Source organism: Acetobacter estunensis (genome assembly GCF_011516945.1).
Taxonomy (GTDB): Bacteria; Pseudomonadota; Alphaproteobacteria; order Acetobacterales; family Acetobacteraceae; genus Acetobacter; species Acetobacter estunensis.
This window is the reverse complement of sequence record NZ_WOTH01000009.1, coordinates 1-57671: the sequence shown is the minus strand read 5'-3', so window position 1 is coordinate 57671 and position 57671 is coordinate 1. Positions and strand designations below refer to the sequence as shown.

General features: G+C 59.9%; 51 protein-coding genes and 1 tRNA gene (1 of these 52 running past the window's edge). 26 read left to right on the top strand and 26 right to left on the bottom strand.

Annotated features, from left to right (window positions below; genetic code table 11):
• From GOB87_RS06365 to GOB87_RS06345, 5 genes are all read right to left on the bottom strand, one after another.
• Positions 1–2505 carry the 5' portion of a mechanosensitive ion channel family protein gene (locus GOB87_RS06365; protein ID WP_166313939.1) on the bottom strand. It extends 90 nt beyond the left edge of the window, so 2505 of the gene's 2595 nt are visible here — the first part of the coding sequence; the start codon lies at positions 2503–2505; its stop codon lies off the left edge, out of view.
• Between the two features lie 142 nt (positions 2506–2647).
• Positions 2648–3241, bottom strand: a complete 594-nt coding sequence (locus tag GOB87_RS06360; RefSeq protein ID WP_166313937.1) for an RDD family protein — start codon at positions 3239–3241, stop codon at positions 2648–2650.
• An 8-nt stretch (positions 3242–3249) separates the two neighbouring features.
• On the bottom strand, positions 3250–4485 hold the full coding sequence (gene argJ, locus GOB87_RS06355) for a bifunctional glutamate N-acetyltransferase/amino-acid acetyltransferase ArgJ (protein WP_166313935.1): 1236 nt from the start codon (positions 4483–4485) through the stop codon (positions 3250–3252).
• A gap of 115 nt (positions 4486–4600) precedes the next feature.
• Positions 4601–5566: a peptidylprolyl isomerase gene (locus GOB87_RS06350; protein WP_166314022.1), complete on the bottom strand. Its 966-nt coding sequence runs from the start codon at positions 5564–5566 to the stop codon at positions 4601–4603.
• Between the two features lie 118 nt (positions 5567–5684).
• A complete protein-coding gene (locus GOB87_RS06345; protein ID WP_166313933.1) occupies positions 5685–5831 on the bottom strand; it encodes a hypothetical protein in 147 nt (48 codons plus the stop codon).
• On the opposite strand from GOB87_RS06345, the gene secA reads away from it, so the two are divergent.
• From secA to GOB87_RS06325, 4 genes are all read left to right on the top strand, one after another.
• Positions 5830–8550 carry a preprotein translocase subunit SecA gene (gene secA, locus GOB87_RS06340; RefSeq protein WP_166313931.1) on the top strand — a complete coding sequence of 907 codons (2721 nt, stop codon included), beginning with the start codon at positions 5830–5832 and terminating at the stop codon, positions 8548–8550. The two genes, GOB87_RS06345 and secA, sit on opposite strands and share 2 nt — an antisense overlap.
• A 174-nt stretch (positions 8551–8724) precedes the next feature.
• On the top strand, positions 8725–9474 hold the full coding sequence (locus GOB87_RS06335) for a YebC/PmpR family DNA-binding transcriptional regulator (protein ID WP_166313929.1): 750 nt from the start codon (positions 8725–8727) through the stop codon (positions 9472–9474).
• A 129-nt stretch (positions 9475–9603) separates the two neighbouring features.
• A complete protein-coding gene (locus tag GOB87_RS06330; protein ID WP_166313927.1) occupies positions 9604–10866 on the top strand; it encodes a cation:proton antiporter in 1263 nt (420 codons plus the stop codon).
• Positions 10866–11549: a YoaK family protein gene (locus GOB87_RS06325; protein WP_166313925.1), complete on the top strand. Its 684-nt coding sequence runs from the start codon at positions 10866–10868 to the stop codon at positions 11547–11549. Before GOB87_RS06330 ends, GOB87_RS06325 begins: the two co-directional genes overlap by 1 nt.
• 153 nt (positions 11550–11702) lie before the next feature.
• Here GOB87_RS06325 and ggt read toward each other — a convergent pair whose 3' ends face one another.
• From ggt to GOB87_RS06295, 6 genes are all read right to left on the bottom strand, one after another.
• The gene (gene ggt / locus GOB87_RS06320; RefSeq protein ID WP_373320652.1) at positions 11703–13553 is read right to left on the bottom strand and encodes a gamma-glutamyltransferase; all 1851 of its coding nucleotides are present in this window, start codon (positions 13551–13553) and stop codon (positions 11703–11705) included.
• Positions 13554–13563: 10 nt separating this feature from the next.
• Positions 13564–14367, bottom strand: a complete 804-nt coding sequence (gene map, locus GOB87_RS06315) for a type I methionyl aminopeptidase (RefSeq protein WP_166313921.1) — start codon at positions 14365–14367, stop codon at positions 13564–13566.
• 79 nt (positions 14368–14446) lie between these two features.
• On the bottom strand, positions 14447–16207 hold the full coding sequence (locus GOB87_RS16750; protein ID WP_242006204.1) for an ABC transporter permease subunit: 1761 nt from the start codon (positions 16205–16207) through the stop codon (positions 14447–14449).
• 61 nt (positions 16208–16268) lie between these two features.
• The gene (gene dut / locus GOB87_RS06305) at positions 16269–16733 is read right to left on the bottom strand and encodes a dUTP diphosphatase (RefSeq protein ID WP_166313919.1); all 465 of its coding nucleotides are present in this window, start codon (positions 16731–16733) and stop codon (positions 16269–16271) included.
• A 43-nt stretch (positions 16734–16776) separates the two neighbouring features.
• Positions 16777–18183 carry a bifunctional phosphopantothenoylcysteine decarboxylase/phosphopantothenate synthase gene (locus tag GOB87_RS06300; RefSeq protein ID WP_166313917.1) on the bottom strand — a complete coding sequence of 469 codons (1407 nt, stop codon included), beginning with the start codon at positions 18181–18183 and terminating at the stop codon, positions 16777–16779.
• Positions 18184–18186: 3 nt separating this feature from the next.
• Positions 18187–18981, bottom strand: coding sequence for a class I SAM-dependent methyltransferase (locus GOB87_RS06295; RefSeq protein ID WP_166313915.1), 795 nt, complete (start codon positions 18979–18981; stop codon positions 18187–18189).
• Between the two features lie 28 nt (positions 18982–19009).
• On the opposite strand from GOB87_RS06295, the gene mutM reads away from it, so the two are divergent.
• The 7 genes from mutM to GOB87_RS06260 all read left to right on the top strand — a co-directional run bounded on the left by mutM (position 19010) and on the right by GOB87_RS06260 (position 27606).
• On the top strand, positions 19010–19933 hold the full coding sequence (gene mutM, locus GOB87_RS06290) for a bifunctional DNA-formamidopyrimidine glycosylase/DNA-(apurinic or apyrimidinic site) lyase (protein ID WP_166314021.1): 924 nt from the start codon (positions 19010–19012) through the stop codon (positions 19931–19933).
• A 100-nt stretch (positions 19934–20033) separates the two neighbouring features.
• Entirely contained in the window at positions 20034–20303 is a 270-nt protein-coding gene (gene rpsT / locus GOB87_RS06285) for a 30S ribosomal protein S20 (RefSeq protein ID WP_166313913.1), read from the top strand.
• Between the two features lie 397 nt (positions 20304–20700).
• A complete protein-coding gene (gene dnaA / locus GOB87_RS06280; protein ID WP_373320651.1) occupies positions 20701–22158 on the top strand; it encodes a chromosomal replication initiator protein DnaA in 1458 nt (485 codons plus the stop codon).
• A gap of 133 nt (positions 22159–22291) precedes the next feature.
• Positions 22292–23416: a DNA polymerase III subunit beta gene (dnaN, locus tag GOB87_RS06275; RefSeq protein ID WP_166313911.1), complete on the top strand. Its 1125-nt coding sequence runs from the start codon at positions 22292–22294 to the stop codon at positions 23414–23416.
• Positions 23417–23453: 37 nt separating this feature from the next.
• On the top strand, positions 23454–24587 hold the full coding sequence (gene recF, locus GOB87_RS06270; protein ID WP_166313909.1) for a DNA replication/repair protein RecF: 1134 nt from the start codon (positions 23454–23456) through the stop codon (positions 24585–24587).
• 133 nt (positions 24588–24720) lie between these two features.
• Positions 24721–27162: a DNA topoisomerase (ATP-hydrolyzing) subunit B gene (gyrB, locus tag GOB87_RS06265; protein ID WP_166313907.1), complete on the top strand. Its 2442-nt coding sequence runs from the start codon at positions 24721–24723 to the stop codon at positions 27160–27162.
• A gap of 102 nt (positions 27163–27264) precedes the next feature.
• Positions 27265–27606 (top strand): hypothetical protein, encoded by a 342-nt coding sequence (locus GOB87_RS06260; RefSeq protein WP_166314017.1) that lies wholly within the window; start codon positions 27265–27267, stop codon positions 27604–27606.
• Between the two features lie 182 nt (positions 27607–27788).
• Here GOB87_RS06260 and GOB87_RS06255 read toward each other — a convergent pair whose 3' ends face one another.
• The 8 genes from GOB87_RS06255 to hisG form a co-directional block, all read right to left on the bottom strand.
• Entirely contained in the window at positions 27789–28511 is a 723-nt protein-coding gene (locus GOB87_RS06255; RefSeq protein ID WP_166313905.1) for a hypothetical protein, read from the bottom strand.
• Positions 28512–28789: 278 nt separating this feature from the next.
• Positions 28790–28865 (bottom strand) — tRNA-Phe (locus tag GOB87_RS06250).
• 66 nt (positions 28866–28931) lie between these two features.
• Positions 28932–29117, bottom strand: a complete 186-nt coding sequence (locus tag GOB87_RS06245) for a DNA gyrase inhibitor YacG (RefSeq protein ID WP_166313903.1) — start codon at positions 29115–29117, stop codon at positions 28932–28934.
• On the bottom strand, positions 29110–30234 hold the full coding sequence (locus tag GOB87_RS06240) for a ribonuclease E/G (protein ID WP_166313901.1): 1125 nt from the start codon (positions 30232–30234) through the stop codon (positions 29110–29112). The genes GOB87_RS06245 and GOB87_RS06240 overlap by 8 nt, the downstream gene beginning before the upstream one ends.
• Positions 30222–30860, bottom strand: a complete 639-nt coding sequence (locus tag GOB87_RS06235) for a Maf family protein (protein WP_166313899.1) — start codon at positions 30858–30860, stop codon at positions 30222–30224. Before GOB87_RS06235 ends, GOB87_RS06240 begins: the two co-directional genes overlap by 13 nt.
• Positions 30861–30866: 6 nt before the next feature.
• Positions 30867–31085 (bottom strand): translation initiation factor IF-1, encoded by a 219-nt coding sequence (infA, locus tag GOB87_RS06230; protein ID WP_146889024.1) that lies wholly within the window; start codon positions 31083–31085, stop codon positions 30867–30869.
• 108 nt (positions 31086–31193) lie between these two features.
• Positions 31194–32486: a histidinol dehydrogenase gene (hisD, locus tag GOB87_RS06225; RefSeq protein ID WP_166313897.1), complete on the bottom strand. Its 1293-nt coding sequence runs from the start codon at positions 32484–32486 to the stop codon at positions 31194–31196.
• A 57-nt stretch (positions 32487–32543) separates the two neighbouring features.
• Entirely contained in the window at positions 32544–33281 is a 738-nt protein-coding gene (gene hisG, locus GOB87_RS06220; RefSeq protein ID WP_166313895.1) for an ATP phosphoribosyltransferase, read from the bottom strand.
• Between the two features lie 173 nt (positions 33282–33454).
• Here hisG and GOB87_RS06215 point away from each other — a divergent pair, with 173 nt between their 5' ends.
• The 5 genes from GOB87_RS06215 (at position 33455) to GOB87_RS06195 (ending at position 39265) form a co-directional block, all read left to right on the top strand.
• The gene (locus tag GOB87_RS06215) at positions 33455–34456 is read left to right on the top strand and encodes a glycosyltransferase family 2 protein (protein ID WP_166313893.1); all 1002 of its coding nucleotides are present in this window, start codon (positions 33455–33457) and stop codon (positions 34454–34456) included.
• Between the two features lie 112 nt (positions 34457–34568).
• On the top strand, positions 34569–35270 hold the full coding sequence (locus GOB87_RS06210; RefSeq protein ID WP_166313891.1) for a YggS family pyridoxal phosphate-dependent enzyme: 702 nt from the start codon (positions 34569–34571) through the stop codon (positions 35268–35270).
• A 90-nt stretch (positions 35271–35360) separates the two neighbouring features.
• Positions 35361–37349 (top strand): potassium transporter Kup, encoded by a 1989-nt coding sequence (locus tag GOB87_RS06205; RefSeq protein ID WP_166313889.1) that lies wholly within the window; start codon positions 35361–35363, stop codon positions 37347–37349.
• Positions 37350–37353: 4 nt separating this feature from the next.
• On the top strand, positions 37354–38556 hold the full coding sequence (hemW, locus tag GOB87_RS06200; protein WP_166313887.1) for a radical SAM family heme chaperone HemW: 1203 nt from the start codon (positions 37354–37356) through the stop codon (positions 38554–38556).
• Positions 38557–38734: 178 nt separating this feature from the next.
• A complete protein-coding gene (locus GOB87_RS06195) occupies positions 38735–39265 on the top strand; it encodes a hypothetical protein (protein WP_166313885.1) in 531 nt (176 codons plus the stop codon).
• Between the two features lie 43 nt (positions 39266–39308).
• Here GOB87_RS06195 and GOB87_RS06190 read toward each other — a convergent pair whose 3' ends face one another.
• Both GOB87_RS06190 and GOB87_RS06185 read right to left on the bottom strand, forming a co-directional pair.
• On the bottom strand, positions 39309–39851 hold the full coding sequence (locus tag GOB87_RS06190; RefSeq protein ID WP_166313883.1) for a peroxiredoxin: 543 nt from the start codon (positions 39849–39851) through the stop codon (positions 39309–39311).
• 2 nt (positions 39852–39853) lie between these two features.
• Positions 39854–41257, bottom strand: a complete 1404-nt coding sequence (locus GOB87_RS06185; protein WP_166313881.1) for a lytic transglycosylase domain-containing protein — start codon at positions 41255–41257, stop codon at positions 39854–39856.
• Positions 41258–41483: 226 nt separating this feature from the next.
• Between GOB87_RS06185 and GOB87_RS06180 the strand changes: the two genes are divergently transcribed.
• From GOB87_RS06180 to GOB87_RS06165, 4 genes are read left to right on the top strand one after another with little or no spacing between them, the layout of a single operon-like run.
• Positions 41484–42407 carry an ABC transporter permease gene (locus GOB87_RS06180; RefSeq protein ID WP_242006202.1) on the top strand — a complete coding sequence of 308 codons (924 nt, stop codon included), beginning with the start codon at positions 41484–41486 and terminating at the stop codon, positions 42405–42407.
• Between the two features lie 15 nt (positions 42408–42422).
• The gene (locus tag GOB87_RS06175; protein ID WP_166313877.1) at positions 42423–43250 is read left to right on the top strand and encodes an ABC transporter ATP-binding protein; all 828 of its coding nucleotides are present in this window, start codon (positions 42423–42425) and stop codon (positions 43248–43250) included.
• Positions 43250–44167: an oxygen-dependent tRNA uridine(34) hydroxylase TrhO gene (gene trhO / locus GOB87_RS06170; protein WP_166313875.1), complete on the top strand. Its 918-nt coding sequence runs from the start codon at positions 43250–43252 to the stop codon at positions 44165–44167. Before GOB87_RS06175 ends, trhO begins: the two co-directional genes overlap by 1 nt.
• 18 nt (positions 44168–44185) lie before the next feature.
• The gene (locus GOB87_RS06165; RefSeq protein WP_166313873.1) at positions 44186–45631 is read left to right on the top strand and encodes a hypothetical protein; all 1446 of its coding nucleotides are present in this window, start codon (positions 44186–44188) and stop codon (positions 45629–45631) included.
• Here GOB87_RS06165 and GOB87_RS06160 read toward each other — a convergent pair.
• The 5 genes from GOB87_RS06160 to GOB87_RS06140 form a co-directional block, all read right to left on the bottom strand.
• Entirely contained in the window at positions 45621–46784 is a 1164-nt protein-coding gene (locus GOB87_RS06160; RefSeq protein WP_373320644.1) for an L-dopachrome tautomerase-related protein, read from the bottom strand. The two genes, GOB87_RS06165 and GOB87_RS06160, sit on opposite strands and share 11 nt — an antisense overlap.
• Positions 46785–46970: 186 nt before the next feature.
• Complete coding sequence (locus GOB87_RS06155) at positions 46971–49136, bottom strand: TonB-dependent siderophore receptor (RefSeq protein WP_242006201.1); 2166 nt, start codon at positions 49134–49136, stop codon at positions 46971–46973.
• 46 nt (positions 49137–49182) lie between these two features.
• Positions 49183–50310 carry an LLM class flavin-dependent oxidoreductase gene (locus GOB87_RS06150; RefSeq protein ID WP_166313871.1) on the bottom strand — a complete coding sequence of 376 codons (1128 nt, stop codon included), beginning with the start codon at positions 50308–50310 and terminating at the stop codon, positions 49183–49185.
• Positions 50311–50505: 195 nt separating this feature from the next.
• Complete coding sequence (locus tag GOB87_RS06145; protein WP_166313869.1) at positions 50506–51240, bottom strand: ABC transporter ATP-binding protein; 735 nt, start codon at positions 51238–51240, stop codon at positions 50506–50508.
• A complete protein-coding gene (locus GOB87_RS06140; RefSeq protein ID WP_194303242.1) occupies positions 51240–51971 on the bottom strand; it encodes an ABC transporter permease in 732 nt (243 codons plus the stop codon). Before GOB87_RS06140 ends, GOB87_RS06145 begins: the two co-directional genes overlap by 1 nt.
• Before the next feature lie 287 nt (positions 51972–52258).
• Here GOB87_RS06140 and GOB87_RS06135 point away from each other — a divergent pair, with 287 nt between their 5' ends.
• The 6 genes from GOB87_RS06135 (at position 52259) to GOB87_RS06110 (ending at position 57310) form a co-directional block, all read left to right on the top strand.
• Complete coding sequence (locus GOB87_RS06135; RefSeq protein WP_242006200.1) at positions 52259–53233, top strand: ABC transporter substrate-binding protein; 975 nt, start codon at positions 52259–52261, stop codon at positions 53231–53233.
• A 20-nt stretch (positions 53234–53253) separates the two neighbouring features.
• Entirely contained in the window at positions 53254–54414 is a 1161-nt protein-coding gene (locus GOB87_RS06130; RefSeq protein ID WP_166313867.1) for an acyl-CoA dehydrogenase family protein, read from the top strand.
• Positions 54415–54689: 275 nt separating this feature from the next.
• Positions 54690–55358 (top strand): energy transducer TonB, encoded by a 669-nt coding sequence (locus GOB87_RS06125; protein ID WP_166313865.1) that lies wholly within the window; start codon positions 54690–54692, stop codon positions 55356–55358.
• A gap of 60 nt (positions 55359–55418) precedes the next feature.
• Complete coding sequence (locus tag GOB87_RS06120; protein ID WP_166313863.1) at positions 55419–56420, top strand: MotA/TolQ/ExbB proton channel family protein; 1002 nt, start codon at positions 55419–55421, stop codon at positions 56418–56420.
• Positions 56421–56422: 2 nt separating this feature from the next.
• The gene (locus tag GOB87_RS06115; RefSeq protein ID WP_166313861.1) at positions 56423–56848 is read left to right on the top strand and encodes an ExbD/TolR family protein; all 426 of its coding nucleotides are present in this window, start codon (positions 56423–56425) and stop codon (positions 56846–56848) included.
• Between the two features lie 36 nt (positions 56849–56884).
• Complete coding sequence (locus GOB87_RS06110) at positions 56885–57310, top strand: ExbD/TolR family protein (protein WP_166313859.1); 426 nt, start codon at positions 56885–56887, stop codon at positions 57308–57310.
• The last annotated feature ends 361 nt before the right edge of the window (positions 57311–57671 follow it).

The window sequence follows — 57671 nt, the reverse complement described above, 5'->3', positions numbered from 1 at the left end:
TTGGCCCGCTGTTGCCGGCACCTTCAGTCCACCGGAAATGGCAAGGGACGTGCCCGGCGCGGATGCGGTGTAAGAGGTGGGCGTGTAGAACATGATGCCCGCCTTCGCGAAACGGTTGGCGATGCGCCGGTAGAATTCGCGCTGCACCTTCCACTTCATCATCGCCGCCGTGCGGATCGAGCCGACCATGACCGCGCCGTTCGAATCGCTCTTGTCCACACCGAGATCATTGTAGCCCGAGTAGATGATGGTCTTGAATTCGTCTTCCTTGCGCATCTCATCGACCGCATCGGCCATGATCTTCGCCACCCGCGACGTGTCTTCGGACAGATCCACCACCTGATTGACGATGATCTGGTTGAAGTCACGGCCGGTGTTGGCAATGGACGTCACGGACGAGAAGGGAATGATGTGCAGGTCGCCGTTGATTGCGCGCACCCGCACGGTGCGGATCGAAAGATGTTCGACCGTGCCTGATACGCCTCCCGTCGTTACCCAGTCTCCGACCTGAATCGCATCTTCAACGAGCATGAAGAAGCCCGTGATGAAGTCCTTCACGAGGCTCTGCGAACCGAAGGCGATGGCCGCACCCATGATGCCCGCACCTGTGAGCAGCGGCGCCACGTTGATGCCGATCTGCGACAGCGACGTCACCAGCACGATGATGATGATCACGGTGAGCAGCACTGTGCGAATGATGGGCAGAACTGTCTTCAGGCGCGTGGCGCGCGCGGATTGGCCGGAAGCAGAGAAATGCGAGAGCTGATTGTTCAGTTGCGCGTTGATCACTTCCCACAGGATCGCCGCCACCGAGACTGCCACGACCATGGTGATGGCGGCCGTCAGCAGGCGGGTGCCGAGCTGACTTGCGAAGAAGAAATGAACTGTGTGGATGCCCCATGATTCCGTCAGCGCGATGAAACTCGCAAACGCGATGATGGCGGTCAGCAGGCCGCGTACGAACGGGTAGTAGCGATCCGCGCGCTGCTGCATGTCGGGATGCTTCTTCACCAGCGTGGGATCGAGACGGAACAGCTTGTCCTGCCATCCATAGGCCAGAACGGCCAGAAGGCGGGCAGCCGTTACGATGACGACTGTGAGAACCGTTGTCCGAAGAATCCAGTCATAGCCGCCACGCAGATGCGCCGCCCAGACGAGCCACAGTGCAGCGTCGAGGAACAGTGCCGGGATCCACCAGATCTGGGCGATCATCAGCACGAAGGACCAGAAGCTGCTCTGGACCTCCTGTCGCTTGGGGTCCAGCGTGCGTTTCACGATCGGGCGCAGACGCCAGATGAAAACCGCTATCATGATGTGCTCGACCAGCACGACGGCGCGGATCATGGCCTGAGTGCCGCGGTCCGACAGATCGAACTCACCGCCCAGAACGGACAGACACACCACGAGAGACGGCGCGGCCACAAGAACGTTCCACCAGCGGATAAGCATCCGCGCGGTAGAGTCGCTCACCGGCACCAGACGGATCATCGGCGAACGCGGAGCAAGCGCGGACTCGACGAGAACGAACAGGAAGCGCGCGGCGGCATAGGCTGCGGCCAGAGTTTCCGTGACGGTTTCGGCCTGTGTGGTGTCGGTCGCGATGGCTGAACCACCGAAGGCCACACCAAGGAACACGCCAATAGGCAGGAGTTTGAGGCCCAGATGCATGAGGGCATAGGGCACGCGGGCAAGGAAACGCAGCGTCTCGGTCTGACGCCGTTGATCGCCAGCCCGGGTCTGGAGAGCCTCGATCTCGTCCTTGGCGGCCCCTTCGGCCTTGGCGTCCGCGACGGCTTTCGCGTCAGCCTGCTGATTGTTCTCGTCTGTTGCGAGAGCCTTTTCATCCGCCGAAGGGGGGGCGGATGTCGCCATGTTCTCCTGTGCGCGTTCCCGGCTCTCGGCCTTGGCCTTCACATTGGTCAGAGGCTTGCGCATGGCCAGAGTCGTGGCCCACTCCACGACAAGGGCCACGAGAATGACCAGTCCGGCCCGCCAGAATGTTCCGACAAGCAGCGCGCGTGTCGCAGGGGTTGAGACTTCGGAGCGGAACCAGGTGCCTACTGTCCGCAGATCCGTGAAGAGACCGAGGAAATTGTCCACATAACCGCGTAGGTTGCCCTTCACGGAGGACAACTCGGACGTCAGATCGCTGTGAAGCGCCACGGCGTTGGGAGATACAACCGCAGGCTGACCGGCGGCGGTTTTGGAAGCAGGAGCCGCTGTCTGCTGGACGCCTTTCGCCATGAGGGAAAGGGTCTGGGTGAACTGCTGACGTTTGGCCGGGTCGTTCAGAACGCCAAGAAGTTGCTGCGCTTCCTGAGGGGTGAGCGTGCTTGCGGACGAGGCGGCAGCCTTCGTGTCAGCGGCGTGTGCGGTGCTTGCAAATGGCCACGCGCCGATCGCTGCAAGCAGCCATGCCAGAATGAGAAAGACCGATGCGGACCACCGTGGGCGTCGTCCCGTTTCCTGCGATGGTGACAGGTATTCCCCGTTGCTCCACAGCATACCGCTTTTCACCTCCAGCAAATAAATCAGTCTCAGTCGCGTAAGAGTGTTTCCCCGCCGGGATCAAGCTCACCCGGCGTAAGGCTGCACATTCGCACCCGGACGCACAGGACACGTCTGGGTTGCATGAGAAGGACGCGAGTCAGCCCTGTCCGTCAAGTCGGGCAACACGTTCGCTACGCAGGACAAGGGTGCCCGCCACGATGTCGTGCAGGCCCTGTTTGCGGGGCGTGAAAGCCACCATCAGCACGCCGATCATCAGCATGGGAAAGGAGATGAAGGTCTTGACCAGCGTACGGATGAGCGAGCGCAGCAGGGAAATGCGCTGCCCTTCCATATCGCTCGCCCGCAACCCCAGAACCCGCTTGCCCAGTGTGCCGCGCAGGGGGGAGGCTTCCAGCACAATGAAATAGAGTAGTTGGAACAGCAGGAGATACTGCCCGTAATCGTGCACTTCGAACTGCGGCATGGGCCAGGAAAAGCCCTGTCCGATAAAGTCCGTGCTGCGATAGGCCACTTGATAGGAGGGCGTGTCGCCCTGCCAGTGTTCGATGTGAACGGTGGGCAGCGTGAAAATGCCTGAGAGCAGGCTGGTGACGCTCAGAATGAACGAATCAAGCAGGGCGGCAGCCGTGCGGATCCAGAAGCCTCCATAGGCCAGTACGCGACTGTCGCCTGAAGGTGGGACAAAGGCGTTGCTGTCATTGCCCCACCCGGGAGGAATCCTGTCCGACATAGTGCGCCTCAGCTCCGGTAGGATCCGTTGATGTCAATATAGCCGTGGGTCAGGTCACAACTCCACATCGTCGCGTGACCTTCGCCAAGACCCAGATCCACATCGATCTCAATTTCACGGCCCTTCATGTGGGCCACGACTGGCGTTTCGTCATAGCCTTCCACCACCGTTCCCTCGCGGGCGATGGTGACGCCGCCGATGGCCACGGTCAGAAGGTCACGATCGGCCGGTTCCCCGCATTTCCCGACCGCCATGACCACGCGGCCCCAGTTTGCGTCTTCTCCGGCCACCGCTGTCTTTACCAGCGGGGAGTCCGCGATGGCGCGGGCCACCGTACGGGCAGAGGTATCGGACACCGCGCCGGTCACGTTGATGCGGATCTGTTTGCTGGCGCCTTCGCCGTCACGCACCACCATCAGGGCAAGTTCAAGCAGAAGACTGTCGAGGGCCGCGCGGAAAGCGGAAAGGGCGGTGTCATCGGCACTGGCAACAGCGGGATTGTCCGCCCGCCCCGTGGCGAAGAGCAGCACCATGTCGGAGGTGGAGGTATCGGAATCCACGGTGATGGCGTTGAAGCTGGTGACGACGCCTTTCGACAGCAGGCTTTGAAGCACGGCGGACGGCAGCTTTGCATCCGTGGCGACAAAAGAGAGCATCGTCGCCATATCGGGCGCGATCATGCCGCTGCCTTTGGCAATGCCCTGAATGGTGACGGGCACTCCGCCGATTTCGGTCTTGCGCACGGCGGCCTTGGGGAAGGTGTCCGTCGTCATGATGCCACGTGCGGCGGCTTCCCAGCCGTCTTCCGTCAGCGCGGCATGCAGGGCGGGAAGGGCTGCGGTGATGCGTTCGGCGGGAAGCACTTCTCCGATCACACCGGTGGAGGCAAGAAACACCTCAGAAGGCACGCACCCAGCAAGATGCGCTTCGACTTCGGCTGTTTTTTCGCACGTCGCAATCCCCGCGCGTCCGGTGAAAACATTTGCGTTGCCCGCATTGACCACCAGGGCGCGCGCGACACCGCCCTTGAGAGCGGCGCGGCACCAGTCCACCGGGGCGCCGGGGCATTTGGACTGTGTGAAGACGCCTGCAACCGTGGTGCCCGCATCGAACTCGGCCACCACAAGGTCGGTGCGTCCCTTGTAGCGGATACCCGCCGCAACCGCGCCAAGGCGCACGCCGGGCACGGTGCCGAGGTCTGGCAGCGGAGAGGCGAGGGGGGAGACGGGCAGCGGTTGGGCCATGGACGACGCACCTTGGACTGGGCGGAAAACGAAGAAAGGGGACGCCACGAGGCATCCCCTTTCCGATCCTAGCCAAAGACAGGCGGGGAGGCTACAGCCGCCGCCTCTGCTGGCGTCAGTTCTTTTTCGGCGTGCCCGCGATGGCAGGCTGCGCGTTGTCGGGCACCACCTTGCCGTCAGGACCGTAGCGCACGATCTTGACGCCAGATGTGGCTTTCTCCACCGCCGTCCGCACGTCTTCCTGCACGAGCTTCTGGCGGATCTTGTCCTTCACCTCGTCTTCCTTGGGGACCGGCACTGTGCGGTCTTCCAGCACCTGAATGACGTGATAGCCGAACTGGCTCTTCACGGGTGTCTGGCTGTAGGTGCCCGGCTTCATGGCGAACGCGGCATCCGAGAAGGCCGGAACCATGTCACCCTTCTTGAACCAGCCCAGATCGCCGCCGTTGTTCTGGGCGCTGCCCTTATCGGTGGAGAGCTTCGCGGCCAGCGTGCCGAAGTCCGCACCGCCCTTGAGCTGCTTGATGATGTCGTTGGCTTCGGCCTCGGTCTTCACGAGGATATGGCGGGCGTGGACTTCCTTCTCCGCCGGCTTGTTGGCGTAATTTTTCACGTAATAGTCATGAACCGCCGCATCGGTCAGCTGCGGCATGACCTGCTTGGACAGCCACGAGTTCTGGAGCGCCGTGTTGGCGGCGGTTTCCATGGCGGCCTTGGTCTCCGGATCGTTCTGGAGATTGTCCTTGCGTGCCGCGATCTGGATGGCTTTCTGGTCAACCGCCTGGTTGACCAGCATCGGGAAGATCACGTTCGGCGGCAACTGGCGGAGCTGCGGCGGCATGTTGGTGGCGGCCTTGCGGATGTCGCCCAGTGTAATCTTCTCGCCGTTGACCGTGGCCACCAGCGCGTTCGGATCGGTCTGGGGAGCGCCGCCGTCAGGTCCGCCCTGTGCTGCGGCCGTTGCACCGACTGCGGGCGTCGTCTTCGGAGCGTCCGCGGCAAGAGCGCCGGTGGACGTCAGAAGTGTGGAGGCAAGCAGGGCTGCTGCCGCGAGGACCGAACCCGAGCTGGAAAAACGCATGCGAAAAATACCCTGTGTGGACAGAAGGGCTGCATCATGGCTGACCCATCCGCCCCCCGCAAGGGCAGGCCGGACGGCAGCGGCCATGACCGTTTGATGACGGAACGTGAGGCATGCCTCACGTCAGCCCTTGGTTGACCCGTGCCGGTGCGGGCCTTATCTCATTGCCGCAATGCGAGCGGTTCCCGCCCGTTTCCTCGTGCCCCGGCTGTCCGGTGGCGGAGAGGCGGATGTGGACCGCATGCCGTTCCGGAAAGGTCTTCATGTTCGCCTCGCTCGCCCGCGCACTGTTTGGCACTTCCAATGACCGCTCTCTCAAGCGGTTCCAGCGTCGTGTCCCGGAAGTTAATGCGCTGGAGCCGCAGATAGCGGCTCTGGATGACGCGGCTCTTGCACACAAGACGGTCGAGTTCCGGGAGCGGCTGGCCAAGGGTGAGACGCTCGATCAGCTTCTGCCCGAAGCATTCGCCGTATGTCGCGAGGCCTCGAAGCGCGTGCTGGGCATGCGTCACTTCGATGTGCAGCTTATCGGCGGCATGGTGCTGCATGCTGGCAAGATTGCCGAAATGCGGACCGGTGAAGGCAAAACGCTCGTCGCCACGCTTGCGGTCTATCTCAACGCGCTGACTGGCAAGGGCGTGCATGTCGTCACCGTAAACGACTACCTCGCCCGCCGCGATGCCGATGAGATGAGCAGGCTTTACAGCTTTCTCGGTCTGACGACGGGCGTGATCGTGCCCAATCTGCCCGATGACGCACGCCGCGCAGCCTATGCCTGTGACATCACCTACGGCACGAACAACGAATTCGGTTTCGATTATCTGCGCGACAACATGAAGTACCGGCTGGAAGACATGGTCCAGCGGCCCTTCAATCATGCCATCGTGGACGAGGTGGACTCGATCCTCATCGATGAGGCGCGCACGCCGCTCATCATTTCCGGTCCTGCCGAGGACAGCTCCGATCTTTATCGCAGCGTGGATGCCGTGGTGGCGGAACTGGTGCGCGATCCGGCCACATTCGAAAAGGACGAGAAGCTCCGCACGGTCATTCTCACAGAAGCCGGTTCGGAAAAGGTCGAGGAGCTTCTTCATGCCGCCGGTGTGTTGCAGGAAGGCGGCCTGTACGACGTGCACAATGTTGCGGTCGTGCACCATGTCCAGCAGTCGCTGCGTGCTCATTCGCTGTTTGCGCGGGATGTCGATTACATCGTGCGGGATGGCAAGGTCATCATCATCGATGAGTTCACCGGCCGCATGATGGAAGGTCGCCGGTATTCGGACGGCCTGCATCAGGCGCTGGAAGCCAAGGAACATGTCGAGGTCCAGCAGGAAAACCAGACGCTGGCTTCCATCACCTTCCAGAACTATTTCCGTCTTTATCCCAAGCTCTCGGGCATGACCGGCACCGCCATGACGGAAGCCGATGAATTTGCCGAGATCTACAAGCTCGACGTGGTGGAAATCCCCACCAATCTGCCCGTGGCCCGCAAGGACACGGATGACGAGATCTATCTCGACGAGCAGCAGAAATTCGCAGCGGTAGGGAAGTTGGTGGAAGAGGTGCACAAGGGGGGGCAGCCCATCCTTGTCGGCACGACATCCGTTGAAAAGAGCGAAGCGCTCTCAGCGATGCTCAAGCAGCGTGGCATTCCCCACAATGTGCTCAACGCGCGTTTTCATGAAATGGAAGCGACCATTGTAGCGCAGGCAGGTGCGCCCGGGGCGATCACGATCGCGACCAACATGGCGGGTCGTGGCACCGACATCAAACTCGGTGGCAACGTGGAAATGCGCATCCAGCAGGAACTGGCGCATATCACCGATCCTACCGAGCGCGATGCGGCCGAGCAGGCCATCCGCGATGAAGTGGCGCGCAATCAGGCGATTGTGAAAAAGGCCGGTGGCCTCTACGTCATTGGTACGGAACGGCATGAAAGTCGCCGCATCGATAATCAGTTGCGTGGGCGTGCGGGGCGTCAGGGCGATCCGGGCAATTCGCGTTTCTTTGTGTCGCTTCAGGACGATCTGATGCGGATTTTCGGCTCCGACCGAATGACCGGCATGCTCCAGAAGATGGGCATGCAGGACGGTGAGGCGATCGTTCATCCGTGGCTGAACAAGGCGTTGGAGCGCGCGCAGAAAAAGGTCGAAGCCCGAAACTTCGACATGCGCAAGAACACGCTCAAATACGACGATGTCATGAACGACCAGCGCAAAGAGGTGTATGCCCAGCGCCGTGAGTTCATGATGCTCGATGATGTGTCCTCCATCGTGGCCGAAGCACGGGCGGATGTCATCGACTCGCTGGTGGACCGCTTTATTCCCGAAAAGGCGTTTGCCGAGCAGTGGCAGACGACCGAACTGAAGGCCGAGGTTCAGCGGGTTCTCAATCTCGATCTTCCGATCGAGGCATGGGCCGCGGAAGACGGCATGGACCGGGAGCAGGTGGCGGCCCGTATCGAAGATGCCGCAGCGCAGGCGCAGGCGGTACGGACGGCCAATTTCGGCCCCGACATCATGCGCTATATCGAAAAGCAGATTCTGCTGACCACCTTCGATTCCGTGTGGAAAGAGCATCTGCATGCTCTCGATCAGCTTCGTCAGGGCATCGGCCTGCGGGCTTATGGCCAGAAAGATCCGCTGAACGAGTACAAGCACGAGGCGTTCCAGCTTTTCACCTTCATGCTCAATGAGATGCGCGAGCGTGTGGTGACATTTCTGGCGCGTGTCGAGGTGGCTCCCCCCGTGGAACCCAGTCCGCTTGAAGGGATCGGTGAGTTCCATCCTGATCCGCAGGTGGAGGGCTATACTTCCGAGCCGGCACATTACAATCAGACACCGGCGAGTGTTGCGGCTGAACCCGTCGGGGCCGGCGCTATTCTGCCGGAAGATCCGTCCACCTGGGGCGAGACTCCCCGTAATGGGCCGTGTCCGTGTGGCTCGGGTCGGAAATACAAGCACTGTCATGGCCGTGCCGTCTGAGCATTTTGGGTCCGGCCACCGGTCGGGACACCCTCCGGGGCGCTGAGGCGCGTCCGTTCCCAAGGTGAGCGCTGCTTGCCCGTGCTGTTGTACGGCGTGGGGGTGCGGTCCGTGGAGCGGCGCGTCCGCCTGCTTTTTCTGAAAATACGAAGATCATCAGATGGGGAGGGCCCTATGGCCGGCCATTCACAATTCAAGAACATCATGCACCGCAAGGGCGCGCAGGACGCCAAGCGTGCGAAGCAGTTCGCCAAGGTCATTCGCGAGATTACGGTTGCGGCCCGTTCCGGTCTGCCTGACCCGGCCACCAATCCTCGCCTGCGTGCGGCCATTTCCGCAGCCCGCGAAGTCAACATGCCCAAGGACACGGTTGAGCGCGCTATCAAGAAGGCCACGGGAGCGGGCGGCGGCGATGACTACGTGGAAGTGCGCTACGAGGGATATGGCCCGGCAGGCGTGGCCGTGATCGTGGAAGCGCTGACGGACAACCGTAACCGCACTGCGGCTGAGGTGCGCGCGGCGTTTTCGAAATACAGCGGTTCATTGGGCGAGACCAACTCCGTCTCCTTCATGTTCCAGCGCCTTGGCGTCATTACCTATCCGGCGAGTGTTGCAACCGAAGACGAGATGCTGGAAGCGGCCATCGAAGCCGGTGCGGACAATGTGGTGTCCACCGCAGAAAGCCACGAAGTGACGTGCGAGGTGGAATCCTTCTTCGCTGTGCGCGATGCGCTTGAGACCAAATTCGGTGAACCCGAGAGCGCCAAGCTGGACTGGCGCCCCGAGAACACGGTGGCGCTGGATGAGGACAAGGGGCGCACGGTGCTCAAGTTGCTCGATGTGCTCGAAGACAATGACGACGTGCAGAATGTGTATGCCAACTTCGACCTCCCTGAAGAGGTGGCGGCGGCTCTGTCTGCCTGAGTGGTGGTTGCGACAAAAGTCCGGAGAAATGCTCCGGACTTTTTTGTTTTAAGATTAGGGAGGCGAGGGGGCAGTTATCGCCCTCAGTTTTCCTTGACGTAAGGAGCCAGAGCGGCCAGCGGTGAGGCCATGGATACAATCAGCCTCCTTGCTCTGCTTCTGACCCTTTCAGCAGGTTTTAGCATTCTTAACCACCATACGTTGCGTCTTCCTGTCACGATTGGTGTTTTGATCGTCTCATTGCTGACTTCGCTGCTGGTCATGATTCTGAATCCGCTGATTCCGGCCTATGATCTTCAGGCTCTCCCGCGATCCGTGCTCGGCGCCATCAATCTGCCGGCGGCACTTCTGAACGGCGCCCTGTCGCTGCTTCTGTTTGCCGGGGCCATGCAGGTGGATGTCGGCCATCTACGCGCAAAGCTGATGTCCGTGACCGCCCTCTCCATTCTGGGAACCGTTCTGGCCGTGGCCTTTCTAGCGGTCGCAGCTTGGGGCTTTTTCCCTCTTCTGGGCCATGCTGTTCCGTTTGCATGGTGCATTGTGCTTGGCGCCATTCTTGCACCAACAGATCCGGTTTCGGTCGTGGGAATGCTGAAACGTCTGGGACTACCGGGACCGCTTCAGGCTGTTTTCGCGGGAGAGAGTCTGTTCAATGATGGGGTGGGGGTTGTCATTTTCGGTGTAACGATCGGGCTGGCGACAGGAGACAGTCAGGGGGTGGGTGCTTCTGAGATTGCCATGAACTTCTGCCGCGAAGCGCTCGGTGGTGGTCTTCTTGGGGCCGTAACCGGATGGATCGCGCTTCGTGTGCTCAAAGGGCAGCGGGATACGCATATCGATCTGCTGACCTCGCTGGCTCTGGCGACCGGAACATTCAGCATTGCCAACCACCTTGGCATGTCCGGCGCAATTGCCGTCGTCGTGGCCGGTCTCTGCTTCGGAACAAGTTATAGCCATTCCGTTTTCGATGCAGTGTCCCGCAAGGAACTCGACATTGCCTGGACCCTGATTGACGAGGTGCTGAACGTGTTGCTGTTCATGCTCATCGGCTTTGAAATACTGGAGATCACGCCGCATCTGTTTACAGTGCTGGCGACGCTTGCCGTGATCCCGCTGTCCATTGCCGTGCGGGCATTGAGCGTGCTGTTTTCCACCCTGCCGGTTCATCTCCGGCAATGGGAGCGGGGGCGTGTCCTCGGCATCCTGACATGGGGCGGGCTGCGTGGCGGCATCTCGGTTTCTCTGGCGCTTGGCCTGCCGCCCGGAGACCTGCGCGACCTGTTGCTACCCGTCTGTTACGGCGTGGTGGTGTTCACCATCATCGTGCAGGGACTGACGATGGAACGGGTCGCTCGCAGGCTCTATCCGTCATCCGTATCCCAGCCGCAATAATGCCGTCCTTCCTTCTTCCTGTCTCGATTTCCGCTAGGCGGGTTCTCATTCTCGGGCTTGTCGCAGGCTATGTCGATGCCCTGAGTTTCGTTGATCTGGGCGGCATTTTTGCCGGCGGTATGACGGGCAATACCACGCATATGGGTGCATTGTTTATCAGCGGAAACTGGCAGCACGGTCTGCTTCTGGTCGGTGTGCTGGGCATATTTTTCCTTGCCGCCATCCTGTCCGGCCTGATGCGACTGTTATGGTCGCCGGCTTACGGGGTCATGGTCATGACGATCTTTATGGTTCTGGCGCAGGCCGTTCATGGATCATCCCTGCGTTACTGGGGCGAATTTCTCGTGCTTCCAGCCCTTCTGGCCGTGCAGGGCGAGACGATCGCGAAGTTCTCCGGCACACCCATGCCCACGATCGTCGTGACGACAAACCTGCTGAAAGCTGCATCGGGGATTGCGGAATGGATGGCGTCATGGATTGCGGTGGGCAGGATCGCTCGTCCTCTGGCGGGAAGCATTTTTCTGCCGCTGTTGTCCTGGGTTGCTTTTCTGGCGGGCGTGATGGCGGCCACCATGGGTCTGGCCCTGCACGGCAGCTTTCCGTTCCTGTGGCCAGTCCCTTTCCTTGTCTTCCTATACTGGGACATCTGGAAAACGGAGCGGGCGGGACTGGACGATAATTAAAAATCCTGTCTCATAGGTCCGGATCAAGCGCGGGACGTAACGCGTTTACGAATGGGGAATCTGTCTCTCAGTCATGTCGGGTTTATTTCCATCATGCCTGACAGCCGACATTCTACTTCCCCAAAAGCGGTCGCACTGTAAATCTCTCCGGCTTCACTCTCCCACAGCGGCACCACCCGGATGCCGCCGATCCACTCCTCCATACAGCCCGTTTTTCACGCCCCCGACATGCGGCATCAGTTCTTCGGTGACAATGCCCTCAGGAATACCCCAAGGCGCATGTTCCGTAAGAGTGTAGCCTTCATCAGCGAGTGTCCGCGCAACACTGGCGCTCACCGCGCCACGTTCGATTTCCACGATGGAAGGCATCCACTGTTCATGAAGGCGCGGCAGGTCGATGGCCTGCTGGATGTCCAGACCGTAATCGATCACGCCTGACACAACCGACAGGACAATGGTGGGGATGCGTGAACCACCGGGACTGCCGATCACCATGACCGTATGGCCGTCGTGAGAGAGGAGCGTGGGCGTCATGGAGGAGAGGGGCGTCTTGCGTGGCGCTATGGCGTTGGCCGTGCTGCCGACGATGCCGAACATGTTCGGACTGCCGGGTTTGACTGAGAAATCGTCCATCTCGTCATTGAGCAGGATGCCGGTGCCCGGCGCCATCACGCGGGCGCCGAACCAGCCGTTGAGTGTGTAGGTGGTGGAGATGGCAAAGCCGGTCTGGTCCATCACCGAGAACTGGGTCGTTTCTTTTTTCTCGTGATCGGAAGCGGCGGTGGTCTCATCTGCGCCGGGCGCGGCCACACCTGCTGTCAGCATGGATGAATCGATAGCCCGTTCAACGGGAATGGCCTTGCGGACCTGCGCCGCGTAGTTCGCGTCGAGCAGATGCGCGATGGGGTTGGCCACAAATGCTGGATCCCCCAAGTCGCGTCGGTCGGAATAGGCGTGACGCATCGCCTCGATTTCCTGATGCAGGGCAATGGCACTGTGCAGACCTTCGCCCTTCAGGTCATAGCCCGAGAGAATGTCCAGCATCTCGCACAGGGCGATGCCGCCTCCGCTGGGTGGTGGTGCGGTGTCGATGCGATAGCCCCGGTAAGAGCAGGTCAGGGGGGCTGAAACAGTGGGGCGGTAGCTGGAAAAATCGGCGGCACTCAGCAGACCGTCGTTCCGTGTGCTGGCCTCCACGATGCGTCGGGAAATCTCGCCACGATAAAAGGCATCCGGGCCTTGGCGGGCTATGAGGGTCAGCGAATGGGCCAGATCACGCTGCACAAGCCGGTCGCCCACTTCAAGAGAGGCGCCGTTCGGTCGGGTGAAAATAGGGCGCAGCACCGGATCGGCTTTGAACTCGGTATCCGCTGTCCGCAGCAGTGCGACGTCGCCTTCTTCCAGACGGAAACCTTCGCGGGCAAGGCGGATGGCGGGTTCCATCACTTTCTGACGTGAGAGTTTTCCCCATCGTGCGTGAACATAGTCCAGTCCGGCCACTGTTCCCGGAACCGCCACCGCTTTCCAGCCCAGCACGGATTCACCGGATCGGACATGGCCTTGTGCGTCCTGAAACATGGTGGGTGTGGCGGCAAGTGGTGCACGCTCGCGGAAATTGATGAAGAGGGGATCTTCATGCGGTGGCCGCAGAACCATGAAGCCGCCGCCGCCGATATTGCCTGCCGCCGGATAGACCACGGCCAGTGCATATCCCATGGCCACAGCGGCGTCGGCGGCGTTGCCTCCGCTGGCAAGGATGCGTGCGCCCACTTCCGAGGCAAGATGTTGCGCGGACACGACCATTCCATGCGCACCATATGCCGGGCCGACTGTCGATGTCGTCGTGCGTGTAGCCTCATAAGCGAGAGGATCGGGCGCGCCTGCCACCGGAGCCTGCGCCGCGTAACCGGTGGTCACGGAGGCGCAAACCAAAACCCCGATGCCCAGCCATGAAGCCACTACTCGCAGAAGCGGACGATTTGTGGGGAAGGCGGGGACGGGCAGGCTCATGACATCAATCCTTGTAAGGCGGTCGGGTGTAGCCTTTCGGGGAGAGGGTGAAGATTTCGCAGCCGTCTTTCGTCACACCGATCATGTGCTCGAACTGGGCCGAGAGCGTGCGGTCGCGGGTGACGGCTGTCCAGCCATCATCGAGGATTTTCACATCCGGCTTGCCGATATTGAGCATCGGCTCGATGGTGAAGACCATCCCGGCTTCCAGCTTCAGCCCTTCGCCCGGACGACCGTAATGCAGCACGTTGGGAGCCGCGTGAAAGGTGCGCCCGATGCCGTGTCCGCAGAAATCCCGCACCACGCCGAAGCGGTTCTTTTCCGCCAGTGTCTGGATGGCGTAACCGATATCGCCCAGCGTTGCGCCGGGACGCACGGCGGCAATGCCGGCCATCGTGGCGTCATAAGTCACATCGACCAGCTTCTGTGCCTTGATGGGCGTTTTGCCGACCGTGTACATCCGGCTGCTGTCGCCGTACCAGCCATCGAGGATGGATGTGACATCGATATTGAGGATGTCGCCGTCCACGAGTTTGCGGTCGCCCGGAATGCCGTGACAGACCACATGGTTGATGGAGATGCAGCACGATTTGGGATAGCCGCGGTAATTCAGCGTGGCTGGCGTGGCGCCGTTTTTCAGCGTGAAGTCGTGGATGAGGGTGTTGAGTTCCTCGGTCGTGACACCGATGCGGACATGATCGGTGATCATGTCCAGTGTTTCGGCGGCCAGCTTGCCTGCGGCCCGCAATCCGGCGAAATCCGCCTCATCATGCAGGATGATCTCGCGGCGTGACGGCTTGCCCTCCATGGTGCTCCCCCAAGGTTTGAAAAGACGGGCGGACCATGCCCCCTTTGAGGAGCAGGTGCAACACGCGAAGTGAGGCCTTTCAGAGAGCGGCTGGCGGCAGGTCGTTCACAGACGCCTGTGTACGCTGGCTGGTGTCTTCATCGGGCTGGAATGCCAAGCCCGGTCCCGGTGTGCGGCGTAATCCTTCATCGCACAGCACGGCAAGAAAGGTGATGGCGGCCAGAGCGCAGGTTCCGGCAAGCGGGTCTTCGTCCCTTAGCGCCGTGGCGACCTGACTGCCGATCCCGAAGCCTCCGTCAAACGTGCGCTCGCCCCACACCGTCACGGCCGCTGCGATGGAGGCGTTCCACATCCAGAAGGAGGCCCGACGGCATCCCACGATCCATGCCGGGCGAAGACCCGGCAGGATGATCCGCATCCATCTCAGGCGGGAGGGGATACGATAAACCCGCATGACATCGAGAAAAGAACGGGGAAACAGGCGTGCGCTCTCGCTCAGGCGGAGAAGCAGGATCGATGGAAAGCCGAAGAACAGGAACGGGACAAGACCGGAGAATGGGCCTGCGGCCGTCATGATGGGAGGAAACAGCAGAAAGACAGGAAAAAGGATAAGAAAGCGCGCAGCGGCCAGAAGAGGCGTCGCGATTTTTTTCGACCGGCCCGCCAGCCAGAAAGAGAGAGGCAGCCAGACCAGCGAGTTCAGGGCGAGCAACGCTACAAGGGCCACTACACTTGCAAGGCACGCTGTGAGGATGACGCCAATCGTTTTCAGCACGTGAAAAGACGGGCCAATGAACAGCGCAAGGGCCAATCCGCACAGCCCCGCTATCCACGGCACCGATTCCAGCACGGGCAGGTTGCGGGAAAGGCTTAGCTTGTGCGCCACCGGACGTGCGCCCAGCGGCAGGGTGCCAGCGGCTTCCATAAGGTGTGTCAGCCCTTCGAGAAGGAGACGGGTTGGAGCAAGGCGCTTGAGGAGGCGTATAAGGCCCGCTTCGGTGCTGCGGCCATGTTCCTCGAAACGGCCAGACCAGCGACGGAAAGGCCGGATCAACAGGTGGTCGATCAGCCCCACAAGCACGGCTGTCAGGCCAATGAGGACGCTCAGACGTGCGATGTCCTCATGCTCCATCGCGGCGGCGGCCTGTGCGCCCAGTCCCTGTGCCACCGGGAGCGCATGAAACTCCACCACCATTTCCGCCAGTACAAGTCCGGTCCATGTCTGTGGCATGGCGCGGACGGTGGCGTGTGCAAGGGCCGGCATGACGAAAGGAACATGAAGCCGCCAGAATGAAGGCCACGCGCGCAGCCTGAATCCCTGTGTGACCATCATGAGAGGAATCGGCAGCGTATCGCGTGCGCGCAGCACGGCGGAGGCCACGGGAAAGGCGAGGGCTGCGGCGCCTACGCCATCGATGAGCAGTTCGCCCGCCATCCGTGCATCGAAAGGCAGGAGGGACGGCCCAAAGACAAGCGGAACGCCTAGGGCCGCAAGCCCGCAAACCGGCACAAAGCTAAGCATGTCGAGCGCACGAAGTGCGGTATGACGGCGGAAAGTGCTGCCTGTGGTGAGGGCAAGGCTGCCGAGCGAGAAGCCAAATGCAAGGATCAGGCACCCGACGATCCGTAGGCCGGTTATGCCGACGGCCTCCAGCATGGCCGGGAGCGAAGGATCATCCGCGTGGAGGGAAAAAGGATGAGCCGGAAGGGTGTCCATCCGGGCGGTAAAGGCGCCGATGGCGATCAGAATCCCGGACAGGCAGGCCGCCATGGCGAGCCGGTCGCGGGTGCGCGGTGAGTGTGGAGGTTCAGCTTCGGCGGAATAACCATCGTCGGTCATGCCGGTCGCTGCTTTCGGGCTGTTTCACTCATCTCCTGATGCTCCGTGCGGAGGTGTCCGTTCAGGGCGTTTGTGTGCCGGTGCTGCCAAAGCCGCCTGCGCCGCGCGCTGTTGCGTCGAGATTGTCCGTCTCGTCCCATGTCGCACGGAAAACGGGGGCGAGCACGCCCTGAGCGATGCGCATGCCGCGCTCCACGGTAAAGCGCTCCTGTCCGGCGTTCATTACGATCACGCCGATCTCGCCGCGATAATCTTCGTCAATGGTGCCGGGAGCATTGGGCAGGGTGATGCCATGCTTGAGCGCCAGCCCCGAGCGCGGACGCAGTTGCAATTCGAAACCGGGTGGGAGGGCGATGCACAGCCCCGTCGGGATCAGTGCGCGTCCACCGGGCAGAATGGTCACGGGTGCGTCCACGGCGGCCACGAAATCCATGCCCGCCGCGCCTGTCGTGGCATAGGTCGGCAGAGGAAGATCGTGGGCATGGGGCAGACGTTGGACGGCCACGCGGATGTTTTGCGCGCTCATACGGAGTGGGCGGCCGGAATGAGGGAAGAGCCGAAAGACGGCATCAGTTCATGTCTCCATCGGCAGAAAGGGCGGGTGCACCGAAACGGCGCGCGATGCGCCGCGCCAGCCTGAGGGCAAGATCGGTCTTGGTCATGCGGGGCCAGTGTTCCACGCCATCGGATGTGATGAGAAGCACGGTGTTCTCCGTGCCGCCCATCACGTTCGTGCCGACCGATACGTCATTGGCCACGATCCAGTCGCAGCCCTTGCGTTTGCGTTTGGCGATGGCGTTGGCTTCCACATCGTCCGTCTCGGCGGCGAAACCCACCACAAGAGAAGGTCTGTGTGGGCCGGGCGCGGAGAGGGCCGCGAGAATGTCCGGGTTGGGAACAAGATGCAGCGAAGGCGGCATGGCGTCCGCGCTTTTCTTGATCTTGGACGTGACGGCGTTCGTCACCCGCCAGTCCGCCACAGCCGCGGCGCAGACGGCAATATCGGCGGGAAGCGCATCCCGCACGGCCTGCTCCATTTCCAGAGCCGTTTCCACGCGCCGAAGCGTCACGCCCGCAGGAGCCAGAAGATTGGTGGGACCGCTGACAAGTGTGACGCGCGCTCCCAGAGCGGCCAATGCCTCCGCAATGGCGTACCCCTGAAGGCCGGAAGAGCGGTTGCCGAGATAGCGCACCGGGTCGATCGGTTCATGCGTCGGACCGGCCGTGACGAGAGCGTGACGGCCAAGAAGCGGCTTCCACAGCGTCGTGCCGTCCACCGTTTCCACGGAGGAGCGCACGACAGTCCCGCCGGGGACGATGTCGCAGGACGAGCCGGTTTCTGTTCGAGGGCAGGTCATGGTCGAGGATGCGTGCGGTTCTGCTGAACCGGACGTGGGCGATGCGATGTTGAGCCGCGCAAGGATGGCATCGCGCAGCACCGGCGGCTCCACCAGCCGTCCGAATCCATATTCCCCGCAGGCCATCATCCCTTCATCCGGTCCGACGAACTCGACTTCTCGCGCTTTCAGCGTGGCCACGTTGGCACGTGTGGCGGGGTGTTCCCACATGCGCACGTTCATGGCAGGCGCTGCGAGGACAGGGGTGTCGGTGGCCAGCAGGAGGGTGGACGCCAGATCGTTGGCCAGCCCCACCGTCATCTTGGCCAGAAGGTCGGCGGTGGCCGGGGCCACGACCAGCAGATCAGCCGAGCGGGACAGGGCAATATGGCCCATCTCCTGCTCGTCGGTCAGGGAAAACAGATCCTGATGCACCGGATGGCCGCTCAAAGCCTGAAGCGAGAGCGGCGTTACGAATTCGGCGCCGGCTTTTGTGAGCACGCAGCGCACATCGATATGGGCCGCCGTGAGCAGCCGCACGAGTTCGAGTATCTTGTAAGCAGCAATGCCGCCGCCGACGATCAGAAGCACGCGCCCACGCAGGGCGGTCACGGTGTCATCCGGTGCGGCAGCGGCCATGGTTCAGAGTCTCCAGCCGGAATGGATGGCCGCGATTCCCCCTGAGAGAGAGGTGTAACGCACCTGCGTGAAGCCGGCCTCGCGGAACATATCCGCGAGCGTTTCCTGATCGGGGAACATGCGGATGCTCTCGGCCAGATACTGGTAACTCTCACGGTCCTTGGCGACGAACGTGCCCATGGCGGGCAGAACCTTGAAGGACCATGCGTCATAGATCGGGGCGAGAGCCGCGACCTGCACACGGGAAAATTCGAGACAGAGGAAGCGCCCGCCCGGCTTGAGCACACGCCTTGCCTCGCGGAGCACGGCCATCTTGTCGGTGCAGTTGCGCAGGCCGAACGAGATGGTCACGCGGTCCATACAGCGGTCGGGAAGGGGAATCTGCTCCGCGTCCACCACACAGAAGGACAGGTCCGAGACAAACCCACGAGAGATGGCGCGGTCGCGGCCTACCGAGAGCATGTTGACGTTGATGTCGGTCATGATGGCTGGCCCACCGCCACCGGCGAGCCACCCGAAGGTCACGTCACCTGTCCCGCCCGCGAGATCGAGCAGTTTCAGACCGGGCTGGGGGGCGAGTTCGGCATTGAAGATGCGCTTCCAGACACGATGGACGCCCAGCGACATCAGATCGTTCATTACGTCATAGCGATTCGCCACGCTGTCGAACACGGCGCGTACGAGGGGCTTCTTCTCCTCGCGCGGGACGGCGCGGTAGCCGAAATCGGTGGTGTCAGCACCACTCAGGTCGTCCGGTGGGGCGGGGGCATGCAGGTCGGGAGAGGCATTGTCGGTCATGGGCACACTCTATAGCCTCTTTGCCGTCATGCCAGAACTCCCTGAAGTCGAAACCGTGATGCGCGGCATGAAAGCCGCTCTTGAAGGTGACGTAATCGCCACCGCTTCCGTGCGCCGGCCCGATCTGCGCTGGCCCATGCCTGTCGGTCTTGCCGATCGGCTTGCGGGCAAACGCATTGAGAGTTTTCGTCGGCGTGGAAAATACATTCTGATGCGTCTTTCGGGTGGTCAGTCTGTCCTGCTGCACTTGGGAATGTCAGGCCGCGTCAATCTTGGGGAGGGCGGCTCTGCGGAAGATGTAGCGGTGCCACATGAGCATGTGGCGTTCACCACGCGAGGCGGGAAGCGCTTTGGGCTGGTGGATCCCCGGCGGTTCGGCGCGTTGGATATCGTGCCGACCGCAGGCGAAGACCGTCATTCCCTGCTGGGGAGTATGGGGCCTGAACCGCTGGAGGCGGCTTTCACGGGTGCCTTTCTTGCATCGGCGCTGGCGGGGCGCGGGACGCCCATCAAGATGGCGTTGCTGGATCAGCGCATCGTGGCGGGCTTGGGTAATATATATGTGTGCGAAGCGCTCTACCGTGCGCGTATCCATCCTGCGACCCCGAGTGCTCTGCTGGACCGCGTAGCCTGCGACCGGCTTGTGGCGGCTGTCCGTGCTGTGCTGGGGGAGGCTATTGCGGCCGGCGGTTCGAGTCTGCGTGACTATGTTCAGCCGGATGGCGAGTTGGGTTATTTTCAGCACGCATGGCGGGTTTATGGGCGCGAGGGGCAGTCTTGCCCTGACTGCGGGTTGGAGGCAGATGGGCCCGTTTGTCCGGGAATCCGGCGCATCACGCAGTCAGGCCGCTCCACTTTCTTCTGTCCACGTCTTCAGGCGGAATCCGTGAATAAAGACACGGCTCCTACGGGAAAGACCGGTCGGAAGGCCGTCAAAGTGAAGTCTGCTTGACGTGTGGGTGGCGTGTGGCTTAGAGAGGCCACCTCATTTGGCGGGTGCGGCTGTGCATCCCCACTCACATTGACCTTCTTGCTGGATCAGACACAGAAACATGGCGAACATCGCATCTGCCCGTAAGCGCATCCGTCAGACGGAGCGTCGTACTGCTCGCAACACGGCACGCAAGTCCCGCGTGCGCACCTTCATCAAGAAGGTCGAGACCGCCATTGCGAGCGGCAACAAGGACGAGGCGAATGCGGCCCTGAAGCTGGCTCAGCCGGAAATCCAGCGCGCAGCCACCAAGGGCGTGATGCACAGCAACACGGTCGCTCGTAAGATTTCCCGTCTGTCGGCCCGCATTAAGGCGCTTGCGGCGGCCTGAGGGTCGTCCGTATACGGTCCAGAAGGTAGAACTGGTGAATGCCCGTGTCTCCTTGCGGAGAGCGGGCATTTACGTGTTCACAGGGTGGGAAGAGATGCCGTCTCCCAACGTGCCTGTGTTCGGGGAAAATCGTTGAGTTCCCCTGCCGGCCCTATTAGCGTGAGTTACCATCGTCCCTGACGACTCCTGTGCGCGTTTCGCGGCTGTCAGGAGTGTTCCGCCCGGAATTCCGGTGCGGCAAGTAACTGCGTTGGAATGAGGCGAGAGCGTTTGGATGCCGCAACGCGGCGTTCGGGCGTGTGTTTATGGAACTGGATGTTCCTGATTCATGCGGGAGGCGCGCTGCGTTTCCATGGGCATGAAGATGGGAGCGCGAATCTGCAGGAAATCGATGCCGGTGCCACCTTCCTCCGAAATGTCAGCAGGTTCCGCCCGCGCCGCAGCTGAACCGATTGCCCCGGTTTCATCTGGCGGCAACGGTCTGCTTGCGGATGCCTGGGCGCGCATTGCCGAGCGGATGCGGACAGAGGTGGGTGACGTTGAATATCGCACCTGGCTCCAGCAGATCGTTCTTGGGCCGGTTGAAGAAGATGAGGTGACGCTGCTGCTTCCCACGCGCTTTCTGCGTGACTGGGTGCGCACACAGTATGGCGATCGCCTCAACACGCTGTGGAATCAGGAAATCCCGGCCATTCGTCGCGTGGAGCTTCAGGTCATGCGGCCGGGAGAGAGACCGGCAGCGCCGATTGCCGCTGAACCTTCAGAGAGTGCTCCGGTGCCAGAGCCAGCCGCGGCTCCTGTTTCCGATCGCGCCAGCGACATGCGTTCCGATCTGGCCGTGCCACTGGACCCGCGCTTTACCTTTGACACCTTCGTTGTCGGCAAGCCCAATGAATTTGCCTATGCCTGCGCGCGGCGTGTGGCTGAGAAACCGTCCAGCGTCGGTTTCAACCCGCTGTTCCTCTACGGTGGCGTCGGGCTCGGCAAGACGCATTTGATGCACGCGATCGGTGCGGAGTTGATGCGCAATGGCGGTATTTCGGTGGCCTATATGTCCGCCGAAAAGTTCATGTATCGCTTCATCGCCGCCATCCGTTCTCAGTCCACCGTGGAGTTTAAAGACCATCTGCGTTCCGTGGATGTCCTGATGATCGACGATCTTCAGTTCCTCATTGGCAAAGACAACACGCAGGAAGAGTTCTTCCACACGTTCAATGCCCTTGTGGATGCGGGACGTCAGATCGTGGTGTCGGCGGACAAGTCGCCTTCCGATCTCTCTGGGCTTGAAGATCGTCTGCGCACCCGCCTTGGTTGCGGCATGGTGGCCGATATTCACGCCACGACATTCGAGCTGCGCATCTCCATTCTGGAAGCGAAGGCCACGGCGTCGGGCGTGCACGTGCCGGGCAAGGTGCTGGAGTTCCTCGCTCACAAGATCACCTCCAATGTTCGTGAACTGGAGGGCGCGCTCAATCGCCTGATCGCGCATGCCAATCTGTTCGGGCGCCCCATCACGCTGGAGTCCACGCAGGACGTCCTTCACGACATTCTCAAGGCGCATGATCGCCGCGTGACGATTGAGGAAATCCAGCGCAAGGTTGCCGAACACTGGAACATCCGTCTGACGGATATGTCCTCGGCCCGCCGCGCTCGTGCCGTGGCCCGGCCTCGGCAGGTTGCGATGTATCTGGCCAAGCAGTTGACCAGCCGCTCCCTTCCCGAAATTGGACGCAAATTCGGCAACCGCGACCACACTACCGTCATGCACGCCGTCTCGCGTGTGCAGGAACTGATGGAGCGGGATGGGGCTTTTGCCGAGGATGTGGAGCTTCTGCGCCGGATGCTGGAAAGCTGAGGAAAACGGGCGAAATCATGGCGCGGCCCTTGTCGCGCGACTCCCGCTTCCCTAAACTGCAACACCCGATTTCAGGGGCGCATATGGCGTCCGCACGGTGCGCAGAATGCACCCCACGAAGGAACAGGTGTCGATGAAGTTCACGGCCGATCGCGCCACGCTGCTCAAGGCTCTCGCGCACATTCAGAGCGTTGCCGAGAAGCGGAACACCATCCCCATCCTCGCCAATGTGCTCATCGACACGAGCAACGGTCGTCTGTCGCTCACGGCCACCGACATGGAAATCGCCATTGTCGAGGAAGTGCCCGCTACGATCGATACGCCGGGCGCCGCTACGGCACCTGCGGCCGTGCTTTATGAAATCGTGCGCAAACTGCCCGACGGGGTGGAAGTGGAGCTGAGCCATCCGGGGGCAGACGCGCAGCTCGACCTCAGGGCCGGGCGTTACACAACCCGACTGAACGCGCTCTCGGTGGACGATTTTCCTTCGATGATCGCGGGCGATCTGCCGCATCAGTTCCGCCTCAACAGCGCTGTGCTGAAATCATTGATCGACCGCTCGCGCTTTGCCATTTCCACGGAAGAGACGCGCTATTACCTCAACGGCATTTACATGCATGTCGCGGAAGGTGACGCTGGCGGCCTGCTGCGCGCGGTTGCGACCGATGGTCATCGTCTTGCGCGTGTGGAAACCGAATTGCCGGCGGGTGCTGCGGGGATGCCGGGTGTGATCATCCCACGCAAGACCGTGGGCGAGGTGCGCAAGCTGCTTGATGAGGCGCCTGAAGAAGTGGAGGTGGCCGTATCGGACACACGCATCCAGTTTACGGTCGGGTCCATCACGCTCACCTCCAAGCTGATCGACGGCACGTTCCCTGAATACCAGCGCGTCATTCCGGCAGGAAACGATCGCACCCTGCGCGTCGGCAAGAAGGATTTCTCCGATGCCGTGGCACGTGTGGCGGCCATCAGTCAGGAGCGCTCGCGTCCGGTCAAGCTTGCCCTTTCCCGTGATCTGCTGGTGCTGTCAGCCTCCAGTTCGGATCAGGGGACCGCGAAGGAAGAACTCGACGATAACCGCGTGACCTATGACGGTGACGACATGGAGATCGGCTTTCAGGCGCGTTATCTCAACGACATCACCGATCAGGTCGCCAAGGAAGTGGAGTTCGTCTTTGCCGACAGCTCCGCGCCCACCATTGTGCGGGACGTGGACAGCCCGTCTGCGCTCTATGTCCTGATGCCGATGCGCGTCTGAGATCGCGCAGGCCGGGGCGGTTGTCCCGGCCCTCATGATGACGCGACTTCAGCGCCTCATTCTTACGGATTTTCGCAACTACACCCGTTTGGTGTGGGAGCCCTCGCGCTCACCCATTGTCCTCACCGGTGATAACGGCAGCGGCAAAACCAACCTCCTTGAGGGACTGTCTCTTCTCGTCCCCGGTCGCGGGCTGCGGGGCGCGCGGAATGCCGATCTTCCCCTGCGTGCACCGGATGGGACGCCTGCAAGTGCGGGCGGTTGGGGTGTTACCGCAAAATTCAGCGACACGAATGGTTCTTTCGAAGTGGCCACCGGTATGGAAGCGGGACGCGATGGCGGTGCGCGGCGGTTCCTGCTTGACGGGGTGGCCCTGCGCGGGCGCGGGGCGATAGCGGAGTATCTTTCGGCCGTATGGCTCACGCCCCAGATGGACCGGTTGTTCGGGGAAAGCACGAGCGGTCGGCGGCGATTCCTCGATCGGCTGGTGGTTTCCATGACGCCGCATCACGCGCGCGAGCTTGCCGCCTGCGAACGCGCCACAGCCCAGCGGAACAAGATGCTGGGTGTGGGGCAGGTGGATGACATATGGCTGGCGGCCATTGAAGACGCGATGGCCCGGCATGGTGTCGCGGTGGTGGCGGCACGGCGCGATCTGGTGGCGCAGCTCAACAGGACGGGCGCCGATCCACGTGGGGCGTTTCCATCCGCTGAACTCTCGCTGGTCTGCGCTATCGCGCAACGGCTGGAGGAAGAGCCTGCTCTTGCTGTGGAAGACTGGCTGCGTCAGCAGTTGCGCGCGAACCGAGCGCTGGATCGTGCGCGTGGGCTGGCGACACTGGGCGCCAATCGCACCGATTTTGCCCTGCATGACCGTGAGACGGCTCGCAACGCGGCGGAAGCAAGCACGGGACAGCAGAAAACCCTGCTGATCGGAATCATTCTTGCGCATGCCCGGCTTATGGGGGCGGGCGGGCACGTGCCGCCCATGCTGTTGCTGGATGAACCGCTGGTGCATCTGGATACGCGCCGTCGTGAAGCGTTGCTGGAAACATTGCTCGATTTTTCAACACCCGTTCTGCTCACAGGTACGGATCGTGAGCCGTTTGCACCTTTGGAGAACCGGGCGGCTTTCGTGCATCTGGAAGATGGACGGCTGAAGGAGGAGTGATGTCCACGCGTAACGAGAGCGAAAGTTCCGTTTCATCCGGCAACTATGGGCTGTGTCTGCTGGTCCGCAGCCTTCCGAGCGGCTATAAGAAAACTCACACACTAGCTCGAACGACTGGAGCACTCCGCGCATCATGACCGATTCCGCCACGCCTGAGATTTCCGCTGAAAACGACGAGTACGGCGCGTCCTCCATTTCGGTGCTCAAAGGGCTGGATGCGGTGCGCAAGCGGCCGGGCATGTATATCGGTGACACCGATGACGGCTCGGGTCTGCATCATATGGCGTTCGAGATCATCGACAATGCGGTGGACGAGGCGCAGGCCGGCTTTGCCAATCATTGTGAGGTGACGCTCAACGCCGATGGCAGCGTGACGGTGCGTGACAATGGACGCGGCATTCCCACCGACATGCATGAAGAAGAAGGGATCAGCGCCGCCGAGGTTGTGCTGACGAAACTTCACGCAGGCGGCAAGTTCAATCAGAACTCCTACAAGGTTTCCGGTGGCTTGCATGGCGTGGGCGCGGCTGTGGTGAACGCTCTGTCGGAGTGGATGGAAGTCCGCATCTGGCGCAACGGCCTTGAGCATGTGATCCGCTTTGCGCATGGCGAGCGCACCGAAGAGCTAAAGGTGGTGGGGCCGTCCGATGCCGAACGCGGCACACAGGTCACCTTCCTGCCCAGTGGCGCCACGTTCGCAAAGACGGTCTTCGAATTTCCCATTCTGGAACGCCGTCTGCGGGAACTGGCCTTTCTCAATTCCGGCATGAAGATCACGTTGCGCGATGCCCGCACCGATCCAATGCGCGAAGAGGTGTTCCACTATGACGGCGGCCTGATCGCTTTTGTGGAATGGCTGGACCGTTCGCGCACGCCCATCATTGTGCCGCCGATTTCAGGCAGCCTTGAAAACCCCGACAATGGTATCAAGGTCGAGTTCGCGCTGACGTGGAACGACAGCTACCACGAGACGATGCTGTGCTTCACCAACAACATCCCGCAGCGGGACGGTGGATCGCATCTGGCGGGATTCCGTCAGGCTCTGACACGCATTGTCGGAAAATATGCCGAGGGTATCGCCAAGAAAGATGCAGGCACGCTCACGGGCGAAGACATGCGCGAGGGGCTGACGGCAGTGCTTTCGGTGAAAGTGCCGGATCCGAAATTCTCGTCGCAGACCAAGGACAAGCTCGTTTCTTCCGAGGTGCAGCCGGTGGTGCATACGGCTGCGGCCGATATGATCGGTCACTGGTTCGAGACCCATCCCAAAGAGGCGAAACTGGTTGTCGCCAAGGTGCTCGATGCCGCCTCTGCCCGTGAGGCGGCGCGCCGTGCGCGTGAACTGACGCGCCGCAAAGGCGTGCTGGACATTTCCTCGCTGCCGGGCAAGCTGGCGGACTGTCAGGAACGCGATGCGTCCAAAGCCGAACTGTTCCTCGTTGAGGGTGACTCCGCAGGCGGCACAGCTAAGCAGGGGCGGGATCGTCGTTTTCAGGCGATCCTGCCGCTGAAGGGCAAGATCCTGAATGTGGAGCGCGCGCGTTTCGACCGGATGCTCGGTTCGGCGGAAATTGGCACGCTGATTACGGCGCTTGGCACCGGTATTGGACGCGGGGAGCCGGAGCAGGGCGGCTTCAATATTGAAAAGCTGCGTTACCACCGTATCGTTATCATGACCGATGCCGACGTGGATGGCTCGCATATCCGCACATTGCTGCTGACGTTTTTCTTCCGTCAGATGCCCGAACTGATTGAGCGCGGGCATCTCTACATCGCCCAGCCGCCGCTCTACCGCGCCAAGCGTGGTAATGAAGAGCGGTATCTCAAGGACGATGCGGCGCTTGAGCAGTATCTGCTCGACAAGGCGCTCTCAAATGCCACGTTCACGCTTGGCAACGGTCGGACACCGGAAGGCGAGCAACTCGAGGCCGAGATCAACTTCATGCGGGAGGCCGCGCGGGTCATAGGTCGTCTGTCGGCTCGCACACCATCGTGGATCATTGAGCAGGCGGCCATTGCCGGTGTGTTCGATGCCGATCATGGCGCGGCGCTGGCGCGTGTGCCGGAACTGCAGAAGCGTCTGGATGAGGCATCTCCTGTAGCGGAACGAGGCTGGAAAGTGTCGCTCAGCGAGACAGGGCTGGAAATGGCTCGCAATGTGCGTGGTGTGGGCGAAGTGTGGCGCGTGGAGGCTTCATCGCTGAACAGTGCGGACACACGCTGGCTGGCGGCCAATACCGAACGTCTGATGAGTGAATATGCCAAGGACGCTGTGCTGAAGCTGGACGGTGGCACCGAGATCGCAGTGGCGGGACCGGCTTCCGCCTTCACTCGCCTTCTGGCGCAGGGACGCAAGGGGCTTGCGATCAATCGCTTCAAAGGTCTGGGCGAGATGAACGACGAGCAGTTGTGGGACACGACGCTCGACCCCGCCACACGCACGTTGCTGCGTGTTCGTGTGTCTGACATGGAAGAAGCTGGTGAGGTGTTCTCCACTCTCATGGGAGACGTGGTGGAGCCGCGCCGCGACTTTATCGTGGGGAATGCGCTCAAGGTCGCCAATCTCGACGTCTGAGGATCATGTCTTCCGCCGTATCTTTTCAGGTGCGGTGGGAGGCGGTCTGCCTATAGCCGGAGTGTCTTCGTGATCGTTCTGGATCACCCGTATTTCTGCGACATGCCGGACAGTGTGCGTTACATGCGTCCCGAGACATTTCCCCGACCGTTCATCGAGAAGGGAATTGTCTTTGTCCTGCCGGACAAGTTGAAGAATTTTCGCAGGAATCTTTTTCATGTCCGCAGGCGCGACGACGACAGTGCGGCAACCTATGTGCCGCTGTTTCGTGCGAAATGTATTCTGGAGAGTGATCCGCGCCCGCCGGATTTACTTGGGCCGTATGATGTGTATCCGTTCTATACGAAAGTAGCGCGGAACCGGCGGCATTATCTTGATTACTACATGCTGTTTCTGTTCAGCGGGCAGCCTGAGTTTGCACGGTTTCGGGCGTTGGCTATGTAGTAAAGAACGCTTTTGGCACCAATGTCTGGACAGCCTTGGATGCCTGTGTGTGACCTGCGTCTTTAAAACGGTGTGGCGCATCACGAAAAATGTGGTCTCGGAATATCCGTGAAGATAAATGAGATCTTGAGCGAGAAAAATCCTCAAGAACTCTCAGTAAGCGTCACTGGGCTTGGGGCGATTTATTTATCAGAACTTTCCGCTGAAGAGCTATCATCTTCATACGCATGCGCAATGACATAATCGGCAATGTCAGCTATTCGCTCGCCCCGAGACACTGCGGCATTCCATAAGATCGCTAAAATCGAAATAACAAAGAATAAAACGCAGAATATAGAAAATATTCCAGATCGATATCCGCCATTGAATAAATTTATTATCGGGAAAAGAGAGGAGATTAATGGGACTACGGAGCCTATTCTAGAAAAAATGCCCAAAAATGCTTTTGGTCCTTTTCCCTCCACTCCTAAATGCTGCCGAAAAAGAAAGACAGCATATTCAAGGTCATTTTCATTAAATCCACTCAATTTGTTATAAAGTATTACGCCATTTTCAATCGAAGGGAGGGTATTTTCTGTAATAGATGCTAATGGGCCACGAAAAGAAATTTGACTGCCAAATACCAAGAATAAGCCGAAAAGATAAATGACAAAAATGGCAACGCGTATTTTTCCTAAATAAAGCGCAATATTTTCGCTACTAAGGGGCGTCCACCGTGGGTCAAAGAATATGGCGGCGGCAAGTGCCCCTCCAACAAATATGAGACCAGAAAATAAGCAAAATGATCTTTTCTTTCCAAGCGACATTCCGCCTCTTGTAATTAATCTTCCTTTCACAGCGTCAATCAATATTTTTGTAATGTCGTCACATTCTACAGATTTACAAGGTTTTTTTGCATTGCTCATGAGGGCTACAATCAATATTTTTAGAAATGAATATTGCTCTGTGTAAGCTAAGAAAAAATGCACTCCAAATATAATGAAATATTATTAATAAATTAGTATTTTTTTTGAAACGAAAATGGTTTGAAAGATTTCAATTTTATTGATTTCTGAGCTTGGTCTACTATCGACGAGTGAGATTTTCCCCTTAAATATATTTAAGGCTAAGGAGATCATGAATTGATTGTCTGAGACTTAGGCTGGACATCTGGAAACCAGTTTTCCAGACGCATTAGCTAGAGTGGTGCCCAAGACCGGGATCGAACCAGTGACACTGCGATTTTCAGTCGCATGCTCTACCAACTGAGCTACTTGGGCACCGTGCTGAAGGGAACGTGTCCCCGTCAGGCATGGAAAGGCGTTTAACCCGACAGGCGACGAAGATCAAGACAGCAGATCGTCATCATCGCGAGATTTTTCGCCTTCTTCCTCAGCAATCGGTTCCGGCACGCGGTAATCACCGGAAAACCAGCGTCCCAGATCCACGTCGGCGCAGCGTCGTGAGCAAAAGGGGCGAAAAGCGGGCGCGCTCGGCTTGCCACAGATGGGGCAACGGGTCTGTTCAGTCACGTGCGGATCGTCCTTCGACAAGGTTCCATGACAGCGGTGGCAGCGAAGGATCGCTGACGATCGTCAGCGGATGTTCACACCATACAGTGACGTCGTTCACCGCCAGCGGGTCCTCTTCCAGCGCTCGAGCAAGTGTTGTGCCGGTTTTCAGCACGGGGCGCAGCCCGGATTGACCCGCGCAGTGTGCAGCGACTTCCCGCAGGGCAGCCAAAGCGCGTCCGTGCGGGCTGGCCAATTCTTCGTGCAGCGGGGCGCGAGTGCGGGCACGCACGATTTCAATCAGACCAAGCGCCGTGATGCCGAGACATCGCGCACGAAGAGGGTCGGATTCCAGCGCACTGTCTACGCAATCGCGGAGCGCCTGTCGTTTGCGGGTGGACAGGCCGGCCGGGTCGATCAGGATCGCGCCCGAAAGATTGCGCAGAACAACCTGGCGCACGATCTCAGGCAGGGCGTCACGGTTGAGAGCGAACTGCGCCGTCTGCTTCGGGAGCGAGGCGTTTGCTGCCGTACCGCTGTCCATGTCGATGGCCACCAGCGCAGGCGTGGGCGTGATGGTGGCGGTCATGCCGCCGGGCAGGGAGACATCGGGAACGCTCAGGGCTTCTACGGCGTCCGCAATGTCCTCATCCCATGCTTGCGGGACGATGCGGACACGTTCCCGTAAGCGGCTTGGTACACGGGCAGCAAAAGCCGGCGTGTCGATCAGAATGTCACCCGTCCAGCGCTGTGCCATTTCTTCCAGAGCCGAAGGACCGGGTTTCAGGAGTCCCGGAGAGGCCGCAGGCGTATCGGGGACAAGACTGAGGCGTGGCCCTTTGTTTCCCATGGGCGCGCGCGTCACGCACACGGTGACGGCCTCACCTTCGCACAGTGAAGGGTGATGTTCTTTCAGGGGCAGGAAGCCATCGCTGTCAAAACCGGGAAGCGAGATGAACGCGCCGCCAAGAGTGGGGGCTAGTTTACCGACGCGGCCTCGAAAAACGGCACCCAGCAGATCCGGTTTTCCCGGTGTCCACAGGCCAAAATCTTTCAGGGTGCCGTTTTCGAAAACGGCAATCCGGGCCAGTCCTGGTGAGCAGGCCACCCGTAGGGCGGCATCTGTCACGGTAACCATGCCCCTTTCTGACCGCGCAAAAGCTGAGCTGTCTCAAACAGGGGCAGGCCGATAACGGCAGAGGGGCTGCCGGACACGAAGCGGATGCAGGCGGCGGCCTGTCCCTGCAGCGCGTAGCCGCCCGCCTTGCCTTCCCAATCACCGCCGTCCAGCAGGGCTGTGATCTGGGTATCGGTCAGGCGTGAGAACGCAACAGCGGTCTCGACCACGCGCAGCCCACATCGTCCGTCCGGCCATGCGGCGGACGGACGAACGGCCACTGCCGTGATGACGGTGTGACGACGACCTGAAAGCAGGCGGAGGCAGCGTTCCGCTGTTGCGCGGTCGGTGGCTTTGGGAAGGATGCGCCGCCCGAGCGCCACAACGGTATCGGCTCCGAGAATGAGTGCGGGATCGGATGTGCGCGTGGCGACGATCTCGGCCTTGGCGCAGGCGAGACGCTCGGCATAGGGACGCGGCAATTCACGCGGTGCGGGCGTTTCATCGATGTCGGGGGCGTCGATGCGATCAGGCGTCAGTCCGATCTGGGCGAGCAGAGCCAGACGGCGGGGAGACGCGGAGGCGAGCACGAGCGCAGGGCGCGCGCGACTCGACTCTGTCCCCGGGTGAGCGGGTGTTCCCGTCACGCAGGCTTACTTGAAGCGGAAGGTGATGCGACCTTTCGTCAGGTCATAAGGCGTCATCTCTACGCTCACACGGTCACCGGCCAGCACGCGGATGCGGTTCTTGCGCATCTTTCCGCTCGTGTGGGCAAGGATCATGTGCTCGTTGTCGAGCTTGACGCGGAACATGGCGTTGGGCAGCAGCTCCGTGACGGTTCCGCTGAACTCGATCATGTCCTCTTTAGACATTCTGGCTTCCACTCATTCTGTGTTTCCTGTCCCATCTGGGGAAATGCAAGGTCGGGGTTATGGCCGCGGCACGGGGCCGCGGTCAAGTTTAGGTTGCGTGGCTGGGCCTCAGCGTTTGTCCAGCCGGGCCGAAATGCTGAGCGCATGGGCCTCCAGCCCTTCGGCCTGAGCGAGTGTGACGCCTGCGGGACCGATGCGTTCCAGTGCGGTTTTATCGGCGGCGATGAACGTCGTGCGCTTGAGAAAATCATAAACAGACAGACCCGAGGCGAACCGCGCCGTGCGCGATGTCGGCAGCACATGGTTCGGGCCGCCGATATAATCTCCCACGGCTTCGGGGCAGAACCGCCCAAGGAAGACCGCGCCCGCGTGCTTTGTCTTGGCAAAGAGGGCGCGTGGGTCGTCCACCATCAGTTCCAGATGTTCCGGGGCTATGCGGTCCACCAGACGCGCCGCCTCGTCCCAGTCGGGAACGAGGATGATCGCACCGAAATCACGCCAGCTTGCTGAGGCAATGACCCGGCGTGTCAGCGTCTCCAGTTCGCAGGCGACGGCTTCGGCCACACGATCGGCAAAGGAGGCGTCATTGGTGATGAGAATGGCCTGCGCCAGTTCATCGTGCTCGGCCTGCGCAAGCAGATCGAGGGCCACGAGTCGCGGGTCGTTGTTGGCGTCGGCCACCACCACCACTTCGGACGGCCCTGCGATGCTGTCGATCCCCACGCGACCGAATACCTGCCGCTTGGCTTCCGCCACATAGGCATTGCCGGGACCGACGATGCGGTCCACCGGACGGATCGTCTTTGTGCCATAGGCCATAGCACCTACGGCCTGCGCGCCGCCGATGCGGTAGATTTCGGTCACACCTGCGCGACGGGCGGCCGCAAGCACCAGTGGGTTGAGGACGCCATCGGGTGTCGGCACACACATGGCCAGCCGCTCCACGCCCGCGACATGGGCGGGAATGGCGTTCATCAGCACTGAGGAGGGGTAGGCCGCCTTGCCGCCCGGTACGTACAGCCCCACGGCATCGAGAGAGGTCCAGCGTTGACCGAGCGTCACGCCGTCTGCGTCGGTGAATTCCATGTCCGTGGGGAGTTGGGCGCGATGAAAGGCCTCAATGCGGGTGGCTGCGACTTCCAGCGCATCGAGTTGGTCGCGGGGCACCTGTGCAATGGCGGCGTCCACTTCGGCGGCCGGGATGGCGAGCCGGTCAGGTGTCAGTTTCATGCGGTCGAAGCGGGCGGTAAACTCGCAGATGGCCTCATCACCCCGCGTGCGGACGGCTTCAAGAATGGCGGCGACCGGGGCGTCCACCCGTCCGCTTTCGGTCTCGCGGTCTGCGAGTAGGGCGGTAAAGCCGGCCTCGAACTCCGGCGTGCGGCTGTCCAGACGTTTCATGGCTGTCCTCTCTGGTCTGGCATCCGTGTTCGGCATGCGCCTCATGGATGCGGGCATTCAGGCGGCGACGGGCAGGAGAGCGTCGCGGAAGCGGGCGATGAGGGCGGCGATTTCTTTCGGGCGTGTCTTCAGCGCGGTACGGTTGACCACCAGTCGGCTCGTGATCTGCATGATGGTTTCCACTTCGTGCAGGCCATTGGCGCGCAGGGTGGAGCCGGTGTCCACCAGATCCACGATCAGGCGCGAAAGGCCGAGCATCGGGGCCAGTTCCATCGCGCCATGCAGATGCACGATATCGGCGTTGATGCCGCGTTCCGCGAAGTGACGACGGGTGATGTTGGGATATTTGGTGGCGACGCGGATGCAGGAGTGACGGCTCCAGTCATGGGCATCGTCATCGCCATCAGGGCTTGCGACCGAAACGCGGCAACCGCCGATCCCGAGATCGAGCGGGGCGTAAAGTTCGGGGTAATCGAACTCCATCATAACGTCTGCGCCACAGATGCCGAGCTGCGCTCCTCCCTGCGCCACGAAAGTGGCCACGTCGAACGAGCGCACACGCACGACGTCGAGATCGGGATTGTTGGTGTCGAAGCGCAGACGGCGGCTGCTTTCATCGAGGCAGTCGGAGGACGGAACGATTCCCGCGCGCGCCAGAAGCGGTTTGGCGCTCTTGAGAATACGACCCTTGGGCAGGGCAAGAATCAGCTTGCCATCCGTCGCTCCGCCGTGATGCGGGGTTCCGGCACAGACGGGGGAGGGTGCTACAGGGGCCGGGTTCCGCTCGACAGTCATCCAACACTCCGGGGCGGTCGGGACGTGGGAATCAGCGGTCCGCGACGGCTTCATGATGTTCGCTGCCGCCTTACCATACTGCGCAGGGAGCGCCAAAACGGTGTGGCCGGTGGGCAGGCGGCACGCGGCGGCGTAGGGTGCGCGCAAACGCGAGAGACTGAAGCGAGGGCGCCATGGCGCGAGTGAAATGCGTGATGATGCAGCGTGACGAGACGCTGCTGCTGGAGCCGTGGTTCCGCCATTACGGGCATCTGTTCGGTTTTGAGAACCTCGTGGTTCTGGATAATGGCTCCATTGAGCCGGATGTGCTTGCCACGCTCGACCGCTACGCCCGCGCGGGTGCACAGGTTGTGCGGGGTCTTGGCCGCACCATGGATTTTGAGGCCAAGGGCCAGTACGTCCGCCAGATCATCGAACACTGGGACACGGAGGAGGATTATGACTTCGCCCTTCCCGTGGATTGTGACGAGTTTCTCGCGACCTATACCGCTGGCGGATTGAGCTGCGCGCGAGGGGCCATTCACGCGACTCTCGACGCATTGATCGGGGAACAGCGCGCCATGCAGATACGCTTCAATCCGGCGAATGTGCCGGGTGTGGCGGGTGGATTTCTCCCGATGGATTTCCCCAAGAAGTTTGTTGCGCGCGGCACTGTGGGAGAGGTGGATCTGGGCTATCACGCCATCACGTCGCGCGTGGCGGAAGGCTTCGTGGAGACGACGCTTGCCTATCTTCACATGCACAACAAGCCGTTTCCCATGCTTGTGGAACATGCGGCGCGTAAACTGCGCGACCGCGTGGACGTCACGGACAAGAAGGCCTTGAAGAGTTTCGTGGGCGCGGGGATGCACCTGATCGATTACTTCTTCATGACGGAAGAAGACTATCTCGCGCGTTTCGCCAATGGCGTGTTTCTGCGTTTTCCGGGCGTGGTGAACCATTTCGGGGCGTTGGGAGTGTGCAACGCGTTCTTCGGTACGCTGGCCCCTATGGAGCCTGAACGACCGCTCGACCTCGTGGAACTGGTGGAGGTCGTGGACGGTCAGGTCACACGTTCACGGCCATTCGACGCTCAGGCCTATATGGCGTTGCACGCAGACGTGGCGGCCTCAGACATGTCCGCCTTTTACCACTACTGTGCATTCGGGATGCTGGAAGGGCGAGGGATCGGGTGAATGTTGTATCCGGACATCTCTCGTCACCTGGTTTCCTGAAAAAGAGGATGATTGTCTGCTGCTCGTACGCGCCCTCTTGACCCTTCGCTTGCGTGCGGCATTTTGTGCCATCATGGATATCGCATCTTCCCAGCATGACGTGGCTTCGGCACTCGCCGGTGTGCGGGTTCGCATAGAGCAGGCGGCGCGTGAAGCCGGACGTGATCCGGCGGATGTGACGCTGGTGGCCGTCTCCAAATTCCATCCGCAAAGCGCGGTCGAGGCTGCGTTGCAGGCGGGACAGCGCGTCTTTGGCGAGAACCGCGTGCAGGAAGCCGCAGCGAAGTTTCCGGCGCTGCGTAAGGCATGGCCCGATCTGAAGCTGCATCTCATCGGTGGTCTCCAGACCAACAAGGCGCGGGAGGCCGTGCGTATCGCGGACATGATCGAGAGCCTCGACCGGCCCTCTCTGTCGGACGCGCTGGCGAAGGCGGCCGATCAGGAAGGGCGTCTGCCCGATCTTCTGATCGAGGTGAACACGGGGGATGAGCCGCAGAAATTCGGCGTTCCGCGTGAAGAGGCGGAGGCTTTCATCCGGGCGAACCGGACACGCTTCGGCGACAGGCTGCGCGGTCTGATGTGTATCCCGCCCGCAGGCCAAGACCCTGTTCCGCATTTTCAGTTTCTGCGTCAGCTTGCCGATGAACATGGGCTTGCCGTGCGGTCCATGGGCATGTCGGCGGATTTTCCACAGGCCATTGCGCAGGGCGCAACACTGGTGCGAGTGGGAACGGCCATCTTCGGAGGCCGACCCGCAGGACTTGCGGCGAACTGACCGGGGCCGGTAAGTCAGCCGGACATTGAGAGACCCGCAGGCACGGTCGGGGCATGTGTGCATACCGTGCGAGGGAGTGTGACTCGGAATATGACTGCAAGCGCGACACCGCCGGACAACCACGCGGTCCCTTCGCCACCTTCGAACGGGCAGGAACCGGCGAAGAAGGCGGGAGCGTGGAGCGCTGAGTTCGGAGCGGACCAGCCGCAACACGCGGCTCCGCCGGTCGGCTTTGCCGCGCTTCTGGGCGTTCTGGGTGTGGTCTATGGCGACATTGGCACCAGTCCGCTCTACGCACTGCGCTCCACGATCGAGATCGTCTCGGGTCATCACGCGGTCCAGAACGCGGAAGTCATGGGCATCGAAAGCCTGATCTTCTGGACCCTGATCGTGGTGGTGACGTTCAAATACGTCCTGCTCGTCATGCGGGCCGACCACAACGGAGAGGGTGGCATTCTTGCGCTGGCGTCATTGGCTCAGCGTGTGACAGCCAACAACCGTGTACGGCTGGCGCTCGGCCTGACCGGCATCGCGGGCGCCTGTCTGTTCTTCGGTGACGGTGTGATTACCCCCGCCATTTCGGTGTTGTCGGCCATTGAAGGTGTGGAAATCAGTGTGCCGGGTGCGCGGGACTTCGTGATCCCGATCGCCATAGCCGTGCTGATCGGACTGTTCAGCGTGCAGTGGGTGGGCACAGGCAAGGTCGGTGCCATCTTCGGGCCGGTGATGCTGTTGTGGTTCGGCTCCCTGGGCATGATGGGGCTGGTCCAGATACTCCATCATCCGGGCGTTCTGCTCGCTATTTCGCCGCTTTATGCCATCCTGTTCATCATTCACCATGGAGCGCTGTCCTTTCTGGCGCTCGGCTCTGTAGTGCTGTGCGTCACCGGTGCCGAGGCGCTGTACGCCGACATGGGACATTTCGGGCGTCAGCCCATTCGCTATGCGTGGCTGTTCTTCGTGCTGCCCATGCTGGTGCTGAACTATTTCGGCCAAGGCGCGCTGGTGATGTCTCACCCGGATGCGCTGGCCAATCCGTTCTTCATGATGGCCTCGAAATCGATGCAGATCCCGCTGGTGATCCTTGCGACGTTCGCCACCGTGATCGCCAGTCAGGCGGGCATCTCAGGCGGCTTTCAGGTGTGTCGCCAACTCATCCAGCTTGGCTACCTGCCACGGATGCGGATCGTGCACACGAACGCGGAAGAGGAAGGACAGATCTATCTGCCGGGGTTCAACCGTTTCCTCATGGTGGGGTCCATCCTGCTCGTTCTGGCTTTCCGCAGTTCGGATGCCTTGGCGGCGGCCTACGGTATTGCCGTGACAGGCACCTTCCTGTGCACGGACGCGCTGTGCTTCGTCGTGTTCCGGGGGCATTTCAAATGGGCGGCCCGCGCGGTCTATGCGACCTTCGTGCCGCTGGCGCTGGTTGATCTGACGTTCTTTTCCGCCAACGCGCTCAAGATCCCCGATGGTGGCTGGGTGCCGCTGATGCTCGGCTGCGTGCTGACGCTGATGATGACGACATGGAAGCGTGGCCGCAGCCTGATCGTAGCCCGTCAGGGGCAGGACAGCCTGCCGATGGGGTCGTTCATTGCCCGCCTTCCGCAGTCGCGTACCATCCGTGTGCCGGGCATGGCAGTGTTCCTCACCGCCACGCCGGATTTCGTGCCGCCGTGCCTGCTGCATAATCTCAAGCACAACAAGATCCTGCACGATCATGTCCTGTTCGTGACGGTGGAAACGCTGGATCAGCCGGAGGCGGATCGTGGGCATCGTGTTGCTGTCGAGGAACTGGCGCATGACATCTACCGCGTGATCCTGCGTTACGGCTTTATGGAGACGCCAAACATCCCGCGCGCGCTGGAAGACCTGAAGGCCAACGGTGTGGACTTCGATCCGTTGCAGGCGTCCTACTTCATCTCACGCGAACTGCTCACGCGCTCGTCTGTGACCAAGATGTCGCGCTGGAGATTCGCTCTGTTCATGTTCATGGCGCGCAACGCCTCCCCAGCCACGGAGTTCTTCCGTATTCCGATGGACCGCGTGGTCGAGCTGGGCGTGAAGGTCGCCATCTGACGGCGTGACGCTCTCTCCTGTCGCCCTCAATGCCTTATCGGCGCCATCCCAGCGCGGTGAGGCATTTGCGCTCTATATTCACTGGCCGTTCTGTCTGGCCAAGTGTCCTTATTGCGACTTCAACAGCCATGTGCGGGAGCGTATTCCCGCCGAGCGGTTCGTCGCGGCTCTTCGGCGCGAACTGGCGCATGAGGCGGAGCGGCTCGGTCGCCGCCGCCTGACGTCCATTTTTTTCGGGGGCGGGACGCCTTCGCTCATGCCCCCCGAAGGAGTGGGAGCGCTGATCGCGGATGCCCGACGGCTTTTTACGACAACAGACGACATCGAGATCACGCTGGAGGCCAACCCGACGAGCGTGGAAATCGATCGTTTGCGCGGCTTCCGGGATGCGGGAGTCAATCGTGTTTCTCTGGGTATTCAGTCGCTCCGTGATGATGCGCTGAAGATCCTGGGGCGTGAGCATTCCGCCGCGCAGGCCGTGAGTGCTCTGGAAATGGCGCGCGGGCTTTTTCCCCGCGTGACATTCGATCTGATTTACGCCCGTCCCGGTCAGTCACTGGCGGACTGGCGGGCGGAACTGGATCAGGCCCTTACGCTGGTGGCGGATCATGTGTCGCTCTATCAACTTACCATTGAGCCGGGGACACGTTTCGAGGGATTGGCGCGGCAGGGCAAGATCGTCATACCCGATGAAGACCACGCTGCGGCGCTCTACGAGGAAACCGGCGATGTCACGGCCCGACATGGGCTCGCGGCCTATGAGGTGTCCAACTACGCACGGCCGGGTGCGGAAAGTCGGCACAATCTCGCTTACTGGCATTACGATGATTATCTGGGCATCGGTCCCGGCGCGCATGGACGCCTGACGCTGGGGGGAGAGTTGTGGGCCACGCGCCGACACCGTGCGCCCGAACCATGGGCCGAGCGTGTGGAGGCGACAGGAACAGGGCAGGTGTCAGCGGAAGCCCTTAGCCGTGAGGATCGCGCCCGCGAGATGCTGCTGATGGGGCTGCGGCTGGAGAGTGGCGTGGACGCCGCGCATTTTGCCGCTCGCGTGGGGCTGTCATTGGAAGAGGCCGTGGACCGGGATGTGCTCGCGGCCTGTCTGGACGAAGAGTATCTTGCCGTATTGCCGGAGGGCGGACTACGCGCCACAGCCAGCGGGCGGGTGCGGCTCGAAGCCATCCTGCCGCGTCTGGTGCTGTGAAGGCGGGTGGTGACATCATCAATGAAAGATCAATGATGCACGTCTGCATTGCCTGTACGCCCGAATGCTTTATCAGGAAAGAGACGCGCTTCACCCGAAGACACGCAGGACGGCTTCTGGGCGTCGTGGGTGCATCTGGCGCGTGCCCCGTTGCAGGAGGACAGTCGTTTAGCCCGTCATGACGTCCGAAGATTCAAAGACCTCCGAACAGCCTGCCTCAACCGTCACATCTCCCGGGCAGATAACGTTTCGTGCCGTGGCGTGGCTGGTGCAGCCCACATCCGGGGAAGGCTGGGTGGATGCGACGGACCCGGAGCGCTACCGGTCGCTGGGCTATGCGATCATGCCACTTGTGCGGGAAGATCAGGCCCTAAACGCCATCAAGACTGCCGTGGAGGCCGAGCATGAGGTGGGCGTGCAGCGTCATGCCCGCGATCTGATTGCACTGGCCTCTGTCGTGCATCGGCTCAAGACGATCCTGAACGAAGGTTATGATTACGACCGTGAGAAAATCCGCGCGGATCTGGTCGGTTGGGGATACATCGAACCGGATGGAGAGGACGGGGAGAGAGCCGTCGAAACGCCGGAAGGGCACAGACTTGCGGCAGTCATGGAACTGGAATGGCTGAAAGCGTCCGTGGAGCGTAAGACCGATCGCCACTTTCTTCGCGCCATTGCCGCCATGAAGAGCGCCGCAAAGACAGACTGACGCCGAACCACGGGTGTGCGCTCAGGATAGAACCGCCTCGGGATCAGTGACCCGAATGGGCCTTCCATTTTTCGAGTGTGGCCAGAGCGGTTTCGATGTGGCTGTCCGGTGCCCGGTCCTGATGAGCGGAAAGAATCCGTCCATCAGGAGCGATCACATAGGAAACGCGCTGGGCATGTTGATCGGATGTCTTGCGTGCGTCGTAACGCGAGGCGATGGCGCCGGTTGTGTCGGCGGCTACGGCAAAGCGACTTCGGCAGGCGCTGATGGAGAACCGTGTGACCGTTGCGAGGTCATCCATGGAGACGCCAATGACCGTTGCGCCAAGCGCGTGAAAGCGGTCCATGGCGTCTGCGAAATCATGGGCTTCGATGGTGCAGCCGGGGGTGAAGGCGGCGGGATAGAAATACACCACCACCGGCCCTTTACGCAGCGCATCCTTCAGTGAAAACGTGAAGGCATGGCCCGCAACGCTGGCCGGAAGCGTGAAAGCTGGCGCGGAACGTCCCACGGGGAGGGCAGCCTGCGCGGAGGACAACCCGAGCCCCGCTGTCAGCAGGGTCGCTGCGACAAATCGCTTTCGCATGTTCAGGTGCCTTCAGGGGAGACGACGACGCAGGGACCAGCGCTCAGTCGCCGACAGGCGTCCACGGCTTCATTGCGTGACAATCCTGTCAGGCGCGCGCGATAGAGTTGGCCATGGGGCGCATGGACGCCAGCAATCTGGGCGTGGGCTCCGGCGAGATCACCGGAAGCGCGCGTGCGGGCATGAGTGGCCGCCGCCTGCGCCATGGCCGGAGAACTGAACGCCCCCACCTGAATGGCCCAGTTTCGCGCGCTTCCGACCAGTCCGACAGAGCGTGTCGTCTCGCGGGCGGGCAGACGTGAGGAGGACGCGCTCGCGGGGGACACCAGCGCAAAGCGCGGACTGGCGACTCTCGATGAGGGGAGTGCTGCGTCCACCGAATGAACGACCACAGGAGCGGAAGCGGTGGTGGCTGCCGCTGCGGTGTTGTCGCTGCTCTCGGAAGAAGAAACCCCCTCCGCCTGCAGGCGTTGCTGCCAGGCCGCGCTGACGGATTGCGGCGATTCCACAGCATTATGCGACACTGCGGGGAGCGTCTGGGTATAGGCAGGCGCTGCCTCGTTGACGGGGGTGGTGTCTTCATCCGTAGAGGCCTGCGCTTCCGCCACTTCCACCGGTCGTTCCGCGCCATTGATCCGATGGGTCCATGCGTTGCGTACGGACGCTGCCGTGGAAGAGGGCATGGCCGCCGCGGCATAGGCGTAGGCCGGGCTGCTGGTGGAGGTGTGGCTGGCTACGAGCAGATCGGCCTGAGAGCGACTGGCGGGATAAGTGCCAATGATCTCGCGTCCGATGGCGGCGACATAGTTGCGTGTCTCGCGCGGGAGCGTGCGGTTATGGCCGAGAAACTCTTCCAGTCGTCCCGGACCGGCATTGTAGGCCGCGAGGAAGCCGGGGGAGCCGTAAATGTCGTACATCTGCCGGATATAGGCGGTGCCGGCCAGAATGTTGTTGTGCGGATCGTAGGGATCGCTGCCGAGATTGTACTGGGACCGCATGGTGTCGTAGGTGGGCGGCATCAACTGCATCAGCCCCATGGCGCCGGGCGCGGACGTCACAAGCTGGCCATGATGGTAAAGCTGACCGCCCGATTCACGCTGGATCACACTGCGAATCCATAACTCGGGGATGTCGAAGCGTTGTGAAGCTTCGGTGATGTAGGGCCCCCACGGATCGTCTGAGCCGCCGGGTGGCGCGTAATAGGATTTGGCCTGAGCGCGGTAACGGGCCTCTTCCTGAGCCACTGAAATCTGCATGTCGGAGGCGGGATTCTGGCTGGCGCAGGCCGACAGAAGGGCCAAGAGGCCAAGGACGACGGGAACCTTGAGGTTCCGTGAGACGGCGGGGGGGCGAGAGGCCTTCGGCAAGATGGTGGTGTGGGTCCGTCCCGTCCGCAAGGTCTGCATCTCCGCTCTCGTCTCTGATTCCGGTGACAGGAATACTGCCCGTTGCTGTCGATTGCACGTGGTTTGTCTGGATTCTCCGGGCGTCGTTGCAGACGCTGCGGTTCATGGCTGCAAATCTGTGACGCGATTGTGGCCCGAACGTGGCAGAGGCGACGCTCCCTACGTCACTGAACGGAGAGGGATGCACAGTTGCCGCGGGCTGTCCGGATGGGCTACGCGAAGGCCCATGAACATCCCTTCCGGTCAGCCACCCGTGGCCTCACAGGATAAGGACGGCGGCTCATCCTCCGATGTGCTGCTGGCGCCTGTGCGCGTGCAGACGGTTCCGCCCATGGTGCGTCGTCTGCGCGCGCTGCCCCGCCGTCGGGTAGTGCTGGCGCTCGAAGACATCGCGGAAGGGCTGCATCTGTGGCGACTGGCGGTCTCGCTGGGGTTGCTCGATATCCGGTTGCAGTTCCGTGGCTCCACGTTCGGTCCGCTATGGCTCACGCTGGGCACGGCCATCATGATCGGCGCGATGGGGGGCATTTATGGCCAGTTGTTCCATCTCGTGCTGCGCGACTACCTGCCCTATCTCTCCATCTCCATGATCCTGTGGCAGGTGGGCATCGCGTCCATCACGCAGGAAGCCTGCATGTGCTTCATCAGCGCGGCGTCCTCCATCCGGGCCACGCGCCTGCCGTTCTCGCTTCAGGCGCTGCGGGTGATGGTGCGCAACGGCGTGACGTTCGGCTACAACATTATCGTGCCGATCGGGGTCTATCTGATCTTCGGGCTGTTGCCCGGCCCTGTGGCGTTTCTGGCTCTGCCGGGCCTGCTGGTGTGGGGCATCAATGCGTTCGCGTTCTGCCTGCTGCTCGGGTCCATTGCCGCGCGGTACCGCGATATACCGCCGATCGTGAGCAGTGCGGTGCAGGTGGCGTTCTACGTCACGCCAATCATATGGAACGCCAGCCAGCTTGGTGAGCGCGGGTGGTGGCTGATCTTCAATCCGTTCTATTCACTGCTTGAAATCGTGCGGGCGCCGTTGACGGGTCATATGCCCTCACTGCTCATCTGGAGTGTGGCGCTCGGGTTGAGCGGTTTGCTCTGGGCGGCGGGTTTCTTCGTCTTCTCGCGGTCGCGGCCTCGGCTGGCGTTCTGGCTGTAGGGGCGTATGGGCACGATGACCGATATTTTGCCAGTCAGGGGCGCGCAGGATGAGGAAAAGCCTTTTATCCGGCTCTCCCATCTGACGCTGGATTTCCCAATCTTTCATGGCGGCTCGCGCTCGCTGAAAAAGACCCTGCTGCGGAGGTTGAAGAAACCGCTTGAGACGCAGGCGTCCGGTCATCGCACCGGAGGCGAGATTCACGACGCCGCGGGTGTGCTGCATGTGCGGGCGCTCAACGATCTGTCGCTGTCCATGGACAGCGGGGAACGTGTGGGGCTGGTGGGGCATAATGGCGCTGGCAAGACGACCCTGCTGCGCGTGCTGGGCGGAATCTACGTCGCGATGCCGGGCATGGTGACTGTCCATGGCACGGTCGAGACGCTCATCAACCCCAATTCCGGCATGAACCCGGAATTGACGGGGCGCGAGAACATCGCCCTGCACGCCCAGCACAAGGCGTTGCGTCCGGCGCAGTTGCGTGCGCTGGAAGCGGATGTGGAGGCGTTTGCCGGACTGGGCGAATTCATGGATCTGCCTGTACGGCTTTATTCCTCGGGTATGACCGTCCGGCTGGGGTTCGGTCTGGCCACTGCTATCGCTCCCCAGATCCTGCTGATGGACGAGTGGTTCATGGCGGGCGATGCCGCCTTTCAGGACAAGGCGCGGGCACGGCTTGCGGGTGTAGTGAAGGGAGCGGATATCCTTGTGCTGACGTCTCATTCCTTGCCAGTGCTGGCGGAGTGGTGCACCCGCGTGATCTGGCTGGAAGGGGGCGCGGTGCGGATGGACGGTCCGGCGGCCGATGTCCTCGCTGCCTATGAAAAAGCCATGGAACTATGATGACCGACGACACTCTGCTGCCCGTGAGAGTGGTGGCGCTTTATCGTTTCACTCCTTTTGCCAACCACGAGGCGCTGCGTCAGCCGTTGGCGAAGCTGTGTTGTTCGCTCGGTGTGAAGGGCACGCTTCTGCTGGCGCATGAAGGCATCAACGGCACCATCGCCGGAAGCGATGAAGCTATGGAGCAGGTGCTGACGCATATCCGTGCTTTGCCGGGATGCGCCGATCTGGGCGTGCGCGAATCCCGCGCCGCCGAGATGCCGTTCGGGCGCATGAAAGTGCGGCTCAAGCGTGAGATCGTCACCATGGGGGAGCCGGATATCGATCCCCGCGCGGTGGTGGGCACCTATGTCGAGCCTTCGGCGTGGAATGAGCTGATTTCGGACCCGGATACGCTCGTGATCGACACCCGCAACGATTACGAGGTGGCGGTGGGGACGTTTCGTGGTGCGGTCGATCCCGATATCGCTACGTTCCGGGAGTTTCCGGAGTGGTTTCGCAAGCGTCGTGACGAACTGGCTGCGCAGGGCCGCATGCCCAAGGTGGCGATGTTCTGCACAGGCGGCATCCGCTGCGAGAAATCAACGGCACTGGCGAAGAAGGAAGGCGTGGACGCAGTCTATCATCTGCGCGGCGGTATCCTGAATTATCTGGAGACCATCCCCGAGGCTGAAAGTCTGTGGGATGGAGAGTGTTTCGTCTTTGACAAGAGAGTGACGGTGACGCACGGCCTGAAGCAGGGGCAGTACGATCTCTGCCACGCCTGCCGCCGTCCGATCAGCGAAGAGGACAAACGCTCGCCGCTTTATGAAGAAGGCGTGAGCTGTTCCGCCTGTCATGACGAACGCACGGACACGCAGCGCCAGCGCTACGCCGCGCGCGAGCAGCAGATGAAACAAAACAAAACTATATCTTAAGTTTTAAAGGGGCAAAAAATGTTTTTTGCGACAGAAATTCCTGTAAAAACAATCACTGAAGAAGAGTTTGTAGAGCAAATGGTTTTGTGGTTAAGTGGAAATAAAAATAGTTGCATTTTACAAGAAAATAGAATTGTAGATATTTATAAGGATTGTGGAGACATTATTGGAGAAAATGGAGAGGAGTTGCAAATTAGGGAGGTGAAGAAAGACGGATTTTTGAATGGAATAGGTTTTAGACATAATTTTCCAGATAATGATGAGCGGATTTGGCGAACGGAAGTAGTGTATAAGCAAGCTTTGCTGCCATCTCAGCCGAACCTTTTGCGCTTCAGAAGTACATGTATCGCACAAAAAATTGGGACAAAAATAGAATTTCCAAAAAAGCCTTATTTCCTAGAAAATATATTGAAGATGAATTGGGGTGGGAATGATAATTTTTTTCAAGTTCAAGATCAGCCAATATGGTTGTGTAATGGAAATGAGGATGTAGATAAAGCAAGACTATTGTTTTCTGGCGGCGTAACTTCTTGTCTCCCTGTTGTTTATATATCTTCAGTTAATAGTGAACGGTGGTTTTGGAAGCGTTCTGTGATAGAACGTATGGCTTTTGATTTAGGAGGTATCGCACATATAGTGGTAGAACCTAATAGAGAGTTTTCTGTGATAGCAAATGAAGGAAAGGAAAGATTGCAGGTTGCAAGAGGTGATGTGGCCGTGGTTTTACCAAGTGGAGAAGTGATAAAAATATTTTATATAAATAGAGGTGAGCAGAATCCTAGAAAATTATTTGAATCTATATGCAATTTTTCTAAAAAAATTAGAAATCAATTGCCGTCAGAAGGATGGGATTGGGCTGATTTACAGGAGTGTGTTTTACGATCACGTATGCAATCAGACGACATTAATGAGAAAGTATTTTATGAAGAGGAAATCAAGACTCTTCGTGAAAAAATACTGCAATTAGAAGATGAAAAAAGATCGAATTCAAATGAATATATACAAGAGAGAAAAAATGAAGTGCATGAAAAGATATTTCCATTTCAAAATATACAAGAGTTGTATGATGGAGAAATAATTGACAGATTAAAGTATATTTCAGATATATGTAAGTCTGATAATGCTATTTCTGATTTGGATAGTCGATCGAGATATATTTTTTCCCGTATATCTGCGTATAAAGGTAAATCCAAAGGATTAAAGAAAATCCTAGATGAAATAAAAAATTCGACCTCTGATAATGAAAATCTTTCAGTGAGAGTTTCTGATTTCCTTTTACGACATGGTTATATTAAGAAGTCCAATAAAAATCATATTGTTATGGAGGCGGATGAAGATTATGGGGGATTGATGAATATTACTATCCCTAAGACTCCTAGCGATTATCGAGCAGGCATGAATTTGAATGGTCAAATTCAAAAAGCGTTAGGTTTGTCAAATCTGAAGAAAAAAATTATATTTTAATTAATTTTTTTTGAGTGATCCGCACAAGAATGTAGGGCCGTTCCTGCATGTCGCGTCCGTTGTGAAAAGCGGGCAGACGCGCCCACTGACCTACCGTCATCAGCAGGCCACTGGTGCCATCCGGAGCGATGCTGTCGGGCGCGATCAGACGGGGATCGTGCGCGACCAGGGTGAGCGCGCCATCTGGCGCACGACGGGTGATGCCATGCCGTTCTTCGTCCGCCATGTAGAAACTGCCGTCGGTCGCAGTAAAGATACCGTCCACGACACCGACTTCGCCTTCGTCATGCACGGCTTGCGCGAGATCAGCGGGCTTCACATCCGGATCGGCCAGCACGGCGGTGGGCGCGCTGTAGAGACGGCGTGAGGAGAAGGGCGACCAGAACAGACGCGTGGAATCGCGGCTCAGCCCGATCCCGTTTATGCCGCCCTGCGGCATGGCGGGATGGTCCGGATCGTAGCGAAACAGTTTACCGTCCACTTCCATGACATGGCCGGGTGCGGCGCTGACGCTGCGGTCATCGGCCAGCAGTCGTCGTGCCTGTCCGGAGGCGATGTCGAGTACGATGATGGCCGGATGCACCGTTTGGGAGGAATCGGAAATGAAGACCGTTCCTTCCGTGCCATGTGTCAGGTCCACGCGCAGATCATTGATGTGACTGTCCGCACGCACCACCGGAGCGGCGAGTGCAAAACGGCGCACGATGCGATTGGCGACCGGATCAATCAGCACGATGGCGGGTGTCTGCGGTGTCGTCTGCCCGGCGACAGATCCTTCATCGATGACCCACAGCCGTCCATGACCGTCCACTGTCATACCGAGCGGAGAGATCAGGTCTTTCTGTGCATTGGCGTCGGGAAAGGCCGTCAGTTTTGTGTCGCCATGCCACACGGCGAGGACCGGACCCGGATGTGCCTGTGCGCTGGTGGGGAAGGACAACACGACGCGCCCGTCGGGCAGGCGGGCAATGCCGGAAGGTTGCGCGTGAGCGAAACGGGCAACGACCGTGACATTGCCGGAAGGTGCGGCGCCATGATCGACGCTGTCGGCAGCATGGGCGGCCGGGGTGGTGGAAAGAAGGCATGAGGCCGCCAGAAGTCCGGCTTTCATCCAGAAGGGAAGACAGGGTTTATGAAAGCGGTTTTCCGACATGCGAGGATCCTCAGCGGCCTGACTGTTCGGATCAGCCATAACGGGAAAGACGGCAGGCGGCCACATATCGCCGGACGAACGCTTTGCGCGGCACCGTTGCAGCGTATGCACGTTGGTGGGCCGTTTTGTCAGAAATGAAGGGATGGCACAGCCATGTTTCACCTCCGGCGAGAGGGCCGGGGCACGTTACAGATCGAAGCGGGTGCTGAGCGTGACGGTGCGGGGCGCGCCGGCGAACAAAAGACTGTCGCCACGGCTGAGCCAGTAGCGCACACCGCCGATGTTTTCTACGGCAGCGCGGAATGTCAGTGTGTGGTCGCTTACGCGCATGATGTAGGTCGCGCCGATATTGCCCACGATGTAGGACGGAAGCCGGATGGTGTTGGCGGCATCCAGCCAACTGCGGGAAAGATAGTTGAAGCCCGCATTGACACTCAGTCCCTTGACAGTGGGAACGCGGTAATCGGCGTTCAGGGCCGCCTGAAAAGGAGCGACGGCTTCAATCCGGTGACCGGCATAGCCCACAGCAGCCTTTACATAACGTGCGTCCAGATAAGCCAGGCTTGCGTTGATATTCAGGTCTTTCGTCACGAGCCACGAAGCCGCAGCTTCCACACCCTGATAGCGTGATGTTCCGTCCTGCACGTAATAGTTCTGGGCATTGGTGTAGGCGGCGCCTGTGTCCATGCGAAAGAGCGCGAGCGTGCCGCTGAACGTCTTACGCTGGACCTTCACGCCCAGTTCATACTGGTCGCTGCGCATGGGGCTGAAGACCTGCATGTAATTGGCAGTGCCGGCAGTGGCTTGACCACCCGCCTGCATGGCTTGCACCCAGCTGAAATAGGTGTTGATCCATGGTTTGAGCTTGTAGCTCAGTGAAACAACCGGGGTGACGGGATTGTTCCGATGGGCTGCCGTGCGGGCCCCGGTCGTTGCGTAATCGTTTTCCATGTAATTGGTGTAGCGAGCCCCGGCCATGAGGGACCATTTTCTCCATGTCATGGTATCGCTCCAGAACGGGGCGACCTGCTGGTAATCGATGTAGCGATACATACGTGGATTATAGTGTGACGCACTCGTCAGGGACGGGCGGTTGAAATGCACATTGCCGTATTCGTATTCGGAGGCCGCACCGGAACTGGCGTCCGCATCGAAGATCTGTCGGAGCCACGTTACACCGATGACGACATCGTGGCGCAACGGGCCTGTATCGAAATGTCCCTGTGTCATGAAATCGACCTGATGGTAGGTCAGGACACGGGTCATCTGGAAAGGCTGGCTCATGTAATTGCCGCCAGTGCTTGTGAATGTCAGCATGCTGGAAGGAAACCGCTCATCCAGATGCGTATAGCCATAGGTCAGGCTTGCGTTCCAGTTTTTTGCAAACTCCCAGTCAAATCCAGTGCTGAAGCGCTTCATGTCGTTGGTTTTCCATGAACCCTGCGCACCGAACGCAGTGCGTCCACTGATGGGTTGAACCGTGCCCACGCCACTGGCGACACGAATGCCGTTCACCAGACCTTTCTGAAGAGTGTTCAGGTAAAACGTATTGAAATGCCAGTGCAGTTTGTCGGTGATACGCACATTGGTGGTGAAGGATGTCGAAAAATTGCGCAGAAAACCCTTGTTGTACTGATCGCCGACTTCGCTTGCGAAAACGAGGCGCGTCTGCACCCGATGATCCTTGTCCAGCGAGCCGCCGACATCAAGCATCTGTCGAAAGATTGAATCCGAACGATATCCGGCTTCCAGTGTCAGTTTGCGATTTTCCAAAGGCGCCTTGAGGCGATAGTCCAGCACGCCGCCCGGCGAGCCGAAGCCGTACATGAAGGCGGATGCCCCCTTGAAGACCTGAATCGTGTCGAAATTCGCGACCGGCAGATCGATATACCAATAAGGAATGGCAAGACCGTCGATCTTGTAGCCATTCGTCCAGTCAAGATTGAGACCGCGCACGCGCACGCTTGAGCCAGACGCGGTGGCCCCTCCATTGGAATTGGCCTGCACACCCGGCTCATAGCGCATGACGTCGTTGATATCGTTTGCCTGCATGGCCTCAATGCGGGCGGCGGAGACGGAACTGACGGAAAAAGGTGTGTCGAATTCGGAACGGTTACCGAATGCACCCAGCGGCACATGACGAGCAAGACGCGGTGCGTTGCGGCCCACCCGGATGGAAACGGTCTCGTTGCCACCCTGAACCGGCGCATGAGCTTTTTGTTGATGTGTTTTTGGGTGGGGTAGAGCAGCAGCCGTAGACGACGTGGCATGAGGCGTTGCGGCATACGCCGTGGCAAGGCCGGGAAGAGGGGCGAGCAGAAGGGCGCGCAGCCCGGTGCGGATCATGATCATTGGATTTCCGGGCAAGAAGAAACGAAAATATTGAAAAAGCAGAATCTCAGGCGACGGAGGCGCTACAGCGTTCTTCTTGTGCGACAAGCGCTTTTACACGTGGGATCAGTTCACGGCCGTAGAGAACCGTGTCCGCGATCGGATCGAAACCCCGGATAAGGAAAGTCTCGATGCCAAGACGGTAGTAGCGCAGAAGACTTTCCGCGACCTGATCGGGTGTCCCAACGAGTGATGTCGAGTTCCAGCGCCCGCCGGTCGCCTGAGCCACGCCTGTCCACAGTCGCTCGTCATGGCGTGTGCCACGGGATGAAATCGCCTGAAGACGTCGAGACCCTTCGTTTGTGGGAAGTGTTTCAGGAGTGGGGCGTGTGCCGGGACGATCAAGGGCGATACCGCCTTTTTCGCGCTCATGCTCCTGACGTGCCCTGAGCGTGGCTTCAATGTCAGCGGCCCGTTCCCATGCCTGTTTTTCCGTATCTGCGATGATGGGCCGAAAGGAAATGGAAAAGCGTAGAGTGCGTCCCTGTTTTCCGGCGGCTGTGCGAACGCGGTGGACCAGTTGTGCGGCCTCATCAAGAGGTTCGCCCCACAGAGCGTATCCGTCCGCCTGCTCTGCGGTGACAGCAATAGCCTCTTCCGAGGCTCCACCGAAATAAATGGGAATACTGCCCGATTTGTGCGGCAAGATGGCCGAGTTCGCGCCATGTAAGCGATAGAATTTATCCGTGTGATCGAAGGGAGTGCTGCTTTCCCATTCCCGTCGAACGATGCGGATGTATTCGGCCGCTCGGGCGTAGCGCTCGGCTTTGGTCAGGTGATCGCCATCGGCTTGCAGTTCGAGATCATTGCCACCTGTGATGACATGCATGGCCACGCGCCCGTTGGTCAGATTGTCCAGCGTGGCGAATTGTCTGGCGGCCAATGTGGGGGAAGCAAAACCCGGTCGATGCGCAATCAGCAGACCCAGCCGTGTGGTGACGGACGCTGCGTGCTGGGCCACGAGCAGGCTGTCGGGTGAATTGGAATGGAAAGCCACCAGCACACGGTCGAAATCACCGCGTTCATGCAGCAGAGCAGAAGATTCGATATAGACGGGATCGACGGCTGGACCAAAGGGTCCGACGATTTCCGTCTGCTCACGCGCGCTGACATATCCGATGAATTCGACAGGCATTTTCTCTGACCACATAATCTCTTGATGAGTAGATGTTATGGATTTTTCAGATAAAATCACGAGAGGAATGGTCATGTATAATGTTGTGAATCGTAAACGATGCTATTTATTAAGTATTGTTGTTCATCCACTTCGTGGTAAGGCAGTGATCGTGGTGTCTATCCCGTCACAACATTATAGAATCTGAGTGTGCTGCTATTCATGCACGCCCAGATGTTCCAGCAGCGTAGCACGCAAGCGCACAAAAACAGGATCGGCGTGCCGACGCGGACGGGGAAGAGGGATCGGCAACTCAGCCCGGATACGCCCAGCTTCCAGAACTACGGCGCGATCCGCCAGTAAGAGCGCTTCATCCACGTCGTGAGTCACCAAAAGCACGGCACTTTTGTGTCGTTGCCACAGGGCTGACACGAGATCCTGCATACGCAGGCGCGTCAGCGCGTCGAGTGCTGCAAAGGGTTCATCCAGCATCAGGAATTTCGGCTCCCGTATGAGCGCCCGCGCCAGTGCAGCGCGTTGGGCTTCCCCGCCGGATAGGGTCAGGGGCCAGGCATCAATGCGATGGGCAAGTCCCACTTCTTCCAGAACATGGCGTGCCTGATCTCGTGGTGTATCGTTGCGGCCCAACGTCACATTCTGCCAGACTTTTTTCCATGGCAGGAGCCGGCTTTCCTGAAACACCACGGAGATTTCCTGCGGGCAGGAAATATGCCCTTCCGTGACAGGGTCGAGGCCCGACAGAGTTCGAAGCAACGTCGATTTACCCGAACCGCTGCGGCCGAGAAGGGCGACGAACTCGCCTTGAGCAATATCCAGATTCAACTGATTGAGCACGCGCGGACCGTTTCCAAAACGGCGGCTCAGGCCGCGCACACTGACAGCGGGTTGAGTGACGGCGGGAGCGGCGATCAGGGGAGATATCTGATTCATCATGCGCTCGCTGTTGTTTTAAGATGCTGAGGACGCCAGACGAGGGCTTTTCGTTCCAATATGCGCACGACCTGATCCGAGATCAGTCCCAGAAGCCCATAGATTGCAAATCCGACGAAAATGATATCGGTGCGCAGGAAATCCTGTGCGTCCATCATCATGTGTCCGATGCCACTGTCGGCGTTGACCTGTTCGGCCACAACCAGCATCAGCCATGATATGCCGACCGCAAAACGGATGCCGACCAACAGATCGGGTAATGCTCCGGGAAGGATCACATCGCGGATAGTCTGGCTGCGCGACAGGCGCAGGGTGCGGGTCATTTCCAGCAGTTTTGGGTCAATCGAACGAATGCCCTTGTGAAGATTGAGATAGATCGGAAACGTGGAGCCCAGCGCCACGAGCAGGATTTTGGGGGTTTCCCCGATGCCAAACCAGAGAATGAACAGCGGCACGAGAGCAAGAACCGGCAGCGTGCGGAAGATCTGAAGTGGGGCGTCCACGATGTTTTCGCCAAGCTGGGAAAGCCCTGAAATCAGCGCGAGGCTGGTTCCAACCAATAGGGCGAGGGACAGGCCTGCGACCGCGCGCAGAAGCGACACGCCCATATTGGTCGAGAGGGTGCCGTCTTGAACCAGCGTCCAGCCTGTCCTGAGAATTTGAAGGGGTGACGCAACAAGTCGGGTGGACAGCAGCCCTGTAGAGCATGCGGTCTGCCAGCACAGGATCATCAGCAGAGGAGAAAGATAGCGGGCAAGGTTCTGCAGTTGCAGCTTATTGACCCACTTTCTCCGCGAGGAGGAAGAGAAGGCAGTGCCTGACGGCACGTCGAACCGGGGTGCGGCGGGGGATGTGTTGTGCAGGGTTGCGCCGGACATGACCTCGTGACTCCACGCTGTGCGTATTTTCAGGACACATCCTTTCATATTTACATTTTTATATAGTGTGAATTATATTCATGTCACATGTTGGCGTGATTTGATTGAACTCTGCGATGTCTGGTGATGGTTTTCCGATGATGAAACATGCTTCACCGATTTTGCGCCTCGTGTTGGGCCGCTTCCGCCTCCTGTCATGCGTTCTTGCCCTTGCGGCTGGGGTGCTTTCGGGGATGTCCGCCCGGGCGCAAGACGAACTGATTGTCGCGGATCAGAAGGGACAGCAGAAAGCCCTGCTGCAGGCGGCCGGGGTGGATAAGGGCTTGCCCTATCGCATTCGCTGGGTGGAGTTCGAGGCGGCGGCGCCGTTGTTGCAGGCGCTGGGAGCCAGAGCGGTAGATACAGGTATCGCCGGAGACGGTCCGTTCATTTTTGCCTGGGGAGCAGGATTGCCCATCAAGGCGGCGTGGCTGATTCCGCCGCGTGGAGGAGGCAAAGCCACGGCCGTGATTGCGCCGGAAGGCTCTTCCATCACCAATGCAGCGCAGTTGTCGGGCAAGCGGATTGCCACAGGTCGAGGCTCCATAGGTCATTTGCTTCTGCTGCGCCTGCTGGCAACAGGAGCCATTCCCGCTCCGGCACCCAAGATCGTTTTTCTTCTGCCTGCTCAGGCAAAGGCGGCGCTGGATACACAGCGTGTGGAGGCGTGGTCCACGTGGGAACCTTATGTGTCTCTTGCTGTCGTGTCCGGACATGGACACGTCGTAGTGGATGCGGCCGGTCTGATGCCGAACAACAGCTTCTTTGTGGCCAATACGGAGGCGCTGGTCAGCAAGCGTGTGCTGCTGGCTGATTTCTATCGCCGGATTACAGCTGCCTATGCATGGGGCACTCAGCATCAGGCGGAATATGCCCGCATTCTTGCCCGGCAGACCGGAATCCCGGAAGATGTGGCTGTGTCTGTGGCGGAAAAACTTATTGCCACGCCCGCACCGGTGACGCCTGATGTTATCAGGGATGAAGCGACTGTTGCCGATGCCTACCGATCCGCCGGTTTCCTCACGCGGTCGGGCGCTTTCGATGAGGCATTCGAACAGAATCTGACATCACCCTGACGGAAAACGGATAGTTTATCATGGACGGATCACGGATTGTCGAACCCACGCAGACCGAGACAGAAGTGCCGGATGACCTTGTGCGGCAGTTTGCTCTTCGTGCGGCGGAACATGACCGGCGCGGTGAAATCGGTTTTGATAATCTGGAAGATTTGCGAAAAGCTGGGTTTCTTTCTCTGGCGGTGCCTCGCAACAGAGGTGGCGGTGGGATTACTCTGCGTCAGATCGCGAAAATCGTGGCGCGTGTGGCGCTGGGCGATCCCTCCACAGCTTTGATTCTGGCCATGCAGTATCTTCAGACGGCTGGCATCGTGGCGTCTGCCACATGGCCCGACGATGTGCGCGGAGAGGTGCTTGATTCCATTGTCCGGTCAGGCGCTCTCGTCAACGCTTTGCGGGTGGAGCCAGAACTTGGCACGCCAGCGCGTGGCGGGATTCCGGCGACACGGGTGCGTCGGGAAGGCGGGCGTTGGCTGCTGTCCGGTCGGAAGATCTTTTCGACCGGTTCCTCAGCGCTGCATTGGGGTGTTGTATGGGGTGCCACTGAGGAGGATGTGCCGCGGATCGGGCAGATTCTTGTGCCGCTCAATTCTCCCGGTGTCCGGATCGAGAAAAGCTGGCATCAACTCGGGATGAGAGCGACCGGCAGCGACACCATCGTCTTTGAGGATGTTGAAATTCCTGAGCGATATCTCATCAATTTCCATGACAGCCGGAGCAATCCGGAAACCCCGGCACTCGCCACATGGCATACGGTTGTTGTGCCCGCTCTCTACGACGCGGTTGCGCGCGCGGCTCGGGAATGGCTGGTTGGATTTCTCGAAGGGCGTGTCCCTACGGCGCTTGGGCGTCCTCTGTCCACATTGCCGCGTTTTCACGCCGTTCTGGGGGAGATAGACGGATTGCTTCTCACCAATGAAGCATTGCTGGACCGTGCGTTGACGAAGGTAGAGGACGGAACCATTACTCTGGTAGAGGCCGGGCAGATCAAGCGCCTAGTGACCGAAAATGCCATTGCCTCCGTTGCCCGGGCTGTGGAAGTCACGGGAAATCCGGGTCTTAGTCAGAACAATCCTCTGGAGCGGCATTATCGAAATGTCCTGTGCGGGCGTATCCATACCCCGCAGGCGGATGCGGTGCTTGAAGGTGCGGGACGATCGGCTTTTGAAGCCGTGCGGTAAACGGCTGCGATAAAAGCGATTGTACGTCGATAGGGAGCCTTGGTCTGGAAAGATAATTTCCGGCCAAGGCTTTTTTACGTCCGCGACAACATCGATCCATTGGCGAGCATTGACTGACGGTTGAATATAACTCCGATTTCATAAGAGGGTTTTTCGCATACACTTTCAGAACGGGCCATTCTTCGGAATTCACGTTTTCAAAATGGAAATGGATTTCCCCACCATCCGAAGCATGGCTCTCGCGCCACTACATGGCTGTCTGGGAGTTGTCTTGCATGTTCGATTACGCGCAGGAGCAGCGCAGTCCGGTAAAGCAGGCCGTTGGCGTTGGCGGGGTCTCGTTCATCTTTCTCGTGCTGGGAGGGATTTATGCGACCTGGGTGGACAAGCAGCCGGCTCCTGTTCAGCACGTGCCCATGCAGGCTGTGGTGATCCGGCCGGTCAAGCCGCCCCCGCCTCCGCCGCCTCCACCACCGCCTCCGCAGCTGACCGCACCACCACCGCCCTATATTCCTCCACCAAAGATCAAGGTGCTACAGCCGCCCAAGCCGGTCGTTCGGCACGTGACGCATACAAAGCCGCTCAAACCGGTTGTGCCTTCGCCGCATGTGGCAGCGACACCCGCGCCGACGTCATCAGCGCCACCGGGTCCAGCCGTGCCCGATCATGTCGCGGGCTCGCGCCCTGTGAACCACGTGGCGCTGGAATATCCCGATGAAGCCCAGGACGAAGGGCGGGAGGGGCGTGTTTCCGTCGTGTGCGATGTGGAGCCTACCGGCGAGACCAGCAACTGTAAGGCGACGAGCATTACCGGAGGGCAGGACTTTGCCCGTGCTGCACTCGATTACGTGCGCAAGGCCCGTTACGTGCCGGCCACGGCAAATGGTGTGCCTGTCAAAGAGTTTCACCACACCTACACGATTTCATTCAGCCTGAATGAATGAGTCTCCGACGTTCCCGATTTTACTATTCGTTGATCACAAGACACAGGAATGGAAATGCCAATGACACCCCTGTCGCACCGCTCGCGCTTTGGTGGTTTTGCCGTCCCGCTGCTCGTGGGGCTGCTTGCTTCCTCAGCACCCATCGCTGCTTTCGCGCAGGATGCTGCGGCACCTGCAATTTCGTCGGTGGCACAGAATGCCGCCGCTGACGGCACGCCTGCACCTTCTTCATCGCCGTCTCAGGCTCCGGTAGCTGTGGCGCCTTCCGTAAGTGCGGCATCGGATGCTGCGCCTGCCGCTCCATCTCCGGTGGTGACTGAGAAATCGGTGGACAATCCTTATGGGCTGAGTGCGCTCTGGGCGAATGGCGATATCATTGCCCGTGGCGTTCTGATCATCATGCTGCTGATGTCCATTGGGTCGTGGTACATCATCATTACGAAATTCGTCGAACAGGCACGTCTTCTGTCCTCGGCCAAGGCGGCTGCGAAGAATTTCTGGTCACACCGGACACTTCAGGAAGGAGCGGCGGCACTCAAGACGACTTCGCCGTTCCGTTACGTGGCCGAGACCGCCATCACGGCGGCAGAGCATCATGAAGGAACGATGCAGGATTCAATCGATCTTTCCGACTGGACGTCTGCCCAGATCCAGCGATCTGTCGATACGGTGCAGAGTAACCTTCAGAGTGGTCTGGCCTTCCTCGGAACGGTTGGTTCGACCTCGCCATTCGTAGGGCTGTTCGGCACGGTCTGGGGTATTTACCATGCACTTACAGCCATCGGCATCGCGGGGCAGGCGTCCATCGACAAGGTGGCGGGGCCTGTGGGTGAGTCGCTCATCATGACGGCGATTGGTCTGGGCACTGCCGTTCCTGCCGTGCTGGGTTACAACCTGCTGGTTCGCCGCAACAAGAATGCCCTTGAGCGGGTGCGTAATTTTGCTGCGGATGTGCAGTCGATTCTGATCGGTGGTTTCCGACACGGTACCACGCGTGAGACGATTGTCGTGCGGCCCGATCGTTCGCCCACCACAGCGACCGCTTCAGCCCGGGTGGCCTGATCATGGCAATCTCCATCAGCGGGAGCGGAGATGATGATGAGGTCATCTCCGCCATCAACACGACGCCTCTCGTTGACGTCATGCTTGTGCTGCTCATCATCTTTCTCATCACTATCCCTGTGGCGACCCACACGGTGAAAGTAAGTCTGCCCAAAGACACCAACCAGCCCAGCAAAGTATTGCCGGGCAACGTCACCCTCGCGGTGACGGCGGATGGACAGACATGGTGGGATCAGACGCCGCTGCGTGACCATGCAGATCTGATGGCGCGGCTGGACAAGGCCGCACGTCAGCAGCCGCAGCCCCAGATCATGATCCGTGGCGATGCAAGTGCCCGCTATGAGCCGGTAGGGAAGCTGATTGCAGCCTGTCAGGAAGCGGGTGTGACGCGCGTGGACTTCATCACGGAGCAGCCCCATGCAAACTGAAGCATGGCTCTTCATTGGCCCGAGAGGAGACCGCTCATGGGTATGAATGTCGGTTCTGACAGCATCACTGAGGATGAGGGCATTGTCGATATCAACACCACGCCGCTGATCGACGTGATGCTGGTGCTGCTGATCATGCTCATCATTACTATTCCGCTTCAGACGCACTCTGTTTCGCTCAATCTTCCGCAGGGTGACCCACCGCCACAAACCACGCCGGATCCACAGACCGTCACACTTGGGATTGATTTCGACAACACGATTACCTGGAACGGTGCACCTGTTGTAAGTGAGGCTGAACTCCAGAGCCGTCTGCAGGAAGCCGTTGCTCAGCCGGAGCAGCCGGAAATGCACATAAGCCCGAACCGTCTTGCAGATTATAAGACCGTTGCTCATGTACTGGCCGACGCCCAGCGGTTGGGCATCACAAAGCTTGGGATTATCGGGGGAGGGGAGGAGTAGCGGCTCCCGATCCTGATTTTATCTGATCTGAAAAGAAAAGGCCCGGATTCTGCTCAGCATCCGGGCCTTTTTTTGATGGAAACCGGTCGCGATGATCATGAAGGATCTGGGGCAGTATACCGGGCACGCCGCAGATGCAGAGCTGCTTGCCGCATGAGTTCGCCCGGTTCGGACGCCGTGCGTTTATGAAGTGAGCGAACGCTATCGTGCACGGCATAGAAACGATGTCTTGGCGGTGTGTGGTCCAGAATTAGGGCCTGTTAGATCTTGAATTTCTTCCCATATTGTAGGGATGGAAGAAGGAGACAGAACAGGCACCTTTACGGACGAGACATGGGCGATCTGGGAACCTCTGATTGAG

Coding starts and splice junctions, on each gene's coding strand:
- GOB87_RS06295 (WP_166313915.1), bottom strand. CDS start 18,981: ATGACCGACAATGCCTCTCCCGACCTGCATGCCCCCGCCCCACCGGAC.
- map (WP_166313921.1), bottom strand. CDS start 14,367: ATGGAGGGCAAGCCGTCACGCCGCGAGATCATCCTGCATGATGAGGCG.
- GOB87_RS06335 (WP_166313929.1), top strand. CDS start 8,725: ATGGCCGGCCATTCACAATTCAAGAACATCATGCACCGCAAGGGCGCG.
- GOB87_RS06300 (WP_166313917.1), bottom strand. CDS start 18,183: ATGGCCGCTGCCGCACCGGATGACACCGTGACCGCCCTGCGTGGGCGC.
- GOB87_RS06165 (WP_166313873.1), top strand. CDS start 44,186: ATGTTTTTTGCGACAGAAATTCCTGTAAAAACAATCACTGAAGAAGAG.
- GOB87_RS06155 (WP_242006201.1), bottom strand. CDS start 49,136: ATGATCATGATCCGCACCGGGCTGCGCGCCCTTCTGCTCGCCCCTCTT.
- GOB87_RS06325 (WP_166313925.1), top strand. CDS start 10,866: ATGCCGTCCTTCCTTCTTCCTGTCTCGATTTCCGCTAGGCGGGTTCTC.
- GOB87_RS06115 (WP_166313861.1), top strand. CDS start 56,423: ATGGCAATCTCCATCAGCGGGAGCGGAGATGATGATGAGGTCATCTCC.
- GOB87_RS06140 (WP_194303242.1), bottom strand. CDS start 51,971: ATGATCCTGTGCTGGCAGACCGCATGCTCTACAGGGCTGCTGTCCACC.
- infA (WP_146889024.1), bottom strand. CDS start 31,085: ATGTCTAAAGAGGACATGATCGAGTTCAGCGGAACCGTCACGGAGCTG.
- hisG (WP_166313895.1), bottom strand. CDS start 33,281: ATGACTGTCGAGCGGAACCCGGCCCCTGTAGCACCCTCCCCCGTCTGT.
- argJ (WP_166313935.1), bottom strand. CDS start 4,485: ATGGCCCAACCGCTGCCCGTCTCCCCCCTCGCCTCTCCGCTGCCAGAC.
- GOB87_RS06145 (WP_166313869.1), bottom strand. CDS start 51,240: ATGAATCAGATATCTCCCCTGATCGCCGCTCCCGCCGTCACTCAACCC.
- GOB87_RS06160 (WP_373320644.1), bottom strand. CDS start 46,784: ATGTCGGAAAACCGCTTTCATAAACCCTGTCTTCCCTTCTGGATGAAA.
- hisD (WP_166313897.1), bottom strand. CDS start 32,486: ATGAAACGTCTGGACAGCCGCACGCCGGAGTTCGAGGCCGGCTTTACC.
- gyrB (WP_166313907.1), top strand. CDS start 24,721: ATGACCGATTCCGCCACGCCTGAGATTTCCGCTGAAAACGACGAGTAC.
- GOB87_RS06210 (WP_166313891.1), top strand. CDS start 34,569: ATGGATATCGCATCTTCCCAGCATGACGTGGCTTCGGCACTCGCCGGT.
- GOB87_RS16750 (WP_242006204.1), bottom strand. CDS start 16,207: ATGACCGACGATGGTTATTCCGCCGAAGCTGAACCTCCACACTCACCG.
- GOB87_RS06135 (WP_242006200.1), top strand. CDS start 52,259: ATGAAACATGCTTCACCGATTTTGCGCCTCGTGTTGGGCCGCTTCCGC.
- GOB87_RS06195 (WP_166313885.1), top strand. CDS start 38,735: ATGACGTCCGAAGATTCAAAGACCTCCGAACAGCCTGCCTCAACCGTC.
- GOB87_RS06345 (WP_166313933.1), bottom strand. CDS start 5,831: ATGAAGACCTTTCCGGAACGGCATGCGGTCCACATCCGCCTCTCCGCC.
- GOB87_RS06205 (WP_166313889.1), top strand. CDS start 35,361: ATGACTGCAAGCGCGACACCGCCGGACAACCACGCGGTCCCTTCGCCA.
- trhO (WP_166313875.1), top strand. CDS start 43,250: ATGACCGACGACACTCTGCTGCCCGTGAGAGTGGTGGCGCTTTATCGT.
- GOB87_RS06110 (WP_166313859.1), top strand. CDS start 56,885: ATGGGTATGAATGTCGGTTCTGACAGCATCACTGAGGATGAGGGCATT.
- secA (WP_166313931.1), top strand. CDS start 5,830: ATGTTCGCCTCGCTCGCCCGCGCACTGTTTGGCACTTCCAATGACCGC.
- GOB87_RS06125 (WP_166313865.1), top strand. CDS start 54,690: ATGTTCGATTACGCGCAGGAGCAGCGCAGTCCGGTAAAGCAGGCCGTT.
- GOB87_RS06180 (WP_242006202.1), top strand. CDS start 41,484: ATGAACATCCCTTCCGGTCAGCCACCCGTGGCCTCACAGGATAAGGAC.
- GOB87_RS06255 (WP_166313905.1), bottom strand. CDS start 28,511: ATGAGCAATGCAAAAAAACCTTGTAAATCTGTAGAATGTGACGACATT.
- recF (WP_166313909.1), top strand. CDS start 23,454: ATGACGCGACTTCAGCGCCTCATTCTTACGGATTTTCGCAACTACACC.
- GOB87_RS06240 (WP_166313901.1), bottom strand. CDS start 30,234: ATGGTTACCGTGACAGATGCCGCCCTACGGGTGGCCTGCTCACCAGGA.
- mutM (WP_166314021.1), top strand. CDS start 19,010: ATGCCAGAACTCCCTGAAGTCGAAACCGTGATGCGCGGCATGAAAGCC.
- GOB87_RS06150 (WP_166313871.1), bottom strand. CDS start 50,310: ATGCCTGTCGAATTCATCGGATATGTCAGCGCGCGTGAGCAGACGGAA.
- rpsT (WP_166313913.1), top strand. CDS start 20,034: ATGGCGAACATCGCATCTGCCCGTAAGCGCATCCGTCAGACGGAGCGT.
- GOB87_RS06190 (WP_166313883.1), bottom strand. CDS start 39,851: ATGCGAAAGCGATTTGTCGCAGCGACCCTGCTGACAGCGGGGCTCGGG.
- GOB87_RS06175 (WP_166313877.1), top strand. CDS start 42,423: ATGACCGATATTTTGCCAGTCAGGGGCGCGCAGGATGAGGAAAAGCCT.
- dut (WP_166313919.1), bottom strand. CDS start 16,733: ATGAGCGCGCAAAACATCCGCGTGGCCGTCCAACGTCTGCCCCATGCC.
- GOB87_RS06330 (WP_166313927.1), top strand. CDS start 9,604: ATGGATACAATCAGCCTCCTTGCTCTGCTTCTGACCCTTTCAGCAGGT.
- GOB87_RS06185 (WP_166313881.1), bottom strand. CDS start 41,257: ATGCAGACCTTGCGGACGGGACGGACCCACACCACCATCTTGCCGAAG.
- GOB87_RS06260 (WP_166314017.1), top strand. CDS start 27,265: ATGCCGGACAGTGTGCGTTACATGCGTCCCGAGACATTTCCCCGACCG.
- GOB87_RS06350 (WP_166314022.1), bottom strand. CDS start 5,566: ATGCGTTTTTCCAGCTCGGGTTCGGTCCTCGCGGCAGCAGCCCTGCTT.
- GOB87_RS06120 (WP_166313863.1), top strand. CDS start 55,419: ATGACACCCCTGTCGCACCGCTCGCGCTTTGGTGGTTTTGCCGTCCCG.
- dnaN (WP_166313911.1), top strand. CDS start 22,292: ATGAAGTTCACGGCCGATCGCGCCACGCTGCTCAAGGCTCTCGCGCAC.
- GOB87_RS06130 (WP_166313867.1), top strand. CDS start 53,254: ATGGACGGATCACGGATTGTCGAACCCACGCAGACCGAGACAGAAGTG.
- GOB87_RS06215 (WP_166313893.1), top strand. CDS start 33,455: ATGGCGCGAGTGAAATGCGTGATGATGCAGCGTGACGAGACGCTGCTG.
- GOB87_RS06360 (WP_166313937.1), bottom strand. CDS start 3,241: ATGTCGGACAGGATTCCTCCCGGGTGGGGCAATGACAGCAACGCCTTT.